The sequence below is a fragment of the Variovorax sp. 05T418 genome, assembly GCF_056396385.1.
This window is the reverse complement of the sequence record NZ_JBFTLJ010000011.1, coordinates 168,390-213,031: the sequence shown is the minus strand read 5'-3', so window position 1 is coordinate 213,031 and position 44,642 is coordinate 168,390. Positions and strand designations below refer to the sequence as shown.

The following is a 44,642-nucleotide window of genomic DNA, read 5'->3' as shown; positions in this document are numbered from 1 at the left end:
CGGCTTAGATGTCGAGGATCTTTGCCACGACGCCCGAACCCACGGTGCGGCCGCCTTCGCGGATGGCGAAGCGCAGGCCTTCTTCCATCGCGATCGGGTTGATCAGCTTCACGGTGATGCTGACGTTGTCGCCAGGCATGACCATTTCCTTGTCCTTGGGCAGCTCGATCGCGCCGGTCACGTCCGTCGTGCGGAAGTAGAACTGCGGACGGTAGTTGTTGAAGAACGGYGTGTGACGGCCACCTTCGTCCTTGGACAGCACGTACACCTCGGCGGTGAAGTGCGTGTGCGGCTTGATCGAGCCGGGCTTGCACAGCACCTGGCCGCGCTCGACTTCTTCGCGCTTGGTGCCGCGCAGCAGCACGCCGACGTTGTCGCCCGCCTGGCCCTGGTCCAGCAGCTTGCGGAACATTTCCACGCCGGTGCAGGTGGTCTTGACGGTCGGGCGGATGCCCACGATCTCGATTTCCTCGCCGACCTTGATCACGCCGCGCTCGACGGCGCCGGTCACCACGGTGCCGCGGCCGGAGATCGAGAACACGTCTTCCACRGGCATCAGGAAGGTGCCGTCCACGGCGCGCTCGGGCGTCGGGATGTAGGTGTCSAGSGCTTCGGCCAGCTTCATGATGGCTTCTTCRCCGAGCTTGCCCTTGTCGCCTTCCAGGGCGAGCTTGGCCGAGCCGTGGATGATGGGGGTGTCGTCGCCCGGGAATTCGTACTTGTCSAGCAGCTCGCGCACTTCCATTTCGACGAGCTCGAGCAGTTCGGCGTCGTCCACCATGTCGCACTTGTTCAGGAACACGATGATGTAGCCCACACCCACCTGGCGCGCCAGCAGGATGTGCTCGCGGGTCTGGGGCATGGGGCCGTCGGCGGCCGTCGTAGGCCTTGGCTTCGCCGCCGAACTTGGCCGACAGCACCGTGGCGATGGCCGCCGTCAGCGTGGTCTTGCCGTGGTCAACGTGACCGATCGTGCCCACGTTCACGTGCGGCTTGGTGCGGGTGAATTTACCTTTTGCCATTTTTCGACTCCGAAAAAAACGATTTCAACGTATGCAGATGGGTTGCAAACCTGCCGTTGCAACCCCCTAAAAACTGGTGCCCTTTGCGGGAATCGGACCCGCGACCTCTCCCTTACCAAGGGAGTGCTCTACCACTGAGCCAAAAGGGCTTTTGTCTAACCAATCGCTTTCCGGCGCCGAACCGGGTCTCTGGAGCGGGAGACGGGAATCGAACCCGCGTCATCAGCTTGGAAGGCTGGGGTTCTACCATTGAACTACTCCCGCATCGGGGGCACTTCAAGGCACCCAAAGCGCTAGATCCAATCGCTCTTAGAAACCAAATTCATCGCTGGTGGAGAGGGCTGGATTCGAACCAGCGTACTCGTTAGAGGGCAGATTTACAGTCTGCTGCCATTAACCACTCGGCCACCTCTCCGGCGAACCTCGAAATATAGCACGGTTTTGTGACTACGCAGAACTCAGCACCAAGAAGATGCGGGGAAACTGCCCGAGGCGAAACAGCCGGCATTATCCGTGAATTTCGCCGCCCGGCTGGTGCGCGAGCCGCCAGGCGCGCGCCTCGCCGAAGTGGCCGCAGCCGATGAACGGAACGGGCGGGCGCAAGGCCGAAAGCGGCGACGGATGATTCGACATCAGCACCTTATGGCGGCCAATGTCGATCAACGCACGCTTACTCTGGGCATGCGAACCCCAGAGCATAAAAACAACAGGTTTCTCGCCGTCCGATACATGGCGGATGACGGCATCGGTCAGCACCTCCCAGCCGCGGCCCGAATGGCTGGCCGGCTGCCCTTCCTCGACCGTGAGACAGGTGTTGAGCAGCAGCACGCCGTGGGTGGCCCACTTCACCAGGCTGCCGCCCGGGTTCGGGAATGGCGGCGGCGCCGTTCCCAGGTCGCGCTGGAGTTCCTTGAAGATGTTGCGCAGCGATGGCGGCAGCGCCACGCCGGGCGCCACCGAGAATGCGAGCCCTTCGGCCTGGCCGCGGCCGTGGTACGGGTCCTGGCCCAGGATGACGACGCGCACGTCCTCGGGCGGGGTCAGCTCCAGGGCCCGCAGCGGCTGCGGCGGGAAGATGACGGCGCCCGCATCGAGGCGCTCGCGCAGGAAACCGAGCAGCTTCTGGCCCACGATGCCGGCAAAGAAGCCGTCCACCAGCGGCCGCCAGCCCGGCGCGACGGGCCAGTCGGCCGGATCGCTGCTCGCCAGCTGATCGGGCCGGCTCATTTGAACAATGCGGCGAGCGCCTCGCCGGGTTCCTTGGCGCGCATGAAGGCCTCGCCGACCAGGAAGGCATGGACGCCGGCCGCGCGCAGGGTTGCGACGTCCTCGCGCGTGGCAATGCCCGATTCGGTGACGGCCAGCCGGTCGGCCGGCAGCCTGGGCAGCAGGTCGATGGTGGCCTGGATCGACACCTCGAAGTTGCGCAGGTTGCGGTTGTTCACGCCGATGAGCGGCGTCTTGAGCTTGAGCGCGCGCTCGAGTTCGGCCGCGTCGTGCACTTCGACCAGCACCGCCATGCCGAGGCCGCGCGCGATGGCCTCGTAGTCCTTCATCTGCGCGTCGTCGAGGCAGGCAGCGATCAACAGCACGGCATCGGCGCCCATCGCGCGCGATTCGTACACCTGGTAGGCGTCGACAATGAAATCCTTGCGCAGCACCGGCAGGTCGCACGAGGCGCGGGCCTGCTTGAGGTAGTCGACGCCGCCCTGGAAGAACTGCTTGTCGGTCAGCACGGAGAGGCAGGCCGCGCTGATTTCACCGTCGCCTTCGGCATAGCTCTGCGCGATGTCGGCTGGAATGAAGTCCTCGCGCAGCACGCCCTTGCTCGGGCTGGCCTTCTTGACCTCGGCGATCACCGCGGCGTGGCCGGCGGCGATCTTGGCGCGCAGCGCGCCCTCGAAATCGCGCGTCAGCACGCGGCTTTCAGCGTCGAAGCGCACGGCTTCGAGCGGGCTTCTCTTCTGCGCTGCAGCAATTTCCTGCCGCTTGACGGCCATGATCTTGTCGAGGATGTCGGACATTTTTCTGCGTTCCTGGCTGTTTTCCTGCTTCACGCGGCGGCCGTGGAGGCCTTGACCAACTCGGCCAGCTTGGCGCGCGCCGCGCCCGATGCCACGGCCTCGCGCGCACGCTCGATGCCCGCGGCCATCGACTCGGCCACGTTGGCGGCATACAGGGCCGCGCCGGCGTTGAGCAACACGATGTCGAGCGCCGGGCCGGCCTGATTGTCGAGCACGCCGAGCAGCATGGTCTTCGACTGTTCGGGCGTTTCCACGCGCAGCGCGCGGTTGCTCGACATCGCAAAGCCGAAGTCCTCGGGGTGCAGTTCGTATTCGCGGATCTCGCCGTCCTTGAGTTCGCCCACCATGGTGGCGGCGCCGAGCGAGATCTCGTCCATGCCGTCGCGGCCATACACCACCATCGCGTGCTCGGCGCCCAAGCGCTGCAGCGCGCGCACCTGGATGCCCACGAGGTCGGGATGGAACACGCCCATCAGGATGTTCGGCGCGCCGGCCGGATTGGTCAGCGGCCCGAGGATGTTGAAGATGGTCTTGATGCCGAGCTCCTTGCGCACGGGAGCGACGTTCTTCATGGCCGGATGGTGGTTGGGCGCGAACATGAAGCCGATGCCCACCTCTTCGATGGAACGCGCGATCTGCTCCGGCGGCAGGTTGATGTTGACGCCCAGCGACTCCAGCACGTCGGCGCTGCCCGATTTGCTCGACACGCTGCGCCCGCCGTGCTTGCTGACCTTGGCGCCCGCCGCGGCCGCGACGAACATCGAGCAGGTCGAGATGTTGAAGGTGTGCGAGCCGTCGCCGCCGGTGCCGACGATGTCGACCAGGTGCGTGGTGTCCTTCACGGGCACCTTGGTCGACACCTCGCGCATCACCTGCGCGGCCGCGGTGATCTCGCCGATGGTTTCCTTCTTGACGCGCAGCCCGGTGATCAGCGCCGCCATCATCACGGGCGAGCATTCGCCGCTCATGATGAGCCGCACGATGTGCAGCATCTCGTCGTGGAACACCTCGCGGTGCTCGATGGTGCGCTGGAGCGCTTCCTGGGGGGTGATCATGGGGAGTCTCCTCGGTGTTTTCAGGGGCCGACGCGGCCGGCCGGCGCGTCCGTGAATGCAAGCTTGAGGCCGAAGCCGATGAACAGCACGCCGGCCGCGCGGTCGAGCCAGTGCATGCCCTTCTGCACGGCGCTGCGGCGCGCCATCCAGCCGGCGAATGCGGCCCATCCCACGATGACGGGAATGGAATTGAAATTGAACAGCACGCCCAGCAGCACGAAGTACAGGCCCTTGTTGTCGGCGTCCGGTGCGATGAACTGCGGCACGAAGGCCAGGAAGAACAACGCGACCTTGGGGTTCAGCACATTGGTCCAGAAGCCGCCCAGGAAGATCTCCTTGAGCCCGCGCTCGCCCGATGCGGCCGCCGCCTGCTGCAGATCGGCCGGCGCCTTGGCGCGCGAGAACACCATGCGCACGCCCAGGTACAGCAGGTAGGCCGCGCCAACATACTTGAGCACCGTGAAGGCCGCCGCCGAGGTGGCCAGCAGCGTGCCGACGCCGACCGCCGCCGCAAAGATGTGGACGAAGCAGCCGGTGAGGATGCCGAAGCCGCCGACGATGCCCGCGCGCACGCCGGAGCGCAGCGAGTTGGCAATGATGTAGAGCACGTCGGGCCCCGGCGTGAGGTTCAGCAGCCAGCCGGCGGCGATGAAAGCGAGCAGATGCGGGAGATCGGGCATCGCACGGCTCCTTGGGGTTCAGGCGTTGAAGAAGCCGCGGATGGCCGCCACGGCGCGGTCGACGCCGGCCGCATCGACATCGAGGTGCGTCACGAAGCGCAGCCGATAGAGGCCGGTGGCAAGAATGCCCTGCCCGTTGAGGTTCGCGAGCAGTTCGGCCGAACGCGCCTGCGCTGCGCCCATGAGGTCGACGAACACGATGTTCGTGTGCGGCGCCTCGACCTTCAGGCCCTCGATGCCCTCGAGCCCCTCGGCCAGGCGACGGGCCAGGGCATGGTCGTCGGCGAGGCGGTCGATGTGGTGGTCGAGCGCATGCGAAGCGGCTGCAGCAAGCAAGCCCGCCTGCCGCATGCCGCCGCCCGCCATCTTGCGGATGCGGTGCGCCCGCGCGATGAACTCGCGCGAACCGACCAGCGCCGAGCCGATGGGTGCGCCCAGGCCCTTGCTGAAGCAGACCGACACGCTGTCGAAGCACTGCGCGATGCGGCGCGCTTCGGTGCGGACGTCGCCGTTCTTGTTCAGCGCGGCCTGCGCGGTGGCGGCATTGAAGAGCCGCGCGCCATCGAGGTGCCGCTGCAGCCCCCTGCTTTTCGCCAGGTCGGTTGCCGCCTGCACGTATTCGAAGGGCAGCAGCTTGCCGCCCAGCGTGTTCTCCAGTGCCAGGAGGCGTGTGCGCGCGAAGTGCGCGTCGTCGGGCTTGATGGCGGCTTCGATCTGCGCGAGCGGCAGCGTGCCGTCGGATGCGTGGTCGAGCGGCTGCGGCTGCACGCTGCCGAACACCGCGGCGCCGCCGCCTTCCCAGCGGTAGCAGTGCGCCTGCTGGCCGACGATGTACTCGTCGCCGCGCCCGCAGTGCGAAAGGATCGCGCACAGGTTGCTCTGCGTGCCCGTCGGCACCAGCAGTGCCGCCTCGAAGCCCAGCAGCGCGGCGATCTTTTCCTGCAGCGCGTTGACGCTCGGATCGGTGCCGAAGACGTCGTCGCCGAGCGGCGCCGCCATCATGGCCTCGCGCATCGCCGGGGTGGGCTGCGTGACGGTGTCGCTGCGCAGGTCGACGAGCAAGGAGCGGTCTGTCATGGCGGGTTTCAATCGAGAAAGTTCTTGAGCATCGCGTGGCCGTGCTCGGTGAGGATCGATTCGGGATGGAACTGCACGCCCTCGATGCGCACCTCATGCGCAAAGCCGGTGTGCCGCACGCCCATGATCTCGCCGTCGTCGGTCCAGGCGGTGATGGCCAGCACCTTCGGGCAGCTCTCGCGCTCGATCGAGAGCGAGTGGTAGCGGTTGACGGTGAACTTCTCGGGCAGCCCCGCGAACACGCCCTCTTGCGTGGTCGTGATCTCGCTGGTCTTGCCGTGCATGAGCTGCTGCGCGCGAATGATCTTGCCGCCAAAGGCCGCGCCGATGGCCTGGTGGCCCAGGCACACGCCAAGGATCGGCAGCTTGCCCGCGAACGCCTCGATGGCCGCCACCGAAACACCTGCTTCCGCCGGCGAGCAGGGACCCGGCGACACCACGAGCCGCGTGACGCCGGAGGCGATCAGTTCGCCGATCTGCGCCACGCTGATCTCGTCGTTGCGGTGCACCTGGACATCCGCACCCAGCTCGCCCAGGTACTGGACGATGTTGTAGGTGAAGGAATCGTAGTTGTCGATCATCAGCAGTTTCATGGCTTGCTCACAATCCGGTGCACGCCCTTGACGACGGGGAACACGTTGAAGTTGATCAGGAGGCCCAGCTTGAGGCCCGACAGGCGCAGTGCGGCCAGCACCTGCGCGCGGTGCAGGTCGGTCAGCACGTCGACCGCCTTGAGCTCGACGATGACCGACTGCTCGACCACGAAGCCCGCGCGGTACACCTCGCCGAGCGAGCGGCCCTTGTAGCTGGCCGAGAGCGCCACGTCGCGCGTGAAGCCGATCTCGCGCTCGGCGAGTTCGATGGCCAGCGCGGCGGCGTAGGCCTCCTCTCCAAGGCCCATGCCGAGCACGCGCTGCACCTCGACGGCGGCGCCGATGATCTCGTGCGAGAAATCGTTCTGGATGTCGGGTACGTTGCTCATTCCAGGCCTTCCTCGACCAGTTCGGCGGCACGCAGCAGTGCGCGCGCCTTGGCCTCTGTTTCTTTCCACTCCAGCTCGGGCACCGAGTCGGCCACCACGCCGGCCGCGGCCTGCACGTGCAGCATCTGGTCCTTCACGATGCCGGTTCGGATGGCAATCGCCACGTCCATGTCGCCGGCATAGCTGATGTAGCCGCAGGCGCCGCCATAGAGGCCGCGCTTGGTGGGTTCGAGCTGGTCGATGAGCTCCATCGCATGCACCTTGGGTGCGCCGGTGAGCGTGCCGGCCGGGAAGGTGGCCTTGAGCACGTCGATGGCGGTCATGCCGTCCTTCAGCGTGCCTTCGACGTTGCTCACGATGTGCATCACGTGGCTGTAGCGCTCCACCGCGAAGGCCTCGGTCACCTTCACGGTGCCGGTCTTGGCGATGCGGCCGATGTCGTTGCGTGCGAGGTCGATCAGCATCACGTGCTCGGCGCGCTCCTTGGGGTCGTTGATGAGTTCTTCCTCGGCCGCCTTGTCGAGCTCGATCGAGGCGCCGCGCGGGCGCGTGCCGGCCAGCGGGCGGATGGTGATCTTCTGCTCGCCGTCGCCCGTGTTCTCCTGGCGCACCAGGATCTCGGGCGAAGCCCCCACCACGTGGAAATCGCCCAGGTGGTAGTAGTACATGTAGGGCGAGGGGTTGAGCGAGCGCAGCGCGCGGTACAGCGACAGCGGCGACTCGGTGTAGCGCTTGCTGATGCGCTGGCCCACCTGCACCTGCATGAAGTCGCCGGCGGCGATCATGTCCTTGGCGCGTTCCACGGCCGCGAGGTAGTCGGCCTTGGCAAAGCTGCGCTCGGGCGGATGCGGCTGCGTGGGCTTCACGATGGGCGCGCTCACCGAGTACTTGAGCTTTTCCTTCAGCTCGCGCAGGCGGCGCTTGCCCGCCGCGTAGGCCTCGGGCTGCTTCGGGTCGGCATAGACGATCAGGTAGAGCTTGCCCGAGAGGTTGTCGATGACCGCCAGTTCCTCGCATTGCAGCAGCAGGACGTCGGGGCAGCCCAGCGCATCGGGCGGGCAGCTTTTTTCGAGCTTGCGTTCGATGTGGCGCACGGTGTCGTAGCCGAAGTAGCCCGCAAGGCCGCCGCAGAAACGCGGCAGGCCGGGCCGCAGCGCCACCTTGAAGCGCTTCTGGTATTCGGCGATGAAATCGAGCGGATTGCCCGCGGCCGTTTCGACGACCTGGCCGTCGGTCACCACTTCGGTGACGGCATCGGCGCCGAAGCCGCTCGCGCGCAGCAGCGTGCGCGCCGGCAGGCCGATGAAGCTGTAGCGCCCGAAGCGCTCGCCGCCCACCACCGATTCGAGCAGAAAGCTGTGCTTGCCGCCGCCTTGCGAATGGGCGAGCTTCAGATAGAGGGAAAGCGGCGTTTCGAGGTCGGCAAAGGCCTCGGCCATCAGCGGGATGCGGTTGTAGCCCTGGGCGCTGAGGCTCTTGAATTCAAGTTCGGTGATCACGGATTCGTTCTCCAGTTGCCGGCCGGCGCTTCTTGGCCGGTGGCAAGGTCATTCACTGGTGGCCCGGCGTCGAGAAAAAACGATCCGGTACCGCGGGCGCACGGCGTGCGCCGTGCAATCAAACAGTCAGCGATGTATGGCGACGCCAGGGCCAGGCTCCCCGGCTGCCTTCACCTGTTTGAATGATGTGATGAACGAACATGGAGCGTGGAGTTTAGCCCACGAAAACGCTGGCGGGTGCAACCGCCGCCTTCAGGGTTCGCCCGAGGGGCCGGCAGTAAAACGAAAAGATACATTCGAACGATCGTTCGCAAATCAAGGAAGCCTCGTGCCCGCTGCCCTTTCGCTCCCGACCCGGTTGTTCTCCCGACTGGCCGTGCTGGCCTGCGCCTGGTTCGCGCTCGGCGCCTCGGCCGCGCAGGTCGACGTGGCCGGCGTCAAGCTGAACGACACCCTCGACCTGCGCGGCAGCACCCTGCAGCTCAACGGCGCGGGGGTGCGCTACAAGGCCATCTTCAAGGTGTACGCGGCGGGCCTGTACGTGGAGAAGAAGGTCTCCACGCCCGAGGAGGCGCTGGCCGCGCCCGGGCCCAAGCGCGTGGCCATCACCATGCTGCGCGACATCGATGCCGACGAGCTCGGCAAGTTCTTCACCAAGGGCGTGGAAGAAAACTCGCCCAAGAGCGAAATGGTCAACCTCATTCCGGGGCTGCTGCGCATGGGCCGGATGTTCTCCGACCAGAAGCAGCTCAAGGCCGGCGACAGCTTCACCATCGACTGGCTGCCCGGCACGGGCACGCTGGTGACGGTGCGCGGCGTGCCGCAGCCCGATCCGGTGAAGGAGCCGGCGTTCTTCAACGCGCTGCTGCGCATCTGGCTCGGGCCGGCGCCGGCCGACTGGAAGCTCAAGGACGCGCTGCTCGGCAAGTAGCCGCGGCGCCGATCAGGAAGCGGTTCGGTCGATCTCCGCGAGCGAGTCGACGAAGCCATCGGCATCGACGCCGCGCACCGGCTCGCCGTGGTTGTAGCCGTAGGTGACCAGCACCACCGGGCATCCGGCGGCGCGCGCGGCCTTGGCGTCGTTGCTCGAGTCGCCGATCATCAGCGTGCGCGCGGGGGCGGTGCCCAGCGCTTCGCAGGTCTTCAGGAGCGGCAGCGGATCGGGCTTCTTGCGCGCGAAGGCATCGCCGCCGAACGCGAAGTCGAAGAAGCCGTCGAGCCCCTTGGCCGCCAGCAGCGGCTTGGCGAACGAGGTCGGCTTGTTGGTGAGGCAGGCCAGGCGCAGGCCGCGCGAGCGCAGCGCCTTCAATCCTTCGACCACGCCCGGGTACACCGCCGAGTGCTGTCCGTTGATGGCCAGGTAGTGGTGCTGGTAGCGTTCCCAGGCTTGATCGAAGAGCGCTTGTGCGCGCGCATGCGGCACCTCTGCGTCGGCGCTACCGGGCACCGCACCGCCCGACGACATCACATGCGCGAGTGCCGAAAGAATCAGGTGCTCCGATCCCTTGCCTACCATCTTCTCGATGGCGGCCGGTGCCACCGGCGGCAGCGAAAGGTCGCCCAGCATGTGGTTGAGCGACACCGCGAAATCGCCGAGGGTGTCGACCATGGTGCCGTCGAGATCGACGATGGCGGCATCGAAGCGCGCGAGGTCGTAGTGAATGGAGGTCAAGGACAAGGCCGCCGGAGTTGCAGGACGATGTCCATTTTGCCCCGTGCGGCCCTGCCGGGCGGCGCAGTCCCTTGCCCCTTGTGACTTACTTGCTCTTGCTGCGCATCTCGTCGCGCAGCCGCTTGATCTGGTCGTGGTTGCGCTTGGCGCCTTCGGACTGCTGCTGGATCACGGCGCGCACGTCGGCCGGCAAGTCCTCCTTCAGCGCCTTGCGGTAGCGCGCCACCGCGGCGTCTTCACCGCGCTCGCATTCCTCGAGCATGGAGAGCGCGCTGTTGGCGCCCACCGTGCCCTTCACGTGCACCCAGCCGCGGTGCATGGCACCGGTCGCCGTGCCGCCCTTGTCGGGCGAGCCGCCGAAACGCTGGATGAGCTGGACCAGTTCCGCTGCCGCCTTGGCGCATTCGGCCGAGCGGCTCTGGAAGACCTGCTTGAGCTGCGGCGAGTCGACCTCCTCGGCACAGGCGCGGAAGCCGTATTCGCCGTCGCGCGAGTTCTCCAGAAGATCGTTCAGCACCTTGACCACGTCCTCGGTGGTGGCGGTGTCCGCGGTGTTCGTGTAGTTGGCCATGTCATGACTCCTTCGTAGGCCTCGTCGAGATCGAGGCAGGTTGAGAATTGCCAGCGCCAGCTGCTGCACTGCGTGCGCTGGTTCCATGAAGAAATGGTGTTCGAGCGGAGAAGGACCGGTGTCGGTGCCGCCTGACGTCCGCTGTAAGCGTTCTTCGGGGTGGGCTGCCCCGATGCATTCACCGGCGGCTCATCATTCCTCGCGCAATGCCTTCTCGGGGCGGCCGGGCTGGCTGCCCGGCGAACTGCCGTGGTTGCCGCTTTCGCCGACCGCGGCATCGCCGGGGGTGGGCGGCTTTCTTTGCTCGGTGATGGCCGGGCCGTTGTTGGGGCCCATGGGCTCGCCGTTTTCAGCCGGCGTCCTGGCCTCGCGCTTCATGCTGCGCTCGGCGGGCACGGGCGGCCGTAGGCCGGTGCATTCGCTGATTCGGTGGATCGTTTTTGGGTCACGCTGTGGATTCCTTTGCTAGAAAGAAAATTCCACCGTGCGCCGCGCTGGCGGCGGCGCGCGTAGGAAAGCGGCGCGTCTTCGGCGCAAGCGAGTCGCGCGCAGGCCTGCCACCGGCGCGGGAATGCTGTCCCTGCCTACAAGCACGCGGCCAGGCTGCGCGAGAAAGGAGGCTTGCAGCTTCTTCTTTTCGAGGACTCCTCCATGCACGGCAAACCACTGCGCTTCTTCCAATGCGGCCTCGCGGCAGCCGCCATGGCCCTGGCCGCCATGGCCGCGGTCGCCCAGCCCACCGGCACGCCCAAGGGCACGCGCGCTCCGCCGATGAGCGATGCGGAAAAACCGCCGGCCACGCGCCCCGCGGACCAGCCCGCCGGCGCGACCGACCAGCGCCAGCTCGGCGCCGACCAGGGCCCGGCCAGCGCGCGCACGCAGACCTCGCGGCCGCCCTCGGCGGGTTCGCCCGGCGGCCTCGCACCCACGCGCGATGCCGATCCTTCCAAGGAGCAGCGCAGCGACGGCAGCCACCGCCACGCGCGCCCCGCGCCGCAATAGCAAGCAAGGCAGATCAAGACCATGACTTCCACCACGCAGATCGACGCCCGCATCGCAGGCGATGTGGCCTTTCGCGCCGGCGACGGCCCGCAGCTGAAGATCCCGAAGGGGAACTGCCAGATCATGATGGCCGACGACAGCGTCGTGCTCACCTGGACCGACCAGGGCCAGTCGCTGACCGCGGCCATTCCCAAGCTCGAATTCGACCGCTACATCCAGGACGGCGCGATCGTGCTGGGCCGGGGCTGAGTGAAGGCCCGCCCGCCGCGCGCTCACTCCTCGCGCAGGCTGCTGCTGGCGCGCGCGTCGAGCGCCTGCGCGTACGAAGCGGCTTCCTCGGGCGTCATGGAGCCTTCGAGCTCGGCCAGTTCGAGCCGTTCGAAGTCGTAGGAAATCCATTCGAACAGGTGCGACTTGGGCATGTCGTCGAAGCTCTCGCTGTCGCTCCACGACTGCAGCCGCACGGGCGCGCTTTCCAGCAGCAGGCGCAGGTACAACGCGCGCGCAATCTTGATTTCCGCGATCTGGTGCGGATCGTCGATCAGCAGGCGCAGCTGCGCGAGCACCTGCTCGCACTGCTGCACCCGGCGATGCGACTCGCCGATGGCGGCTTCGCAGGACGCGGGACAGTCCGTCCTCGCCTGCCAGGCCTGGTGGAATTCGCGCGTGATCCGGGCATAGGCAAGCTGCTGGAGCCCGTGGAGCGCGCAGTCAAGTTGGCCGTGCATGGCGTTGCACCGAACTCGCCTCAAGCGGGCTTGTTGCCGGCGTCCTCCGCTTCGTCGTCGTTGTCGCCGTCGATTTCTTCTTCTTCCGTGCCGGCAAGCTCGTCGGGCGAGCCCGCGTCCTCGGTGCGGTCCGGCAGGATGTCCGCATCGGGCGCTGACGGCGGAGCGTCCGCCGACGCACGCTCACCGGTGCCCTCGGCATCGGTGCTGCTTTCATGCGAAATGGGAATGGCGCCTTCCGCGGCGTCTTCGGGAATGGCGCTGCGTTCGCGCGAGGTGCGCACGTCGCTTCCGCTGTCGCTCGTGTCGCTGGGGCCCAGGCTGTCGACGTCCGTTCCCTTCGGTTCCTCCGGCGGGCGTTCGCCTCCCAGGATGCTGCTCGTGGCCATGGCTTCCTTCGATGATGAACAAGAAATTGGATGGGTGCGAATCGCCAGACTGGACATCCGCAGCACCGGCCGGCGTAGGAAAGGGGCGCATCCGGGCCGCAGCCATTCGCGGAGATTTGCCGCCCGGCGTTGCGCGCGGCAAACGCCGCCGTCGCGGCGCGGGGACGGGCGCTTGGGCTTTGCTCCTACGCGGCGGGCAGCCGTGGCCGCTAGCCTGAAGAGCCTGCTTTCCCAACCGCAGCAACCACCATCCTCATCCAATGAACCAATGAAGAATTTCCGCTACCTCATGATTGCCGGCGCCGTGGCGCTCGGCGCCTGCTCCCACATGCCCGGTCCCACGCGCTCGGCCGGCCCGACCGCCGCCGCGGACAACCAGCCCGATCCCACGATCCTGCTCGTGCCCGTGCGCATCGAGGACCCCGCGCTGGCCTCGGGCTGCTGGGCCCAGTTCTATACCGGCCGCAACTTCCAGGGCGACATGCTGACGCTGGTGGGACCGGCCGAGGTCCAGAGCATGGACCGCGGCACCGCGCGGCAGCTCAAGCGCGACATCGACAGCGTCAGCGTGGGCCCGCGCGCCACGCTGAAGGTGTACGAGCATGCGATGTTCAAGGACCGCACGGTCGACTTTCCGGCGAACAGCCGCGAGGGCGGCCTGATGCGCAAGCTCGGCTTCGGCGGCCGCATCGAGGCACTGAAGCTCGACTGCGCCTGAGCACGGCCACCGCTCAGCCGCCGCGCAGCGTGGCGTGCGGATGCAGCGGATGCGCGAGCGTGTCGGCAATGAGCCGCAGCGCCTGGTCGCACTGCTCGCGCGACATCGGGCCGCCCAGGCAGATGCGCACCGCCTCGGGCGGATCGCCATCGGTGGAGAAGGCCGCGCTTGCCACCACGCCGACGTTCTGCGTGCGCAGGTAGGAGGCGAACTCCACCGGGCTCCAGCCCGGCGCGAGCGGCAGCCAGGCATGGAAGCCCTCGGGATGCGCCTGCAGCCCGCTGCCGCCCAGATGCCGCGCGGCCAGCGCCTGCCGCGCCATCGATTCGCTGCGCACCGCCTGCAGCATGGCCTCGGCGGTGCCGTCCTCGACCCACAGCGTGGTCAGTGCATTGGTGATGGGCGAGGCCATCACGGTGGTCGCGCGCATCGCGCCAGCCAGGCGCTGCGACTGGACCACGGTGGGCGAGCACACGTAGGCGCTGCGCAGGCCCGCGCCAAAGCATTTGGAGAATCCGCTCACGTAGTAGGTGAGGCCGGGCGCCAGCGTGGCGAGCGCGGCCGGCGTCTGGCGCGGCAGCATGCCGTAGGCGTCGTCCTCGATGATCGGCACCGCATAGCGCAGCGCCACGTCGGCCAGCGCCTCGCGCCGCGCGCGGGGCACCGTGCCCGCGGTCGGATTCAGCAGCGTGGGGTTGCAATAGAGCGCCTTGGGCTTGAGCGTCCTGCAGGCGTGCTCGAAGGCATCGGCAATGGGGCCGTCCTCATCGAGCTGCAGCGCATGCAGCTGCACGCCCAGCTGCGCCGCGATGGCCTTCACGCCCGGATAGGTGAGCGACTCCACGCAGATCAGCTCGCCCGGCCGCGCGAGCTGCGAGAACAGCGCCGTGAGCACGCCGTGGATGCCCGGGCACACGAGGATGCGGTCGATGCCCGCGTCGGGCACGAAGGGCCGCAGCCAGTGCATCGCGGCCTCGCGGTCGTGCGCGGTGCCGCCGAAGTCCTGGTAGCGCAGCAGGTCGTGCAGGTTGGCCTCGGCGAAGGCGCGGCTCGCGCTGTCGTGCAGCCGCGCCATCAGGTGCGGGTCGTCAGGCTCGGGCGGCATGTTCATGGTCATCTCGGCGCCGCTGCCGCCGCGCAGCCGCAGGCTCGGGCTGCCCGAGCGGACGAAGGTGCCGGTGCCGGCGCGCGAATCGATCAGGCCGCGCTTGCGCGCCTCGGCATAGCCGCGTGCCACCGTCGTGTAGTTGAGCTCCAGCTCGGCCGCGAGCTCGCGCAGGGTGGGCAGCCGGTCGCGCACGGCGAGGCGGCCGGTCTTGATGTCGTCGGCAATCAATTCCGCCAGCAGCAGGTAGGCCGGCTTGGCGGTGTTGCGCAGCTGCTTGCGCCAGTGGGCGGTGATCGTGGTCATCGGCAAAGTTGATCGCATCCATTGATTGCATCGGGCCACCGATCAGGCACGCAGGAATCGCGCCCGCTCCAGAGGGGCCGCACGCCTCGATCAGGTGCGATCAACCCCGTTGATCGGGTGCATTGATCGCATGGCGGATGCGTCTTCCCGGTGCAGGCGGGGCCGCGCCGGCCGCCTTGGCCGAGGGGTTTTCGTGCGGCCGAAAAAAGTTTTCGGGCGTGCAGGCCGCATCCCGGCGAATTGATCGCGCATTGATCGCACGCGCCGCGCCGGGCGCTGGCACATCGCCTGCAAAGAGAAAGGCACGCAAGACCTGCGTTCATCCTCTTTTTCTTCAACCGGAGTACCCCATGCCCAAAGTCACCCGCCCCCGCAACGAGAAAGGCGAGTTCCTCGTCGACTACGAAGAGAAGGTGTTCGAAGACGTCAAGGCCGAGCCCGGCGAGAAGGCGCTCGTCACCTTCCACACGGTGGCCTTCGAGGGCTCGATCGGCTTCGTGAACCTGCTGCAGGCCACGCGCCTCAGGCGCAAGGGCTACGAGACCTCGGTGCTGCTGTACGGCCCCGGCGTGACGCTGGGCGTGCAGCGCGGCTTTCCGACGCTGGGCGACGAGGCCTTTCCGGGTCACCAGAACTTCAACAAGCAGATCGGCAAGTTCATGGAGGAAGGCGGCAAGGTGTATGCGTGCCGCTTCGCGCTGCAGGCGCTGTACGGCCACGGCGAGGGCGCGCTGATCGAGGGCATCACGCCGATCAACCCGCTCGACGTGCTGGACCTCGTGCTGCTGCACAAGAAGGCCGGCGCCGTGATCCTCGACACCTGGACCCTGTAAGGCAGGACCCGAGCGATGGCTTCCCCACCCCGCATCGTGCGTGCCGCGGCGATCCAGATCGCGCCCGACTTCGACCGGCCCGACGGCACGCTCGAGCGGGTGTGCAGCGCCATCGACGAGGCCGCGGCCAAGGGCGTGCAGCTGGCAGTCTTTCCCGAGACCTTCGTGCCCTACTACCCCTACTTCAGCTTCGTGCTGCCGCCGGTGCTGCAGGGCGCGCCGCACCTGCGGCTGGCGGAGCGCGCGGTGGTGGTGCCGGGTCCGGTCACGCAGGCCGTGGCCGAGCGCGCGCGGCATCACGGCATGGTCGTGGTGCTGGGCGTGAACGAGCGCGACCACGGCAGCCTCTACAACACGCAGCTGGTGTTCGATGCCGACGGCACGCTGGTGCTCAAGCGCCGCAAGATCACGCCGACGTACCACGAGCGCATGGTCTGGGGCCAGGGCGACGGCGCCGGCCTCAAGGTGGTCGACACGGCCGTCGGCCGCGTCGGCGCGCTGGCCTGCTGGGAGCACTACAACCCGCTCGCGCGCTACGCCCTGATGGCGCAGCACGAGGAGATCCACTGCGCGCAGTTCCCGGGCTCGCTGGTGGGCCCGATCTTCGCGGAGCAGATGGAAGTGACCATCCGCCACCACGCGCTGGAGTCGGGCTGCTTCGTGGTCAACGCCACCGGCTGGCTCAGCGACGAGCAGATCCGCAGCGTGACGCCCGACGCCAACCTGCAGAAGGCGCTGCGCGGCGGCTGCCACACCGCCATCGTGTCGCCAGAGGGCAAGCACCTTGCGCCGCCGCTCATCGAGGGCGAAGGCATGGTGGTGGCCGATCTCGACATGGCGCTGATCGCCAAGCGCAAGCGAATGATGGATTCGGTCGGCCACTACGCGCGGCCCGAGCTGCTGTCGCTCGCCATCAACGACCGGCCGGCGCAGACCACCGTGCCGATGCATCCCACGCAACCCCTCGCTCAACGGAGCCCCGACCATGACCACCATCACCACGACGACCCCGCCGGACAGCCGGCAGCTGATGACCGAGCTCCAGTCCTTCGGGTTGCGGCTGGTTGATCCTTCGGCCGGCGTGGCAAGCCGCCGCGGCGGCGCGGGCCCGTCAGACCACAAGGCCGTGACGGTGGACGGCCACACGATCATGGTGCCGGTCCACACTTCGAGCGCCTGGCATTCGCCGTTCACGGCCGAGGCGCCCGATGCGCGGGGCGTGAGCCGCGTGATGCGCGGCAGCATTCCCATTGCGAGCATCAGCTTTCCGAAGCAGCCGCGCTTCTATGCGATGCAGACCTTCGACGGCGTGCCCTATTCGCACATTGCCACGCTGCACGGCAGCGACGTGCTCGCCACCACGGTGCTGCAGAGCTGCATCCGCTACGAGAGCCGCAAAAAGAGCTGCAAGTTCTGCGCGATCGGCCAGTCGCTCGCGGCCGGCCGCACCATCGCGCGCAAGACGCCCGAGCAGCTGGCCGAAGTGGCGCGCGCGGCCGTGCTGCTCGACGGCGTGAAGCACATGGTGATGACCACCGGCACGCCCAACGCCACCGACCGCGGCGCGGCCATCCTCTGCGAGAGCGCCTTCGCGATCAAGGCCGCGGTCGACCTCCCGATCCAGGGCCAGTGCGAGCCGCCCGACGACGACCAGTGGTTCCACCGCATGAAGGCCGCGGGCATCGACACGCTGGGCATGCACCTGGAGGTGGTCACGCCCGAGGTGCGCGAACGCATCATGCCGGGCAAGGCCAGCGTGCCGGTCTCGCGCTACATGAGCGCCTTCGAGGCGGCCGTGCGCGTGTTCGGGCGCGGCCAGGTCAGCACCTACATCCTGGCCGGGCTGGGCGACACGCGCGAGGCCATCCTGGACACCTGCGACCAGCTGCTCGCACGCGGCGTGTACCCCTTCGTCGTGCCCTTCGTGCCGATCAGCGGCACGCCGCTCGAGGACCATCCGGCACCGTCTCCGGAATTCATGAAGTCGCTGCTGGCCCCGCTGGGCGAGCGCGTGGTGGCCGCGGGCCTGCGCTCGGCCGACATCAAGGCGGGCTGCGGCAAGTGCGGCGCCTGCTCGTCGCTGTCGATCTACGAAAAAGAAAGCGAAAGCTGACCATGCTGTGCATCGACGACCTCAGCGGGCTCGACCCGCACTACGCGCCGGTCGAATACCTGGTGCGCGAAGCGGCGCAGCAGTGGGAGCGCGACGAAGCCATGGCGCTGCGCCGTGCGGTGTTCTGCATCGAGCAGGGCATCTTCGCGCGCGACGACCGCGACGCGATCGACGGCCATGCGCGGCTGCTGGTCGCCATGTCGTGCAACGGCGGCATGCCCGAGCAGGTGGTGGGCACGGTGCGCATCCACCGCGGCGAGGCGCCGGGCGAATGGTGGGGCTCGCGCCTTGCGGTGCATCCCGCGTTCCGCAGCCAGGGCCACCTGGGCGCCACGCTGATACGGCTCGCGGTGTCGCGCGCCAACGCGCTGGGCTGCGATGCGTTCTTCGCGCAGGTGCAGATGCAGAACGTGCCGCTGTTCCAGAAGCTCGGCTGGAAGATGCTCGATGAAAGCGCCATCCACGGCCGTCCGCATGCGCGCATGCAGGCGGGGCTCGCTTTCTACCCGCCCTGCCACGACCCGGTGAGCGGCTTCGTCACGCGCGCGAAGGTGCTGTCATGACGACGGCCCACGACATTGCCGAAGCCCTGCGCGCCACGCGCGGCTTCGCCCACAAGCGCGACATCAGCGACGTGGTGTCGGCGCTCGGCCGGTCGCTGCCCGGTGGCCATGCCGCGCTCGCGCAGGCCGTGCCCATCGGCGACGACTGCGCGGCCATTCCCGACGGCCATGGCGGCTACCTGCTGTTCGCGATCGAAGGCATGGTGGAAGACTTCATCGTGCGCATGCCGTGGTTCGCGGGCTACTGCGGCGTGATGGTCAACGTGAGCGACATCTATGCGATGGGCGGCCGCCCCACAGCCGTGGTCGATGCGCTGTGGAGCACCGGCATGCACCCGGCCGACGAGGTGCTGCGCGGCATGGCGGAAGCCTCGGTGCGCTACGGCGTGCCGGTGGTGGGCGGCCACAGCAACAACCGCAGCGAGCGGCCGCAGCTCGCGGTTGCGATTCTCGGCCACGCACGCAAGCTGCTCACCAGCTTCGACGCCAGGCCCGGCGACCTGCTGGTGATGGCGGCCGACCTGCGCGGCGCCTACGAGGAGCCCTTTCCCTACTGGAACGCGTCGACCACGGCGCCGGCCGCGCGGCTACGCGCGGACCTCGAACTGCTGCCCTCCATTGCGGAAGGGGGCCTGTGCCGCGCCGCGAAGGACATCAGCATGGCCGGCGCGGTCGGCACCGCGATGATGCTGCTGGAGTGCTCGGGCGTGGGCGCGCGCATCGACCTCGATGCACTGCCCAGGCCCGGCGGCGTGCCGCTGCTGCGCTGGCTTTCTTCTTTTCCGAGCTACGGATTCGTGCTCAGCGTGGCGCCTTCGCAGGTTGCGCCGGTGCTCGGCCGCTTTGCCGCGCGCGACATCGCCTGCGCGGTGGTCGGCGAGGTCGATGCGACGCGGCAGGTGCGGCTGCAGGCCGGCGGCGACGAGGCCCTGCTGTGGGACTTCGGCCGCGATGCCTTCATCCAGCCGCCGCAGGAGGCGCTCGCATGCCCGTGATGCACTTCCAGGTGCGTTGGCCCGACGCCAGCGAAACGCGCTGCTACTCGCCCTCTTCCGTGGTGCAGGATTTCTTCGCGCCCGGCGAGCGCTATGCGCTCGAAGACTTCCTGCAGCGCTCGCGCGAGGCCTTGGGCATCGCCTCCGAACGCGTGCGCGCCAAGTACGGCTTCGCGTGCTCGCAGGCCATGGACCAGCTCGCCGAGATCGAGCGCATCGCCGCCCGCTTCACCGGCGCCGACGATGCCCAAGTCACCGTCGTCGCCTTCGATTGACGCCCCCCGCATCCAGAGAGAAAGAAAGAAGACCCCATGTCCTATCCATTTGGCGGACGCAGCCACTACAGCGTCATCGTCGTCGGCGGCGGCCAGGCCGGCCTGTCGCTGAGCCACTGCCTGCAGCAGCGCGGCATCGACCACCTCGTGATCGAGAAGCGCAGCCTGGTGCACAGCTGGCGCACGCAGCGCTGGGATTCGTTCTGCCTGGTCACGCCCAACTGGCAGTGCCAGCTGCCGGGCTGGGCCTACCGCGGCGGCGATCCGCACGGCTTCATGGTCAAGGACCAGATCAACGAATGGCTCGCGGGCTTCGTCGCGCAGGTGAAGGCGCCGGCCATCGAGGGCGTGACCGTCGAGCGCGTGGCGCGCGTGCCAGGCACGGGCGAGCGCGACCGCTTCATGGTGCAGACCGACGCCGGCCTCTACACCGCCGACCAGGTGGTGGTGGCCTCCGGCGGCTACCACCGCCCGATCGTGCCGCGCCTGGCCGAGAAGCTGCCGCCGCACGTGGTGCAGTACCACTCGGCGCAGTACCGCAACCCGGCGCAGTTGCCCGAAGGGGCGGTGCTGGTGGTGGGTTGCGGCCAGTCGGGTTCGCAGATCGCCGAGGACCTGCACCTGGCCGGGCGCAAGGTGTACCTTGCCACCGGCGATGCGCCGCGCTGCGCGCGCTTCTACCGCGGCCGCGAGGTGGTCGACTGGCTCGCCGACATGAAGTACTACGACATGCCCGTGACCGAGCATCCGCTGCGCGAGGGCGTGCGCGACAACACCAACCACTACGTGACCGGCCGCGACGGCGGGCGCGACATCGACCTGCGGCGCTTCGCGCTCGAAGGCATGGAGCTGTACGGCCTGCTGACCGGCCTGGGCGGCGACGGCACGCTGGAGTTCCAGCCCAACCTGCGCGAGCACCTGGACAGCGCCGACGCCACCTACAACCGCATCAACGCGTCGATCGACAAGTTCATTGCCTCCCGGGGCATCGAGGCGCCGCCGCCCTCGGTCTACACGCCGGTGTGGGAGCCGCCCGAGGAGCGCACGCGCCTGAGCCTTGCCGAGGCGGGCATCGCGAGCGTGCTCTGGTGCATCGGCTTCTCGCCCGACTTCGATTGGGTGGATGCGCCGGTGTTCAACGGCCGCGGCGCGCCGGTGCACCAGCGCGGCGTGACGGGCGTGCCGGGGCTCTACTTCCTGGGGCTGCCCTGGCTGCACACCTGGGGATCGGGCCGCTTCTCGGGCGTGGCGCGCGATGCGGAGTTTCTTGCCGAGGCGATCGAGGAGAGAAAGAAGGCGGCGGCGGCCGGCCGAGCCGATGTGCAGGAGGAGGAACCGGCCGGCACCGGGCTGCGCGCTGCAGCCTGAGTTCAGGCCCGGGCTCAGGCCTGCTGCGCCTCGGTCAGCGCCTGCGCGGCCACCACGGCCTCGGTGCGGTTGCGCACGTTGAGCGCGCGGAAGATGGCCGCCAGGTGGATCTTGACGGTGCCTTCGCTGATGCCCAGGCTGCGGCCGATGAGCTTGTTGGGCTTGCCCTGCGAGAGCAGTTGCAGCACCTCGACCTGGCGCTCGGTGAGCACGCTGCGCAGGTGCTCGAGCGTCTGCGAAGAAGCGCCTGCGGAGCGCGCATCGCCGTTCTGCGTGGGCGCCACGCCGGCCACGATGCCGGGCGGCAGCGCCGTGAGCATCATGGGCGGCACGTACACGCCGCCGGCCAGCACCAGCCGCACGGCCGACAGCATGACCTCGGGCGAGTAGGCCTTGGGAATGAAGCCGAGCACGCCGCGCTCGAGCGCGCTGCGCATGATGGCCGGGTCTTCGTAGCCCGAGAGCACGATGACCGGCACGGCCGGATGGCGGCGGCGGATTTCGTCGATGTGCGCCTGGCCGTCGGCGCCGGGCATGTTGAGGTCGATCAGGGCCAGGTCGAGCTCGTCGGTGGCGCCGGCAAGCAATTCGTCGACGCTCATCGCCAGGACGAACTCGATGCCGGGCCCCAGCTCCGACAACTTGGCCTTGACCGCCTCGATGACGAGCCGGTGGTCGTCGGCGATCAGAATTTTCATGGCATGTCCTAGTGTCCCGGGTGTCCCAGCGTGCGTGCATTGAACTCAGCGGAAGCCGAAGATACCGGCGATTGCCCCGCACAGCAAGCCGGTTTGCCCGACGAACGGCATAGTCCCCAAGCGATATGGCGCCCGCCGCCCGGCGTTCGGAAGATGGAATCCTTACTCGAAGGAACCGGGGACATGGGGATGTGCCATCGCAGCAGACGCCGGTGCAAGGCATCCTCCGCAACGCAGGCGCGGTGAGCGGGCGCGGTCATCCATGCTCCGGCTGCTCGACTGTTTTTCCGCATTCGTCTCCTTCGGCCTCGCCCTCGACGCATCGATCGCGGCCGGCCGCGCCGCGCCGCCCTCGCACGCTGCCGCGCAGCAACAGGCGCGCCGGCTGCTCGACGCGGCGCGCGCCTGCGCATCGGGCCAGCCCGCCGCGCAGGTCGAATCGGCGGTCTTTGCGATGGTGGCCTGGATCGACGAGATCCTGGCGCGCCATCCCGGTGCGGCCGCGGGCGCGGCGCCGCTGCAGGTGCAGCTGTTCAACTCGAACAACGCCCACAGCGAGTTCTTCCACCACCTGTCGGCGCTGGGCGCCGAGGACGACGAGCTGCGCGAGGTCTACTGGCATGCGCTGGTGCACGGCTTCAAGGGCCAGTACTACTTCGAGAGCGACGACCGCGGCGAGCTCGGCAAGCTGAAGGAGCTGCACGGCCACCAGCTGCGGCAGAGGCCCCTGGCGCTCGGCAGCCTGGTGCAGGACCGCATCACGCCGCAGCCCTATGGCGTGGCGGATCCGCCGGGCCCGCACGACCTGCACCGCCGCGACCGCAGCCTGCTGCGCGCGCTCGGGGCGCTCGCGCTGCTGCTGCCGCTGCTCTATCTGCTGTGGTGGCAGTGGCCGGCCGGGCTGCACGCGGGCGAGCCGGGACCGGCGCAGCGCATCGAGCAGCATCTTCAAGGCTATGCATGCGCCGATCTCTCGGCTTCGGCCGACAAGGGCGGCAGGCTGCACGTGAGCGGCTTCGTCTCGCTGCCGGCCGACCTCGAGCGGGTGGAGCGCGAGGTGGCCGGCCTGCTGCCCGATGGCGGCTCGCCCACCTTCGACGTCAGGCTGCGCGTGTGGCCCCACTGCGAGGTGTTCGCCATCCTGAAGCCCTACCAGCTGCGCAACCGCGAGAAGGCCCTCGGACTGGACGTGACGGCCGTGACGGCCCGCAACGGCCGGCTGCGCGAAGGAGACGACGTGCGCATGCAGGTGGCCGCGCCCCGGCACGACAGCTACCTGTGGGTCGACTACTACACCGCCGACGGTTCGGTCATGCACCTGAACACAGGCCAGCCGATGCGGCTGCGCGCCGGCGAGAAGCTCGAGCTGGGCCGCGACATCCCGGCGAGCTGGCTGGTGGGCCCGCCCTTCGGCACCGTGCTGGTCACGGCGCTCTCGTCCCCCACGCCGCTCGACGGCGCGGCCGACCGGCCGCCCTACGAACTCGCTTCGGCCTACCTGCTGCGGCTGCGCGAGGTGCTCGCGGCCAACAAGGGCAACGAGCGGCTGCTTGCCGATTTCGAGTTCCTCGAGACCACTGCACGTTGAAAGCCGCAGCATGCCCGCCGCGTTGTTGCCTGCCCATTTCTTCTGGCTCCTGCTCGCGCTGTGCCTGGCCGGCTTTGCGCTGCTGTACGCCGCGGTCCGTGACGCGGGCCGCGGTGCGCGCCGCCGCGCGCTGCGCCGGCGCATTGCCGCACTCGGCCCGCCGGCGGCCGAAGCCGACGAAGCCGCGATCGAAGCCATGAGGGAGGCCATGAGGAAAGCCATGTCGCACGCACGCCAGCTCCTGCGCCAGCCATCGTGCCAGCAAGCCGCGCCGGTGCCCTGGTTTCTCTTTCTCGGCGATGCGGCGGCCAACCTGCCGGGGCTGCTGGCGGCGGCGCATGCCGAGCACCTGGCACCTTCGGGCAGCGAGCCTTTCGGCGAACCCTACTGGCGCTGGTGGCTCACCGGCTCGATGACGGCCATCGAGCTGCACCCGAGCGCCGTCAGCGACGTGGCCGCGGCGCCGCACACGCGTGCGCTGTGGCTCCAGGCGCTCCTCGCACTGGCCGAGCGGCGCGACCGCGTGCCGATCAACGGCGTGGTGGCCTGCGTGGCGGCGAGCGAACTGCTGCACCCGTCCAGCGCAGGCATGAAGCCGCTGGCCGGCAGGATGCGCCGGCTGCTCGACGAGGCCGCGGACACCCTGCGCCTGCAGCTGCCGGTCTACCTGGTCGTGACCGGCCTGGAGCAGCTGGCCGGCTATGCCACGCTGCGCGGTGCGCTGCCGCCCGAGGTGCTCGCACAGGTGATCGGCCATCGCCTGGCCGGGCCGGCCGCCCACGGCGAAACCGCGGCCGACCGGCTCGATGCCCTGTTCGATCCCATGGCGCGCCAGCTGCATGCGCTGCGCATGGCGCTGCTGCGCGAACAGCCGGGCGCATCGGGCCGGCTCGCGATCCATGAGTTCATCGAGGCGCTGCGGGCGCTGCAGCCCGCATTGCGCGAAGTGGCCGAGGCCCTGTTCGAAAGCCATGGCCGCGGCTCGCGCGGCCCGCGATGGCGCGGCCTCTATGTGACGGCTGCCGCATCGGGTGCGGCCGGCGGCGCCTTCGTGACCGACCTGTTCGAGCGCTTCCTGCCCGCCGACCAGCCGCTCGCGCGGCCCGGCCGCGCGCAGAACGCCAGCGCGGCGAAGGCGTGAATGAGCGGCCCGCAGGCGGGCCGGGTTTATTTGCTGCTGTCGATGCGGATCTGCCGCGCGCCGAAGGTCACGGTGAGCGTCTGCGGCTTGCCGGGCTCCACGGCGCGCACTTCGCGCCAGCGCGCACGGTCGAGATCGCGGAACGCGGCCATCACGCCAATGGCCTTGGCATCGGCCGGCAGCGTGAGGTCGAGCTTTCTGCTTTCGCCGGGGCGCAGCAGCATCTCTTCGCGCTGCACCAGCTCGGCGCCGAGCGTGGCCTGGTCCTTTTCGAACAGCGAGAAGAAGTCGGCCCCTTCGAAGGGGCCGGGCGACTTCAGCGCATAGATGCGCACCGTGAGCGGCGATGCGCGGCCGCGCGCATCGGGGTTGGCATCGGCACCGGCTGCGAGCGTGATCGACACCGGCGTGACCACGGGCTTGCTTGCGCAGCCTGCGATCAGGGCACCGGTCAATGCGAGGCCCGAGGCCAATGCAACGCGCCGCGAGACCGCAGCAAAAGAGCGTCCATAGGACGAATGGTGTGTACCCAGCGTGCGCATGCTATTCCCTTCGTTGCATTGACCGGTTCGGACGCATCTTTGATTATCACCAGCCAACTCGAACAGGCAACATGCTGACCACCGAACTTGTCGAAGCCCTGCTCACGCCCATCGGCGAGGCCTCGCCGTGCGGCGACGATCTGGAGTACGACGCGGCCTTTACCGCGCTCACCACCGCAGCGCAGGGCAAGCCCGAGCAGCAGTTCGGCGACACCGTCATCCCCGCGGTGGAGCCGGAGTGGCGCGAGGTGGCCGAACAGTCCGATGCGATCCTGCGCCGCAGCAAGGACGTGCGCGCCGCCGTGCTGCTGCTGCGTGCTTCCACGCGGCTGCAGGGACTTGCCGGTTTCGTTGCCGGGCTCGAACTGCTCACCCGCCTGCTCGACAACTTCTGGGACGGCATACATCCAAAGCTCGATGCCGAGGACGACAACGATCCGACCATGCGCCTGAACGCGCTCGCACCGCTCGGCGACGAGACGATGGTCCTGCGCGACCTGTACGACGCGCAGGTGGGCGTGGCACCCGGCGTGGGCGCGATCCGCGTGCGCGACATCGCGGTAGCCAACAACGCATTGAATGCGGTGGGCGGTGAAGCCACCTATTCGCCGGCACAGATCCAGGGCGGCCTCGAAGCGCTGCATGCCGAGCGGCCCGAGCTGATCCAGGCCGCCATCGGCGTGCCCGGCGGGGTCGAGAAGCTGCAGGCCCTGCTGGTGGAGCGCACCGGCCGCTCCGACGCGATCGACCTCTCCCCGCTGCGCGCCATCGGCCGCATGCTGCAGAAGGCGTGCAGCGCTGCCATCGGTGCGCCCGAAGAAGCCGGCACCGCCGAAGAGGCGCAAGGCGATGTGCCGCAGGCCGGCGGCGCGCCGCGGCCCGCTGCCGTGCGCGGCGAGATCCAGAGCCGGCAGGACGCGCTGCAGATGCTGGACCGCGTGATCCGCTTTCTCGAGCAGACCGAGCCCGGCAACCCCGCGCCGCTCCTGATCGAGCGCGCCAAGAAGCTCATCGGCGTGAGCTTTCTCGAAATCATGGCCAACCTCGCGCCCGGCGCGCTGGACACGATCGAGACCGTGACCGGCAAGCGTCCGTCCGAGTAGCCGGCTTTTCCCTTTCCTTTTTTTTCCTGTTGATCGAACCGCCCCATCTACCCCCGCAAGGAGCATCGCCATGGCCAAGAGCAGTCAGAAATTCATCGCCCGCAACCGGGCGCCACGCGTGCAGATCGAGTACGACGTGGAACTCTACGGCGCCGAGAAGAAGATCCAGCTGCCCTTCGTGATGGGCGTGCTGGCCGACCTGTCGGGCAAGCCGGCCGATCCGCTCGCGCCCGTGGCCGACCGCAAGTTCCTCGAGTTCGACGTGGACAACTTCGACTCGCGCATGAAGGCCATGAAGCCGCGCGCCGCCTTCGCGGTGGAGAACTCGCTGACCGGCGAAGGCGAGCTCAAGGTCGAGCTCACCTTCGAGAACATGGAAGATTTCTCGCCCGCCGCCGTGGCCAGGAAGGTCGGCGCGCTCGACAAGCTGCTCGAGGCGCGCACCCAGCTGTCGAACCTCGTGACCTACATGGACGGCAAGAACGGCGCCGAGGAACTGCTGGCCAAGGTGCTCGAGGACCCGGCCCTGCTGCAGTCGCTGGCGGCCACCGCCAAGCCCGACGACGAAGCGGCCAAGCCGGCCGCCTGATCCCCCACACCCGACACACCGGACCCCCGAGGAGAACCACCATGGCCGAAGCACTCGAGCAGAGCGCACTGAAGGATGTCGCCTATGCGGGCAGCGATTTTTCGTCGCTCCTGCAAAAGGAATTCAAGCCGCGCAGCGACGAAGCCAAGAGCGCCGTCGAAGCCGCGGTGCTCACGCTCGCGCAGCAGGCGCTGAGCAACAGCACCGTCATCGGCAAGGACGTGACCAAGTCGATCCAGTCGATGATCGCCGCGATCGACGCCAAGCTGACCGACCAGGTCAACAAGATCATCCACCACCCCGACTACCAGAAGCTCGAGAGTGCGTGGCGCGGCCTGCACTACATGGTGAACAACACCGAGACCGACGAGCACCTGAAGATCCGGGTGATGGACATCTCGAAGACGGACCTTGCCAAGAGCCTGAAGAAGTTCAAGGGCGCGGCCTGGGACCAGAGCCCGATGTTCAAGAAGATCTACGAGCAGGAATACGGCCAGTTCGGCGGCGAGCCCTTCGGCGCGCTGGTGGGCGACTACCACTTCGACCAGAGCCCGCCCGACATCGAGCTGCTGGGCGAGATGTCCAAGATCGCCGCCTCGGCGCATGCGCCCTTCATCACCGGCGCGAGCCCCAACCTGATGCAGATGGAGTCGTGGCAGGAGCTCGCCAACCCGCGCGACCTGACCAAGATCTTTCTCACGCCCGAGTACGCCGGCTGGCGGTCGCTGCGCGACTCCGACGACGCCAAGTACCTGGGCCTGTGCATGCCGCGCTTCCTGGCGCGCACGCCCTACGGCGCCAACACCAATCCGGTGGAGGAGTTCGACTTCGAGGAAGACACCGCGGGCGCCGACCACAGCAAGTACGCCTGGGCCAACGCAGCCTATGCAATGGCCACCAACATCAACCGCTCCTACAAGCTCTACGGCTGGGGTTCGCGCATCCGCGGCATCGAATCGGGCGGCGCGGTGGAGAACCTGCCGCTGCACACCTTCCCGAGCGACGACGGCGGCGTGGACCAGAAGTGCCCGACCGAGATCGCCATCAGTGACCGGCGCGAAGCCGAGCTGTCGAAGGCCGGCCTGCTTTCGCTGATCCACCGCAAGAACTCCGACTTCGCGGCCTTCATCGGTGCGCAGTCGCTGCACAAGCCGGCCGAGTACGACGACCCGGACGCCACGGCCAACGCCAACCTGGCGGCGCGCCTGCCCTACCTCTTTGCCTGCAACCGCTTCGCGCACTACCTGAAGTGCATCGTGCGCGACAAGGTCGGCAGCTTCAAGGAGCGCGACGACATGCAGCGCTGGCTCAACAAATGGATCATGAACTACGTGGACGGCGACCCCGTCAACTCCTCCGAAGAGACCAAGGCCAGGAAGCCCCTGGCCGCGGCCGAGGTGGTGGTGGAAGAGGTCGAGGGCAACCCCGGCTACTACACCTCCAAGTTCTTCCTGCGCCCGCACTACCAGCTCGAAGGCCTCACGGTGTCGCTGCGGCTGGTGTCGAAGCTGCCCTCGGCCAAGGGCGGCAAGTAGCAACGGGCGGCATATGCCGTCGGGGGGCCTTTGAAAACGGGGCCCATTGCTCGTTCTCTCCATAGCTCCCGGGCACCACCGCCGACCAGGCACCGCACGGAAGCCCTTTTTTTCTCTGACTCGCACACAACTGAAAGGTAAGCATCATGGCTGCAGACATGTTTTTGAAGCTCGAGGGCGTCGACGGTGAATCCAAGGACGATTCGCACAAGAAGGAGATCGACGTTCTCTCCTGGAGCTGGGGTGCCAGCCAATCGGGCACCGGCCACGTGGGCGGCGGCTCGGGCGCAGGCAAGGTGAGCGTGCAGGACCTCTCGGTCACCAAGTACGTGGACTCCTCCTCGCACCTGCTGCTGCTCGACTGCTGCAATGGCCAGCACATCAAGAAGGGCACGCTGGTGGTCCGCAAGGCCGGGGCCACGCCGCTCGAGTACATCAAGCTCACGATGGAAGACATCATCGTCAGCAACATCCACACCGGCGGCAGCGGCGGCGAAGACCGCCTGACCGAGACCATCACGCTGAACTTCTCGAAGTTCAAGTACGAGTACACGCCGCAGAAGGCCGACGGTTCCGGCGACGGCACCAAGGAAACCGGCTGGGACATCGCCGCCAACAAGAAGGTCTGAGGCGCCTTGCGCCAACGGCCGCCCGGTGGACGGCGGCCGCCCCTTGATTGACCTTCCAGCCGGAGAGACGCGATGGCCACACTCAACACCACGGTCCTTCAGTGGGCCAGCGCACAGCTGGGCAAGCAGATCGGCGCGGGCGAATGCTGGGACTTGGCCAACTCGGCCCTCGGCCAGGCCGGCGCCGGCACCTCGTCGGACTTCGGCCCGATGGGCGACGACGACGATTACATCTGGGGCAACGAAGTCGCGCTCAAGGATGCGCTTCCCGGCGACATCCTGCAGTACCGCGACTACGAGATGACGACGACCACCACCACCGACGTCACCTTTGCCGATGGCACGGGCTGGACCGACAGCCCCTACGTAACGGTCGGCCATCCGCACCACACCTCGATTCTCTCCAAGAACCCGGGCACCGGCGCCATCACGGTGCTGGAGCAGAACCACCAGGGCAACAAGGAGCCCGTGCGCGCCAGCACGATCCGCTGGAAGGGCAGCTCCACCTCGACCACCACCCGCAAGCCGATGAAGCGGCAGGACAACGGCAAGACGGAGTCGGCTCTCGTGGTGGTCACGGTGGACGTGACGGTGAGCGGCAAGCTCAAGGCGTACCGGCCGAAGAAGCCCTGACACCTGCCAACGAACAGGAGTTCGAGCATGAGCAGCAAGTGGAACGACAACGACTATCACCCCTATGCGGATGCGTACTACCCGCTGAGCAAGCACTATGGCGGCCCGGGGGCTGCCGGCCTGATGAAGAAGACCGGCATCAAGGGGCTGATCGTCCACATCACCGACGGCAACAGCCTGCTCAGCTCGCTCAAGACCACCTGGGAAAACCGCGCGGCCTCGGCTCACTTCGCGGTGGACAAGGGCGGCACGATCGCGCAGTACATTCCGCTGTCGCAGCGCTCCTGGGCCGTCGACGGCTGGAAGGTGGACAACCTCTGGTACAGCGTGGAGAACGTCGCGGTGCACGGCGAGACGCTCACCGACATGCAGATCCGCATGAACGGCTATCTGCTCGCGTGGCTCAACGGGGAATACGGCGTGCCGCTGAAGCTCGCGGCCACGCCGGACGACAGCGGCCTGTCGTACCACGCGATGTTCACCAAGTCGAAGCCCTGCCCCGGCAAGCCGGTCATCGCGCAGCTGCAGGACATCGTGGACGCTGCCGTGGGATTGAACGGCGGCTAGATTCCCGCGGGTCCGGCCCCGGTTCGTCAATCCGGCAGTTTGCCGGGCGCCGCCGAAGGTTCCTCGATCGACGCCGGCATCGTCTCTTCCTCGGCCGCCGGCATCAGGCGCGTGGCGTCGTCGACGTCATCGGGAATCACCCACAGCGTGAGCGCCGTGTAGTTGTCGTACCCCGGCTTGGCGTGCGCCTTGATCTGCGCGTCGAGCTGCTCGGTCCACTGGCTGGGCGTGCGCGAGGCGTGCAGCGTGTCGACCAGGCACTCGTCGCCCAGCGGCTCCCACACGCCGTCGCTGCACAGGAGCAGCACGTCGCCGGGCATCAGGCGCATGCGGTCGGACACCGTGATGTCGGGCGCTTCCTCGATCGAGCCGAGCGCCGAGAGCAGCATGTTGCGCTGCGGATGCAGGCGCGCGCCTTCCTCGTCGAGCATGCCGCCGGCCACCATCTGCTGCACCAGGCTGTGGTCGGTGGTGCGCGCCACGATGGCGCCGCCGCGGAACAGGTAGGCGCGGCTGTCGCCGCTGTGCACCCAGGCCAGCGCCTGGCTCTCCAGGTCGATGGCCGCGAAGACCACCGTGGAGCGCATGCCGGCAAGCTTGCCGCCTTCGGACTGCCGCGCCACCACGTCGCGGTTGGCCTGCTCGACCAGCGTGCGCAAGGTGAACTCGTCCAGCCCCGGCGCCGCCGAGAAGCCGCCCAGCACGCTGCTGCGCGTGGTTGCCGCCGCCACATCGCCGCCGCCATGGCCGCCGGCGCCGTCGGCCACCAGGCAGGCGACGTAGCGCTCGTCGTGCCAGTGGCCGTGGACGTCTTCGTTGTAGTTGCGGCCGCCCTGCCGGGACAGCGTGACGATTTCGATTTCCAAGCGGGGTGCCTCGCGTTTGCTGGTGCTGTTGTAGTGGTGCCTGAGAGAGCGTTCTTCAGGTGTCCGACTTGAGGCGCGCCATCTGCTCTTCATAGGCTTCGAGGAAGGCCTTGCCGAAGAGGCTGTGGAAGTCGTCTTCCGCCTCGCTCGCGATGCCGCCGTAGAGCGCGACGAACTGGTCCCAGAGCTTGGCCTTGCGGTTGGCGCTGAAGAGCGTGTCGAGCGCCGACTTCGCGCTGATCTTCTTCTCGAGCTCTTCAGGCTCGAAGCGCGCAATGACATGGGCCAGCGCCGCGCGCATGCCCACCATCACGCCGAACTGGTGCGCGCGCAGGTCGTTGAAGGCATCGCGCATCGCGGCCTCGGGCGGCATGAAGCCGCGCACGCCCGGGCCCAGCAGGTGGGCCAGCGCGACCTCCACGGTGGGCGAGAACTTGAGCGGGTTGTTGGCCTGCGCCGCGATCATCGTGACCTCGGCGCGCACCTCGCGCTTGAACTCCTGGCGCGTGAGCAGGAGTTGCAGCGTGCCTTCGGTGGCGCTGCGCAGGATCGAGCCGATGCGCTCCATGAGGCCGGGCGTGAGCATCTCGGGCGGCTGGTGCGTGCTGGCGAGGCCACGCAGGAAGGCGGCGAGCAGTTCGTCGTCGGATGCGGTGCGCGGGGCTGCGGCGGGCGCCCGCTGGACGGGCGCTGGCGCTGGCGCTGGCGCCGGTGGTGGTGGTGGCGGCAGCGGCTCGAACGGCCGGCTCGCGACCTCAGGGCCGCTGATGCGTATCGGCTGCCCTGTGATGTCGTCGAAGCGCGGCAGCGCTTCCACCGGCGCGGCGGCCGGAACCGGCGTGATCGCCTTCGGCGGCGTGAAGCCGAACTGGTCGATCGGCAGGTGATCGGAGCGCGGTGTCGGCGTGGGCGGCGCCGCGCTCTGCAATGCGGCCAGCGGATCGGCGGACGAAGCCGTGTTCGGCTGCAGCAGCGGGTCGGCCAGCGGCGACAGCGCGAGCGGATCGCCGCCGATGCCGCCGCCACCGCCCATGCCGCCGAAGAGCTCGTCGATGCCGGCGGCCTTGCCGTGCGCGGGCGGCGCGCCGAGGTCGGAGAAATCGTCGAGCGCACCGAAGCCTGCGGCCGGCGCAGCGGACGGCGTGGGCCCGAGCAGGTTGGCGAAGGGATCGACCTGCGCGGCCTGCGCGTTGCGCGAGCCGCTTTCCATCGGGTCGGGAAAGAGCAGCGGATCCGCGCTTGCCGGCGCGGCCGCCCTGGCACCGGATGCACGGGCCGCGGCAGGCGCGGGCGATCCGAGCCCCGCAAGCAGGTCGGCAAAGGGATCGTCGCTGGTGCTGGCCGCGGGGGCGGCGCCGAGCGGCGCCGACATCACGGTGTTGGGAATGGCCAATGCCGGCGGCGCGGCCGCGCTCATGCGCACGCTGAGTTCGAAGCTGCCCACGATCAGCCGCGCGCCATCCGCGAGCGGAGCCTCCTTGCCCGAGCCCAGCGACACGCCGTTGCACTGCATCGGATTGCTGCCGCGGTCGATGACGAAGTACTGGCCGTCGCGGCACAGCACCTGCGCGTGCACGCGCGAAACCGTGCGGTCCGGATCGTCGAGCACCAGCGTGTTGGTGTCGGCGCGCCCGATGGTGCCCCCGTTGGGCCCGAAATCGGCAGCGATGGGCTGCCCCGCCGGAGCGCCTTGCCGGGTGATGACAGCGATATGGATCATGAATCTGCCCCCGAGGCTCTATGCCCTTCTACGCCCGAACACAGCCCGCGCATGCACGGGCGAAAAAACTCAGAAGGAGTATTCATTCCGTGGAGCGGGTTGGCAATCTCGCCTTAAGAGGTATGCCATTGCAGCCATGCGGCGACGGCGGTGAAGATGAGCGCGATGAGGAGCCAGGTGCGGGTGGCGGGATCGGGGCGGCGCCTCGTGTTGCGCACCCGGCGCATCGCAGCCGCGACCAGGAAGGCAGCAGCCAACGCGGCAAGGATGTACCGAGCCTGCATGGCTAAGCCTCCATCTGCGACAAGAGCCACTGCTGGCGCCAGGCCGGCGCTGCCGCATTGAACAGCGGCCTGCCCGGCGCCATCAGCGACAGGTGCTCGGCGGCGGCGATACGCTGGCGCTGGAACCCTGTCTTGAGCACGGCGAGGCAGTGCCCCTGCGTGACTGGTTCGCCCACGAAGCATCGGATGCCGTGCGGAAAACGGTGTCCGTCGGCTTGCCACCACGCATCGATCTTTTCGGCATCGGGCCAGGGAAGACCTTCGTCCTCGTCCATGGCAACGTCTTCGTCGTCCGGGTTGTCATTGGGGCCGGCCACCGGGTTCTCCGGAGGCTTCAGCTCGAGATCTTCGGCGGCGAGGTCCAGCCCTGTGATCGTGCTGAAGGATTCGCCGGCCAGCCTCGCGAGCTTCAGGTCGCCCATCTGCGCGATGAGCCAGGGCACGTAGTGCGGGTCACCGGCGGCACCGATGCCGCGGATCAGGATGCGGACCGAGTCCTCCTTCCGGGCAATCGACTGGAGCAGCGCATGGGCCTGTTCGGCAGGGAGGACCTTGAGCGCCAGCATCGCAGCTGCCGCCTGGCAAGGACCGCCCTCGCCCGTGAACGCAACGAGCATTCGGAGCGCGCCTTGCCGGTCGCCGAGCAGCAGCGCTGCGCGGGCCGATTCGAAGCGGTGCTGGGCGTCCTCGTGCATCAGCCCGCCCAGGCAGCCGGGCAGCAGATCGATGCGGCCCAGCTTGCCGGCGACAACGATGGCCTGCGCGGAGTGCTCTTCATCGGCCATGGCGGTTTCGAGCACAGTTTGCGGGTCGGCATGATGCATGGCGCATGCGGCCAGGCCGATGTCCCGGCGAAAGGCATGCGGCGAATCCAGCAGTGCGCGGGTGATGCCGCGCAACTCGGGGGCCGGCACCCAGCCGAAGGCGGAGACCAATCCGACCCGCGCCTCGGGCACGGCTTCTGCGAGCGACAGCAGTCTTTCGAGCAGCGCGGGGTCGCGGGTGTCGATGGCACCGATGGCGTTCGCGAACATCGCTCCCCGCCCCGGGGTTTCGAGGGCCGCCATGCAGAGACCGCGCGCGAAGTCGCCGGCGATCGCCAGTCCATCGAGGCTCGCCGCCAGGCGCTCGTCCAGGCGGCTCAGCCGGTGCAACTGGACATGCGGGGCGCGGACCAGCACCGCGCGTGTCGAGCGCAGCACACTGGCGTTGTCGAGGTGCTGCTGCACGACGAAAGGGATGGGAGGGCGAGCAGCCGCAAACATCGGGTGGGCTGTGTTCACAGGGTCGGGGTCTGCGCGGTCCACACAATGGCATCGGTCGTCCAGGCCAGCTGCAGCGTGCCGAACGACCACAGAACGCCATCGTTGGCATGAAGGTATCCAAACGAAGTCAGCCCGGGAACGGCAACCTCTTCGAACGTCGCGTCGGGCAGGAGCTTGAACAATCGCGTCGAGGTAGCGGCAAACAATTGCCCGCCAAACCATTCGAGATCCCAGATGTCCTCACCGCCTGGTATCTGCGCAAGGACGCGCCACGCGTCATCCACAAAACCGAGAACGAGCCCCATCTTTCCAGCTGCGAACACGAGGTGCTTCTTGAAAGTCCTGACGACATGGAGCGTCAAGTTGGTGGGACTCGCCATCTCCGACCATTGCAAGCCGCTTGCACGCCAGATCTCACCGCGATATCCGACAGCCCATATCTCGTCTTCATCCACGCCGTCGATCGACGTGAAGCCACATATGTCGATCTCGCCCGGAACTGGCACCTTTGGCGGGTCCAGCACCTCCCAGACACCTGCATCCGCCCTTCGATAGACCTGTCTGCCCATGCCGGCCGCGTACAAACGCCCGGCGATCGCGCGGAGAACACGAAGCGGGCCTCGTCCCCGAGGCCCGGTGTCCGTCGTGTTGATGCTCTCCTCCGAATACCCTCCGTAGCCGAGACCGACGGTTCCGTCGCCGCCGAGTGCGAAGACACATGGTTGCGGAAGTTCGAGCTGCGCCAGCCGGACCGGCATCCACTGCATCGGAAAAAAAGTCCAACCCGCTTGAGGCCCATGCCAACGGGCAAGCGCCGGTTGCTTGCCGTCATCGACCTCGATCTCGCAGATCACCCTCACCGAGTGATCGTTTTCAACGAGACCAGGACCGAATTGGAGAAAAAAGGATTCTGAGGCCATGGCATGCGGATTGAAGATTGAAATCAGAAGCCCTTGGCAAGCACCGTGAGCAAGCGCCGGCCAAGTTTTGCCTCCTGGCCGGAATTCAACGTACCCGTCGAGCGGCCATCGGACCCCATGTCCGATCGCACCGGCGTGTGCTCATCGCATCCGGGGCCATCCGGCGGAGGCTTCTTGTGATAGTCGTCGAGTTGCGCCTTGGTGCATTCCGGGTCGCATTCGGGCATGACGATCGTCTGGGCAGCGACACCCGCATCCCTGGCTTCGCCATAGGTCCAGTTCGAGATGCCTTTGCCGTCGCTCATCACTGTCTTGGGCGCAAAAAGGCGCTTGTTGTAGGCCGTTTCGATTTGCTGCTGCACCGCATGAAACTCACCATGCTGCTTGGCCTCTCGTGGACCATCGACGCACATACATGGAGCGGCTCCCTGGTTGTACCCCTCCCCGCTTGCGTTCTTGAATTCGGACATGACATGTCCTCCTTCTCTGCCGCCGATCGGCGTAAAGCAATGGACCTCGATCAGGTGATGCGGCGTTTTTCCCGGGCAGCAATTGCCTTGCGAATTCTTTCCATCGCTGTGCTTGGCGCTTGGGGCGTAAGGCGACAGGACGCACTTCATGGCGTCTCGGCACGAGGAGTCCGGGTTGTCGCACATTTTCTTGACCCAGCCCTTGCGTTGGTGCGGCTTGGGCGGAGGCCCGCATTTATCCGTCAGTGCCTTTGCCACGTCCTTGCATGGACCGGTGCCTGCAAACGCTGCTTCGTCGATGTACGGCCAGGGCGGCGCATTCCCCGGCGACGATGCATGGTTGTGCGTGGTGAGGTCGACATTGCGCACAACGTTCTCGCCCTCCACCTTGACGTCCATCGACCACGCGTTGAAGTACACCTTCCCCATGTTCTTGCTGGTCACGACCCCCTTCTTGGGCGCGCATCCCGCCTCGTCTCCGGTGCTTTTCTTGAAATAGCTCTTGTTCTTGAGCATCACCTCCTGGCCTGATATCTGCACGGTCGTCGAACCATCGCTCGTGTCGGTGGCCATGCCGGTGTTCGGATACGGGATCGGCACGCCGGGCGGCGTTGCCGGCGTCTGCGGCGGCGTGAAGCACACATCCGGGAACGCGCAGACCGACTTGCCCGCCGCCTGCTTGCACGATATCTCCATGTTGTTGGCATAGACTTGGTTGCTCATACCGGCATCCGATACTGCAGGCAGAGCGCCGCTCGCTGCCCCGCGTCGTTGGCCAAGTGCGCGAGGATATTCGGCCCCTTGGCGTACTGTTTCTCGCAGGCAGCCTGGGCCGCAGAAACGATGGCGAGCCCTACCGCGGCGCCGATCTCGCCAGTGCATTCGGCGGGATGCCAGATGTCAAACTCCTTCTTTCGGACATGCAACGTGCGCGAGAGTGCCAGCGCAGCCTCCTTGAAGTAGTACTGTTCTCCCGAAAGATCGGTGATGCGGAAGTCCATCTGATGCATCTGGCACCCCGCATCGGCCAGCGCAGCCTTGACGGCCTGGGAGAGCCCCTCGGCGCGCAGCGGCACCTCGCTTTCGACATGAGCCTCTTCGAGACCGAATCCGACGCCGGTGCAGAGCAGTTCTCCCGCGTTTCCCTCCGGTTCACCCAGCAACATCGCGCCGGCCGCCTCGCCCGGCATGAAGCCATTGGAATTTCGGGCCGTCAGCAGGCGATCACTCTGCTCGTAGTGGCTCAGCGTCGACCATGAGAGCAGGCTGTCCGTAGCGGCAACAAGCACTTGTGGCATGCCGGACTCGATCAATAGCGCACGCGCCTGCGCGAACGCCACGGCAACCCCGACACGGCCCTGCGCGATGATCTGCGATTGGGGCGCAAAGGCAGTGCCGAGCTCTTCCTGTATCTGCAGGAAGAGCTCGTCGTCCAGCCCCGGTGTCCGTCCGGGCCGCATCGGCTCCGCCACGCAAAGGATCAAGGGCAACTGTCCCCACTGGCTGCGTGGCACTTCTCCCAACGCTTCCTCGATTGCCATGGCGGCCATCCTTGTCAGCTTGGGGAGCCCGCGGCACAAAGGCGCCAGCGGCACCTCGTGCGCCATGATCCACTCTCCGCCCGCGTCGATGAAACGCGTCTCGACGGGGTTCGTCAGCTTGGCCCGGAACGCGGCGCAGCTCGATTCGGCGTCCAGCCCCACCGGCGTCACCAGGCCGCTGCGAAGAATGGCGATTGCACGCGAATTCATTCGGTTTCAACCTCATCTGAGGTCATCGGAATCATCACAACCGGAATCGGGAAAGGGACCTGCTCGCGCTGCTGCCACCACTCCCGTCCCTTCTTCCCAACCAGCACCTGTGCGATCTCGAACAGGCTCTTTTTGAGCGGCCTCGTCACTCGCCACGACAGCGTGAAGCGCTGCGCATCGGGCTCGATCACCACCGTGTCGAGCGTGGCTGTGTAGTCCTCGCGCGCCCCGTGTCTGGGAAATACATGCACCGGCGCCACCAGATGCGGAATGGTGAAGCGCGTGATGCCCTCTGGCGTGAGATTGCCGAGCACCACATCGATCGGTGCCTGCTGGAACAGCTCCAGCGGTACCTGCTGGTCCATCGGCGCTGCCTGGAAGTACTGCGGATCGAAATCCGGCGGCAGAAACGGAAAGTGCTTGTCCAGCCACTCGTCATCGTAGGTACCGGCGAAGCACGACCGAGTGGACCAGCCGCGCCCCACGGGGCCGAAGGCCATTGGCCGGTAATTGCCGCCCGGGTCGTGCACCGCATGGCCGATTTCCTCCGTGCGCGGCAATGGGGTCCCGTCGACCCAGTCCATGCGGATGTGCTTATGGAAACCAAGACCCACGGGGTTGGGCATGAAAGCAGCATGTTCCGACAGATCTTCATGCCGGAGGTCGGCGCCGCCAAAGGCAACGTCGTACGACAGCGGCTGCTGCACGAACACGCCGGGCGGCGAGGCCGTAGCGCCCAGCGGCCCGCATTCCCAGTGGCGCGGACCGACAACCGCCAAGCTCTTGCTCCAATTGCCCGCGCGCACACCGGCCTCGATCCGCGTGGCGGGTCGCCCCTGCGGTGCGTAGGCGCTGCCCAGCAACAGAATGTCGCAGCGCTGCTTGTGCGGCGCGAAGTCGACCTCATAGACCGGCGCGGAGAGTCCCGGCTCGCCGGTAAAGGTATCGGCCATCACGAGCGGCACCTGTTCCTCGTGCAACGCGAAATGACCGGCGGGCGCATCGGGCGGCGGCATGCGAAAGGTACCTTTGATGACCACCACGAGCGATTCCCGCCCACTGGGCTCCAGGCCCATGTTGTAGCTGGCGACCATGCGAGTGGCGTTGATCAGTTCCACGAGCTTCTCTCCGGGTGCATCAGTTCAGTTGCACCGAACCGCCCTTGATGCGATTGACACCCGTCGAACGGCTCGACACATAGCTGCCCTGGATCAGCACCTTGCCGGCCTTGGTGAGCGTGATGCTGGCCTTGCCACACCGCAGCACGAGCTGCTCCTTCGCACTCACGGCGATCCGGCTGCCGTCAGCCTCCACATCGACCTGCGGTGGCATCGCGGGCAAGGGCGATCCGTCCCCGCTGCGCAGCACGCCCATCACGACGGGCCGGGCCGGGTCTGCCGCCTCGAACATCAGCACGACCTGCCGGCCGATGTGCACGCCATGCAGATCGACCACGCTGCGCGCGCGCACGGCCGCGGTGCCAGGCTGGCCCGGGAACACGACAAGGGGCGTGCATCCCTCGTCAGTGATGGCGACGAGTTCGCCCGTCGCCACGGCATTCCACGTCATGATGGCCGTGGCCACCTGCAATTGCGCTTCGATCAGATCCCTGCCGCTCATGGTCGGTTCTCCGTCATGTGATGGATTCAGTTCTGCAAGATCTTCGAGCCCTTCATCACGATGTCGCCGCTCGCCTTCGCGTTGATCTTCCCCGAGGCTTCGATCGTGATGTCCTTGCCCTTGATCACAATGGTCCCGTCCTTCTTCATCGTGATGCTGGCGCTGCCTGTCTTGATGGAGATGGAGTCGCCCGCATCGATCACGAGGTTCTTCCCGACGGTGAGCGCGTCGTCCTTGCCCACGCTGGATGTGCGCCCTTCGCCCACGCTGCGCGACTCGTTCTTGCCCACGGTGGTGGAAAGGTCCGCCCCCACATCCACCGACCGGTTCGCCCCGATGCTGCTCGACTGGTTCGCGCCCACATTGATCGTCTGGCTCGCCCCCACCGTCACCGCCTGCATCGCCCCCACCGTGATCTCCTGCGCCGCGCCCACGGTGATGGTCTCGTTGATCCCCACCGAATGCGTGCGCTGCAGTGCCACCGTGGCCGTCTCGCTCGCGCCCACCGTGATCGAGCGGTTCTGGCCGATGGAGATGGTCTCGTTCAGGTCCACCGTCTCCGTGCGGTTCTGGTGGATCGTGATGGTCTCGTTCTTGTCCACCGTTTCGGTGCGCTGGCCGTGCACGGTGATGGTCTCGTTGTTGTCGACCGTCTCGGTGCGATCGTGCTTGACGTGCGTGGTCTCGTCGTGGTCGATGGTCTTGGTGCGGTCGTGGCCCACCCAATGGGTCTCGTCGTTCTCGACCTCGATGTCCTGGTTTTTTTCGGCGTGCAGGTACACCTGCTCCGAACCCTTCTTGTCCTCGAAGCGGAACTCGTTGCAGTTGGACGCGCTGCCCTTGGGCGTGGAGCGCGTGCGAAAGCCGCTCTGCGTGTGCGAGCCGAAGGGGATCGGCTGGTCGTCGTTGTAGACACGGCCCACGATGATCGGCCGGTCGGGGTCGCCGTTGATGAAGTCGACGATCACCTCCTGCCCGATGCGCGGAATGAAGTACCCGCCCCAGCCCTTGCCCGCCCAGGGCTGCGACACGCGCACCCAGCAGGTGGACTTCTCGTCGCTCTTGTCGTAGCGGTCCCAGTGGAAGTGCACTTTCACGCGGCCGAAGTCGTCGGCGTGGATCTCTTCGCCGGCCGGCCCCACCACGATGGCCGACTGCGGGCCGGGCATGACGACGCGCGGCGTGAGGCGTGGCGGGCGGAACGGCACGTCGACGGGAATCGCGGTGATCAGGAAGGCACTGGTGCCCTGCAGGTCGGTGCGCAGCGCGGGCGCCTCGGCGATCAGCGCCTCGAGTGCGGGCCGCGCCTGGGCATTGACGGCATCGTCGTCGAGCGCCTCGCGCAGCGCCTGCTCGATGGGCATCCTCGGCGTGGCATGGGGAATGCTCTCGTAGCCCGGGTGGCTCGCCGCGAAGATGCAGGCGGCGATCACGTAGTCGCCATCGCGCGTGCCGTCGGGGTCGCCCTCGAAGGTGAAGCTGCGCCCCGCCGCCACGTCGGGCCAGGTGGTGAGCGCCCAGTGGCGCTGGCGGCGCGCGACGATCTCCTCGCCGCGCAGCTTGCCCTTGTCGTCCGCATCCGCACCCGTGAAGTAGCCGCCGGCAAACTCGAAGGCCTCGAATTCGGCCAGCTCGTGCTTGTCGGGCTGGCCGCCCGCGGCCTCGAGCTTCTTCTTGATGGCCTTGAAGTCGCTGTCGCGCGAGGCGTAGGTGCCGGTGTCGAACTGGCGCGCGCTCACCCAGCGCGAGATCTCGTTGTGGCGCGCCTCGGTGGTGTCGGTGGCCATGTGGCGCAGCGTTCCCTCCACGGGCAGCTTGTCGTGCGCGATGTCGCTGGCGTCCGACAGGTGCATGGTGCCGGGCGCATCGTGCGCATCGAACCAGTAGTAGATGCCTTCGTCTTCCAGCAGCCGCGACAGGAACTGGTAGTCGCTTTCCTGGTGCTGCACGCAGTAGCGGCGCGGGTTGTGGGTGCCGATGACGTTGCTGGTCCTGGTCTTCTTGAAGCGCCTGATCGGGCTGTCTTCAAGGACCGCGTCGAGCACTTCGAGCACCTTCTTTTCCTGCAGGATGCGCGAGTTGATGCGCTTGGTGAGAAGCCAGAACCACGAGCGCAGGCCGATGCGGTATTCGAAGTGCCGTCCCACGTGGCCGGTGCGCTCGAAGCGCACGGCGTGGCCCTGGCAATGGCGCTCGTGCATGCCGCCGTCCTTGTCCTGGAACTGGATGACCACGTCGAAGGCGCGGCCGAGGATGTCCTTGGCATCGAGCGCATGGTTCTTGGACAGCACGGTGAGTTCGTAGCTCGACGAGCGCGCGAGCGCCTCATGGCCCACGATGCGCCAGAACATCAGCTCGCCGTTGGCGGGCGAATCGCTTTCGATGCGGAACTCGTGATCGGCCATGTGCTTCGGCTCGAGGCCCCTCTCCCATTTCTTCCGGTCCCTGACTCTTTCCCGGCAGGCCTTGCAGCCTGCCGGATTGGCAGCGCCTCAGGGCGCAAGCAACAGCACCATCGTCTGGCTCGGCACGATCCGCACGCCCGGGCAGTTGGTGCTGTTCTGCAGCGACATGCTGGTCAGCCGGGTCGCGGGCATGCCGAGGTACAGCACGGTGAAGGCGCCCGTCAAGTGCCGGCTCGGTCCCATCACGGTGCCCGACGCCACCCCCATGTTGACGCCCGCGTTGTCGCCGTTGGTCATGGGAATGGTGGTGGCCAGGTTGTGCACCGGCATGCCCATGATGAGGATGTTCGGGCAGTTCGGCACCGCCATCGGCCCCATGGCCACATTGGGATAGGGAATGGGCACCGGGCCAGCCGGCGTGGGCGTCAGGCACACATCGGGAAATCCCATGTCGGTGCCCATCATCTGGCAATTGGCGAACATGAAGCGCCTCCTCTATCCGAAATGGATCTGCCCGCCGCGCGCCTTGACCAGCTTGCTGCCGTTCACCAGTGCGTGCTCCGCGCTGATGTGCACGAGCTGCTGCGCTTCCATCTCCAGATGCGCCGCATGCACGCGGTCCAGGCCTTCGGTGGTGCGCGCATGGTGCTTGCTGAAATGCGTGACCCGGTCGAACACCGTGGAAAGCGCCGATCCGATCAGCCGCATTGCCCCGGCCACGATGCGGACCTGGCCTCCGGCGAATTCGAGATCGTCGCTGGCGATGTCGGTGCGCGCGCTGTCCAGCGCGAAGCGCCGCGAACTCAGCGCGATCGCCGGCGCATGCAGCTCGAGCGCGCCGTCGGTAACCTCGAACCGCGTCGGGCCATGGCTGCGCAGCACCCGCGGCGCGCCGGCTTCGCGCTCCAACACCGCAAGGATCCAGATCTCGTCAGGTGCCACCCGGAAGCACGCCACCGTGTCGCCGGGCTGTGGCACGAGCAGGCAGCTGGCAGCGAGGCGCGCGCGGGCGCCGAAGTCGCCTGCGACCACGCGCAGTTCATCGGCCGCACCGGCCACCACCACGCCCACGCAGGATTCGGCGGCGATCGGCGAAGGCCGCCGCGGCGGCGCCTGCTTGTGGGTGCGCGGCTGCGCCTTCGGGCGGCTGGCGTCGAGAGGGGCGGCAGTAGCGTGAGTCATCGGAAGGCACTCCTCGGAAGTGTGGAGAACAGGAAGAAAGCGGCATGGCGGGCCGGCGGATTTCGCGTCATGGCGCAGGCCCCCTCCAGAGTTCCGCGCGCGCCAATGCCGCGTCGGTTTCCAGCGCCCGGGGGCGGTCGGTCCACAGCGCGTCCTCGGTGTCGGCGCGATGCAGCACGGTGCGCAACAGGGTGGCGCCGCGGCCGTCGACCTTTTGCAGGTCGGCCCGGCTGAAATCGGCATAGCTCAGATCGCAGTCGCGCAGCGAGGCGGCAGCCAGCTTCGCATCCGCAAAGTGGCACTGGTGCAGGTCGGCGCCATCGAAGCGCGCGCCGGGCAGCATGCTGCGCGTGAACAGCGCCTGCCGCAGCCCCGCACCCGCGAAGTTGACGGCTTCGCCCCGGGCATCGCAGAACACGGCCATCGGCCCTTGCGCGCCGGAGAAGTCGACACGATCGAGGCGCGCGCCCTGGAAATTGCATTGCCGCATCGGCGCGTTGCGAAAGCTCGCGCCGCCGAGGTTGCAGTTCGCGAACTGGCAACCGTCGAGGGACAGGCCGGCGAAGGATTTCCCCTGCAGGTCGACCTCGTGGAACACGACTCGCTGCATCCGGGCGCCCGCCCAGGTCATTTGCGCCAAGCCGCATGCGAGCATCGAGGTGTGGACCCAACGGCTGTCGTCCGCGTTGACGTCCACCAGGTTCGACCGCGTGAAGGTCGAAGACTCCAGGTCGGCTCCGATCAGCGCGGCATGGGCGAAGTCGCAGTTCGAGACGGTTGCCATCGACAGCGTAGCCTGGGTCAGTTGCGCATGCGGCAGCGCGCAGTCGGTCAGCACCGCGCCGTGCAGGTCGGCACTGCGCAGCGCAGCATGGTCGAGGGTGCACCGGTTGAGCACGGCGCGGCGCAGGCTGGCGCCGTCCATCAGCGCGCCCTTGAAGCTGCACTGGTCGAACAGCGTCTCGCGCAGGTCGGCGCCGCGCAGGTCGGCCTCGTCGAACCGGCAGCGCGAGAACACGCCGCCGGCCAGGTACGCGCGGGAATAGGCGCCGGCGCCAAAGTCCTTGTCTTCCATCGGCTCGCCCAGCGTCACGGCGAGTGCCAGCAGTTTCGGAGTCAGCAGTGCGCTGGGCATCTCAACGCCCTCCCGCATGCTGTTTCGGCGTCAGCCGTGGGTGGATGCGCGCACGTTCGAGCAACGCCCCGTCGAACTTCGCGTCGCCATCGAGCCGCACGCGGGACAGGTCGGCGCCGAAGAGGTTGGCCTCGCGCAGATCCGCGCCGCGCAGGTCGGCGGACTGCAGGATGGCATCGTGGAAGTTGGCGCCCGCGAGACGGGCCCGCTGCAGCCCCGCCTTGCGAAACAGCGCCCCTTTGGCGTTCGCCAGGCGCAGGTCGCTGTCCGAAAGAAGGCCCATGCCGAAGTTCGCCCCCGCGAGGTTCGCCCGCGCCAACCGCGCGCCGCTCAGGTCGCATTCGCCCAGGTTGGCATTGGCCAGCATGGCGCCGGTGAAATCGGCCCCCGCCAGGCGTGTGGTCTTGACCACCACCGCGCCGGCCATCCGGGCGCCGACGAAGCGGGCGTTCGCGGCATTGCAGCCGACCAGGCTGGCCGCGCCGAGATCCGCGCCGCTGAAGTCTGCGCCCTGCAGGTTGCATTCGATGAAGCTGCAGTTGGCCAGGACGGCTTCGACGAACCGCGCCCCGCTCATGTCGAGCTTGTAGAACAGCATCCCCGGCGCCACGATCGCCGAGGCGTCGGCTCCGGCCCAGACGCTGTCGAGCCATTGAGCCTGCGCCAGCCGCGCGCCGCGCAGCTGGGCCAGGCCGAGCCGGGTGCCACCGAGGATGGCGCCTTGCAGGTTCGCGTTGTCGAACACCGCCTGTGCGCATTCGGCGCCGCCGAGGTTGGCCGCACGGAAGTCGGTGCCGATGGCGATCGCCCCACGCAGGTCGGCGTGGGCCAGCACCGTGGCCTGCAGCTTCGCGCCCGACAGGTTGGCGTTGCGCAGGTTCGCGCTCTCCAGCCAGGCGCCGGTGAAATCGACGCCGCGCAGATCGAGGTTCGACAGGTCCGCGCCCGTCAGGTCGATGCCCGGCCACCGCTTCAGATGGCTCCTCAGCAAGAACGCCACCTCGCGGCGGCTCGCCGCCGCG

General features: G+C 67.7%; 49 protein-coding genes, 3 tRNA genes and 1 pseudogene (1 of these 53 only partly in view). 19 read left to right on the top strand and 34 right to left on the bottom strand.

The features are described 5' to 3' along the window. Positions 1-4: 4 nt before the first annotated feature. From AC1DMS_RS22290 to trpE, 12 genes and pseudogenes are all read right to left on the bottom strand, one after another. Positions 5-1,022: pseudogene (locus tag AC1DMS_RS22290) on the bottom strand (elongation factor Tu). Between the two features lie 74 nt (positions 1,023-1,096). Beyond that, positions 1,097-1,171 (bottom strand) — tRNA-Thr (locus tag AC1DMS_RS22285). A gap of 41 nt (positions 1,172-1,212) precedes the next feature. After that, positions 1,213-1,286: transfer RNA gene (locus tag AC1DMS_RS22280), tRNA-Gly, on the bottom strand. Between the two features lie 65 nt (positions 1,287-1,351). After that, positions 1,352-1,437, bottom strand: a tRNA-Tyr gene (locus AC1DMS_RS22275). A 92-nt stretch (positions 1,438-1,529) separates the two neighbouring features. Beyond that, on the bottom strand, positions 1,530-2,249 hold the full coding sequence (locus tag AC1DMS_RS22270; protein ID WP_027730227.1) for a uracil-DNA glycosylase: 720 nt from the start codon (positions 2,247-2,249) through the stop codon (positions 1,530-1,532). Beyond that, positions 2,246-3,046, bottom strand: coding sequence for an indole-3-glycerol phosphate synthase TrpC (trpC, locus tag AC1DMS_RS22265; protein ID WP_278875526.1), 801 nt, complete (start codon positions 3,044-3,046; stop codon positions 2,246-2,248). The genes AC1DMS_RS22270 and trpC overlap by 4 nt, the downstream gene beginning before the upstream one ends. 29 nt (positions 3,047-3,075) lie before the next feature. After that, entirely contained in the window at positions 3,076-4,101 is a 1,026-nt protein-coding gene (gene trpD / locus AC1DMS_RS22260; protein WP_278875528.1) for an anthranilate phosphoribosyltransferase, read from the bottom strand. 20 nt (positions 4,102-4,121) lie between these two features. Continuing rightward, on the bottom strand, positions 4,122-4,781 hold the full coding sequence (locus tag AC1DMS_RS22255) for a LysE family translocator (RefSeq protein ID WP_278875531.1): 660 nt from the start codon (positions 4,779-4,781) through the stop codon (positions 4,122-4,124). Positions 4,782-4,799: 18 nt separating this feature from the next. Beyond that, the gene (gene ltaE / locus AC1DMS_RS22250) at positions 4,800-5,858 is read right to left on the bottom strand and encodes a low-specificity L-threonine aldolase (RefSeq protein WP_278875533.1); all 1,059 of its coding nucleotides are present in this window, start codon (positions 5,856-5,858) and stop codon (positions 4,800-4,802) included. Between the two features lie 8 nt (positions 5,859-5,866). Continuing rightward, positions 5,867-6,451: an aminodeoxychorismate/anthranilate synthase component II gene (locus tag AC1DMS_RS22245; RefSeq protein ID WP_278875536.1), complete on the bottom strand. Its 585-nt coding sequence runs from the start codon at positions 6,449-6,451 to the stop codon at positions 5,867-5,869. After that, on the bottom strand, positions 6,448-6,840 hold the full coding sequence (locus AC1DMS_RS22240; protein WP_436287230.1) for a GxxExxY protein: 393 nt from the start codon (positions 6,838-6,840) through the stop codon (positions 6,448-6,450). The genes AC1DMS_RS22245 and AC1DMS_RS22240 overlap by 4 nt, the downstream gene beginning before the upstream one ends. Further along, positions 6,837-8,339: an anthranilate synthase component I gene (gene trpE, locus AC1DMS_RS22235; protein WP_018904105.1), complete on the bottom strand. Its 1,503-nt coding sequence runs from the start codon at positions 8,337-8,339 to the stop codon at positions 6,837-6,839. The genes AC1DMS_RS22240 and trpE overlap by 4 nt, the downstream gene beginning before the upstream one ends. A gap of 328 nt (positions 8,340-8,667) precedes the next feature. Between trpE and AC1DMS_RS22230 the strand changes: the two genes are divergently transcribed. Further along, positions 8,668-9,270 (top strand): chalcone isomerase family protein, encoded by a 603-nt coding sequence (locus AC1DMS_RS22230; protein WP_436287229.1) that lies wholly within the window; start codon positions 8,668-8,670, stop codon positions 9,268-9,270. Between the two features lie 12 nt (positions 9,271-9,282). Here AC1DMS_RS22230 and gph read toward each other — a convergent pair whose 3' ends face one another. The 3 genes from gph to AC1DMS_RS22215 form a co-directional block, all read right to left on the bottom strand. Further along, positions 9,283-10,011 carry a phosphoglycolate phosphatase gene (gene gph, locus AC1DMS_RS22225; protein ID WP_436287227.1) on the bottom strand — a complete coding sequence of 243 codons (729 nt, stop codon included), beginning with the start codon at positions 10,009-10,011 and terminating at the stop codon, positions 9,283-9,285. 85 nt (positions 10,012-10,096) lie between these two features. Further along, positions 10,097-10,582: a ferritin-like domain-containing protein gene (locus AC1DMS_RS22220; protein WP_018904102.1), complete on the bottom strand. Its 486-nt coding sequence runs from the start codon at positions 10,580-10,582 to the stop codon at positions 10,097-10,099. Between the two features lie 192 nt (positions 10,583-10,774). Next, on the bottom strand, positions 10,775-10,978 hold the full coding sequence (locus tag AC1DMS_RS22215) for a hypothetical protein (RefSeq protein WP_049808446.1): 204 nt from the start codon (positions 10,976-10,978) through the stop codon (positions 10,775-10,777). A 255-nt stretch (positions 10,979-11,233) separates the two neighbouring features. Here AC1DMS_RS22215 and AC1DMS_RS22210 point away from each other — a divergent pair, with 255 nt between their 5' ends. Next, on the top strand, positions 11,234-11,584 hold the full coding sequence (locus tag AC1DMS_RS22210; protein WP_012745731.1) for a hypothetical protein: 351 nt from the start codon (positions 11,234-11,236) through the stop codon (positions 11,582-11,584). 21 nt (positions 11,585-11,605) lie between these two features. Further along, entirely contained in the window at positions 11,606-11,833 is a 228-nt protein-coding gene (locus AC1DMS_RS22205; protein WP_012745730.1) for a hypothetical protein, read from the top strand. 23 nt (positions 11,834-11,856) lie between these two features. Here the strand turns inward: AC1DMS_RS22205 and AC1DMS_RS22200 are convergent, their stop codons facing one another. Then, entirely contained in the window at positions 11,857-12,312 is a 456-nt protein-coding gene (locus tag AC1DMS_RS22200) for a hypothetical protein (protein WP_012745729.1), read from the bottom strand. A 20-nt stretch (positions 12,313-12,332) separates the two neighbouring features. After that, complete coding sequence (locus AC1DMS_RS22195; RefSeq protein WP_018904099.1) at positions 12,333-12,701, bottom strand: hypothetical protein; 369 nt, start codon at positions 12,699-12,701, stop codon at positions 12,333-12,335. A 268-nt stretch (positions 12,702-12,969) separates the two neighbouring features. Here AC1DMS_RS22195 and AC1DMS_RS22190 point away from each other — a divergent pair, with 268 nt between their 5' ends. Then, complete coding sequence (locus AC1DMS_RS22190) at positions 12,970-13,419, top strand: beta/gamma crystallin domain-containing protein (protein WP_012745727.1); 450 nt, start codon at positions 12,970-12,972, stop codon at positions 13,417-13,419. A gap of 13 nt (positions 13,420-13,432) precedes the next feature. Here AC1DMS_RS22190 and AC1DMS_RS22185 read toward each other — a convergent pair whose 3' ends face one another. Continuing rightward, positions 13,433-14,830, bottom strand: coding sequence for an aminotransferase-like domain-containing protein (locus AC1DMS_RS22185; RefSeq protein ID WP_436299433.1), 1,398 nt, complete (start codon positions 14,828-14,830; stop codon positions 13,433-13,435). 350 nt (positions 14,831-15,180) lie between these two features. On the opposite strand from AC1DMS_RS22185, the gene AC1DMS_RS22180 reads away from it, so the two are divergent. From AC1DMS_RS22180 to AC1DMS_RS22150, 7 genes are read left to right on the top strand one after another with little or no spacing between them, the layout of a single operon-like run. After that, entirely contained in the window at positions 15,181-15,663 is a 483-nt protein-coding gene (locus AC1DMS_RS22180) for an MSMEG_0572/Sll0783 family nitrogen starvation response protein (RefSeq protein WP_012745725.1), read from the top strand. Positions 15,664-15,678: 15 nt separating this feature from the next. Next, positions 15,679-16,731, top strand: coding sequence for a Nit6803 family nitrilase (locus AC1DMS_RS22175; protein ID WP_012745724.1), 1,053 nt, complete (start codon positions 15,679-15,681; stop codon positions 16,729-16,731). Then, on the top strand, positions 16,694-17,776 hold the full coding sequence (locus AC1DMS_RS22170) for an MSMEG_0568 family radical SAM protein (protein WP_012745723.1): 1,083 nt from the start codon (positions 16,694-16,696) through the stop codon (positions 17,774-17,776). The genes AC1DMS_RS22175 and AC1DMS_RS22170 overlap by 38 nt, the downstream gene beginning before the upstream one ends. 2 nt (positions 17,777-17,778) lie before the next feature. Continuing rightward, the gene (locus AC1DMS_RS22165) at positions 17,779-18,339 is read left to right on the top strand and encodes an MSMEG_0567/Sll0786 family nitrogen starvation N-acetyltransferase (RefSeq protein ID WP_436287223.1); all 561 of its coding nucleotides are present in this window, start codon (positions 17,779-17,781) and stop codon (positions 18,337-18,339) included. After that, positions 18,336-19,334 carry a sll0787 family AIR synthase-like protein gene (locus tag AC1DMS_RS22160; RefSeq protein ID WP_436287222.1) on the top strand — a complete coding sequence of 333 codons (999 nt, stop codon included), beginning with the start codon at positions 18,336-18,338 and terminating at the stop codon, positions 19,332-19,334. The genes AC1DMS_RS22165 and AC1DMS_RS22160 overlap by 4 nt, the downstream gene beginning before the upstream one ends. Continuing rightward, the gene (locus AC1DMS_RS22155; RefSeq protein WP_062363556.1) at positions 19,325-19,609 is read left to right on the top strand and encodes an MSMEG_0570 family nitrogen starvation response protein; all 285 of its coding nucleotides are present in this window, start codon (positions 19,325-19,327) and stop codon (positions 19,607-19,609) included. The genes AC1DMS_RS22160 and AC1DMS_RS22155 overlap by 10 nt, the downstream gene beginning before the upstream one ends. A gap of 36 nt (positions 19,610-19,645) precedes the next feature. Next, a complete protein-coding gene (locus AC1DMS_RS22150; protein ID WP_012745719.1) occupies positions 19,646-20,977 on the top strand; it encodes an MSMEG_0569 family flavin-dependent oxidoreductase in 1,332 nt (443 codons plus the stop codon). Between the two features lie 14 nt (positions 20,978-20,991). On the opposite strand, the gene AC1DMS_RS22145 is transcribed toward AC1DMS_RS22150, so the two are convergent. Further along, entirely contained in the window at positions 20,992-21,675 is a 684-nt protein-coding gene (locus AC1DMS_RS22145) for a LuxR C-terminal-related transcriptional regulator (protein WP_012745718.1), read from the bottom strand. Between the two features lie 262 nt (positions 21,676-21,937). On the opposite strand from AC1DMS_RS22145, the gene AC1DMS_RS22140 reads away from it, so the two are divergent. Both AC1DMS_RS22140 and AC1DMS_RS22135 read left to right on the top strand, forming a co-directional pair. Next, on the top strand, positions 21,938-23,263 hold the full coding sequence (locus tag AC1DMS_RS22140) for a DotU family type IV/VI secretion system protein (protein WP_027730247.1): 1,326 nt from the start codon (positions 21,938-21,940) through the stop codon (positions 23,261-23,263). A gap of 10 nt (positions 23,264-23,273) precedes the next feature. Further along, entirely contained in the window at positions 23,274-24,404 is a 1,131-nt protein-coding gene (locus AC1DMS_RS22135) for a type VI secretion system protein (RefSeq protein ID WP_478181835.1), read from the top strand. A gap of 26 nt (positions 24,405-24,430) precedes the next feature. Here the strand turns inward: AC1DMS_RS22135 and tssJ are convergent, their stop codons facing one another. Beyond that, positions 24,431-24,946, bottom strand: coding sequence for a type VI secretion system lipoprotein TssJ (gene tssJ / locus AC1DMS_RS22130; RefSeq protein WP_012745715.1), 516 nt, complete (start codon positions 24,944-24,946; stop codon positions 24,431-24,433). A gap of 71 nt (positions 24,947-25,017) precedes the next feature. Here tssJ and tssA point away from each other — a divergent pair, with 71 nt between their 5' ends. The 6 genes from tssA (at position 25,018) to AC1DMS_RS22100 (ending at position 30,002) form a co-directional block, all read left to right on the top strand. After that, the gene (tssA, locus tag AC1DMS_RS22125) at positions 25,018-26,049 is read left to right on the top strand and encodes a type VI secretion system protein TssA (RefSeq protein ID WP_478181834.1); all 1,032 of its coding nucleotides are present in this window, start codon (positions 25,018-25,020) and stop codon (positions 26,047-26,049) included. A 70-nt stretch (positions 26,050-26,119) separates the two neighbouring features. Further along, complete coding sequence (gene tssB, locus AC1DMS_RS22120; RefSeq protein WP_012745713.1) at positions 26,120-26,638, top strand: type VI secretion system contractile sheath small subunit; 519 nt, start codon at positions 26,120-26,122, stop codon at positions 26,636-26,638. 41 nt (positions 26,639-26,679) lie between these two features. Then, on the top strand, positions 26,680-28,173 hold the full coding sequence (gene tssC / locus AC1DMS_RS22115) for a type VI secretion system contractile sheath large subunit (protein ID WP_018904086.1): 1,494 nt from the start codon (positions 26,680-26,682) through the stop codon (positions 28,171-28,173). Between the two features lie 146 nt (positions 28,174-28,319). Next, positions 28,320-28,802 carry an Hcp family type VI secretion system effector gene (locus AC1DMS_RS22110; RefSeq protein ID WP_012745711.1) on the top strand — a complete coding sequence of 161 codons (483 nt, stop codon included), beginning with the start codon at positions 28,320-28,322 and terminating at the stop codon, positions 28,800-28,802. Between the two features lie 72 nt (positions 28,803-28,874). Then, positions 28,875-29,435: a hypothetical protein gene (locus AC1DMS_RS22105; RefSeq protein WP_012745710.1), complete on the top strand. Its 561-nt coding sequence runs from the start codon at positions 28,875-28,877 to the stop codon at positions 29,433-29,435. 27 nt (positions 29,436-29,462) lie between these two features. Next, positions 29,463-30,002 carry an N-acetylmuramoyl-L-alanine amidase gene (locus AC1DMS_RS22100; RefSeq protein WP_012745709.1) on the top strand — a complete coding sequence of 180 codons (540 nt, stop codon included), beginning with the start codon at positions 29,463-29,465 and terminating at the stop codon, positions 30,000-30,002. Positions 30,003-30,028: 26 nt separating this feature from the next. On the opposite strand, the gene AC1DMS_RS22095 is transcribed toward AC1DMS_RS22100, so the two are convergent. The 14 genes from AC1DMS_RS22095 to AC1DMS_RS22030 form a co-directional block, all read right to left on the bottom strand. Next, positions 30,029-30,868: a PP2C family protein-serine/threonine phosphatase gene (locus tag AC1DMS_RS22095; RefSeq protein WP_012745708.1), complete on the bottom strand. Its 840-nt coding sequence runs from the start codon at positions 30,866-30,868 to the stop codon at positions 30,029-30,031. A gap of 55 nt (positions 30,869-30,923) precedes the next feature. Beyond that, positions 30,924-32,588 (bottom strand): type VI secretion system-associated FHA domain protein TagH, encoded by a 1,665-nt coding sequence (gene tagH, locus AC1DMS_RS22090; protein ID WP_012745707.1) that lies wholly within the window; start codon positions 32,586-32,588, stop codon positions 30,924-30,926. A gap of 113 nt (positions 32,589-32,701) precedes the next feature. Further along, positions 32,702-32,872 carry a hypothetical protein gene (locus AC1DMS_RS22085; protein ID WP_012745706.1) on the bottom strand — a complete coding sequence of 57 codons (171 nt, stop codon included), beginning with the start codon at positions 32,870-32,872 and terminating at the stop codon, positions 32,702-32,704. Between the two features lie 2 nt (positions 32,873-32,874). Next, a complete protein-coding gene (locus tag AC1DMS_RS22080; protein ID WP_436287217.1) occupies positions 32,875-34,179 on the bottom strand; it encodes a TIGR02270 family protein in 1,305 nt (434 codons plus the stop codon). Next, complete coding sequence (locus AC1DMS_RS22075) at positions 34,152-35,057, bottom strand: beta propeller repeat protein (protein ID WP_018904079.1); 906 nt, start codon at positions 35,055-35,057, stop codon at positions 34,152-34,154. Before AC1DMS_RS22075 ends, AC1DMS_RS22080 begins: the two co-directional genes overlap by 28 nt. A 23-nt stretch (positions 35,058-35,080) precedes the next feature. Further along, complete coding sequence (locus AC1DMS_RS22070; RefSeq protein ID WP_012745703.1) at positions 35,081-36,250, bottom strand: PAAR-like domain-containing protein; 1,170 nt, start codon at positions 36,248-36,250, stop codon at positions 35,081-35,083. Further along, the gene (locus AC1DMS_RS22065; protein WP_436287216.1) at positions 36,247-37,278 is read right to left on the bottom strand and encodes a hypothetical protein; all 1,032 of its coding nucleotides are present in this window, start codon (positions 37,276-37,278) and stop codon (positions 36,247-36,249) included. The genes AC1DMS_RS22070 and AC1DMS_RS22065 overlap by 4 nt, the downstream gene beginning before the upstream one ends. Continuing rightward, on the bottom strand, positions 37,275-38,396 hold the full coding sequence (locus tag AC1DMS_RS22060) for a DUF2169 family type VI secretion system accessory protein (protein WP_012745701.1): 1,122 nt from the start codon (positions 38,394-38,396) through the stop codon (positions 37,275-37,277). Before AC1DMS_RS22060 ends, AC1DMS_RS22065 begins: the two co-directional genes overlap by 4 nt. Before the next feature lie 19 nt (positions 38,397-38,415). Further along, positions 38,416-38,898 carry a DUF6484 domain-containing protein gene (locus tag AC1DMS_RS22055; RefSeq protein ID WP_018904076.1) on the bottom strand — a complete coding sequence of 161 codons (483 nt, stop codon included), beginning with the start codon at positions 38,896-38,898 and terminating at the stop codon, positions 38,416-38,418. Between the two features lie 26 nt (positions 38,899-38,924). Continuing rightward, entirely contained in the window at positions 38,925-41,303 is a 2,379-nt protein-coding gene (locus AC1DMS_RS22050; protein ID WP_436287215.1) for a type VI secretion system Vgr family protein, read from the bottom strand. Positions 41,304-41,390: 87 nt separating this feature from the next. Then, on the bottom strand, positions 41,391-41,786 hold the full coding sequence (locus AC1DMS_RS22045; protein ID WP_012745698.1) for a DUF4150 domain-containing protein: 396 nt from the start codon (positions 41,784-41,786) through the stop codon (positions 41,391-41,393). Between the two features lie 12 nt (positions 41,787-41,798). Then, on the bottom strand, positions 41,799-42,485 hold the full coding sequence (locus tag AC1DMS_RS22040; RefSeq protein WP_012745697.1) for a DUF3540 domain-containing protein: 687 nt from the start codon (positions 42,483-42,485) through the stop codon (positions 41,799-41,801). A gap of 67 nt (positions 42,486-42,552) precedes the next feature. Continuing rightward, the gene (locus tag AC1DMS_RS22035; protein ID WP_478181833.1) at positions 42,553-43,620 is read right to left on the bottom strand and encodes a pentapeptide repeat-containing protein; all 1,068 of its coding nucleotides are present in this window, start codon (positions 43,618-43,620) and stop codon (positions 42,553-42,555) included. A 1-nt stretch (position 43,621) separates the two neighbouring features. Further along, positions 43,622-44,642, bottom strand: partial view of a DUF2169 family type VI secretion system accessory protein gene (locus AC1DMS_RS22030; protein ID WP_478181832.1) — the 3' portion only. The gene runs 1,592 nt beyond the window's last position; the window shows 1,021 of its 2,613 coding nt (coding positions 1,593-2,613); the start codon falls outside the window, past its right edge — the gene reads right to left on this strand; it ends in the stop codon at positions 43,622-43,624.

Coding starts and splice junctions, on each gene's coding strand:
- AC1DMS_RS22270 (WP_027730227.1), bottom strand. CDS start 2,249: ATGAGCCGGCCCGATCAGCTGGCGAGCAGCGATCCGGCCGACTGGCCC.
- trpC (WP_278875526.1), bottom strand. CDS start 3,046: ATGTCCGACATCCTCGACAAGATCATGGCCGTCAAGCGGCAGGAAATT.
- trpD (WP_278875528.1), bottom strand. CDS start 4,101: ATGATCACCCCCCAGGAAGCGCTCCAGCGCACCATCGAGCACCGCGAG.
- AC1DMS_RS22255 (WP_278875531.1), bottom strand. CDS start 4,781: ATGCCCGATCTCCCGCATCTGCTCGCTTTCATCGCCGCCGGCTGGCTG.
- ltaE (WP_278875533.1), bottom strand. CDS start 5,858: ATGACAGACCGCTCCTTGCTCGTCGACCTGCGCAGCGACACCGTCACG.
- AC1DMS_RS22245 (WP_278875536.1), bottom strand. CDS start 6,451: ATGAAACTGCTGATGATCGACAACTACGATTCCTTCACCTACAACATC.
- AC1DMS_RS22240 (WP_436287230.1), bottom strand. CDS start 6,840: ATGAGCAACGTACCCGACATCCAGAACGATTTCTCGCACGAGATCATC.
- AC1DMS_RS22220 (WP_018904102.1), bottom strand. CDS start 10,582: ATGGCCAACTACACGAACACCGCGGACACCGCCACCACCGAGGACGTG.
- AC1DMS_RS22210 (WP_012745731.1), top strand. CDS start 11,234: ATGCACGGCAAACCACTGCGCTTCTTCCAATGCGGCCTCGCGGCAGCC.
- AC1DMS_RS22205 (WP_012745730.1), top strand. CDS start 11,606: ATGACTTCCACCACGCAGATCGACGCCCGCATCGCAGGCGATGTGGCC.
- AC1DMS_RS22200 (WP_012745729.1), bottom strand. CDS start 12,312: ATGCACGGCCAACTTGACTGCGCGCTCCACGGGCTCCAGCAGCTTGCC.
- AC1DMS_RS22195 (WP_018904099.1), bottom strand. CDS start 12,701: ATGGCCACGAGCAGCATCCTGGGAGGCGAACGCCCGCCGGAGGAACCG.
- AC1DMS_RS22190 (WP_012745727.1), top strand. CDS start 12,970: ATGAAGAATTTCCGCTACCTCATGATTGCCGGCGCCGTGGCGCTCGGC.
- AC1DMS_RS22185 (WP_436299433.1), bottom strand. CDS start 14,830: ATGACCACGATCACCGCCCACTGGCGCAAGCAGCTGCGCAACACCGCC.
- AC1DMS_RS22180 (WP_012745725.1), top strand. CDS start 15,181: ATGCCCAAAGTCACCCGCCCCCGCAACGAGAAAGGCGAGTTCCTCGTC.
- AC1DMS_RS22175 (WP_012745724.1), top strand. CDS start 15,679: ATGGCTTCCCCACCCCGCATCGTGCGTGCCGCGGCGATCCAGATCGCG.
- AC1DMS_RS22170 (WP_012745723.1), top strand. CDS start 16,694: ATGACCGAGCTCCAGTCCTTCGGGTTGCGGCTGGTTGATCCTTCGGCC.
- AC1DMS_RS22165 (WP_436287223.1), top strand. CDS start 17,779: ATGCTGTGCATCGACGACCTCAGCGGGCTCGACCCGCACTACGCGCCG.
- AC1DMS_RS22160 (WP_436287222.1), top strand. CDS start 18,336: ATGACGACGGCCCACGACATTGCCGAAGCCCTGCGCGCCACGCGCGGC.
- AC1DMS_RS22155 (WP_062363556.1), top strand. CDS start 19,325: ATGCCCGTGATGCACTTCCAGGTGCGTTGGCCCGACGCCAGCGAAACG.
- AC1DMS_RS22150 (WP_012745719.1), top strand. CDS start 19,646: ATGTCCTATCCATTTGGCGGACGCAGCCACTACAGCGTCATCGTCGTC.
- AC1DMS_RS22145 (WP_012745718.1), bottom strand. CDS start 21,675: ATGAAAATTCTGATCGCCGACGACCACCGGCTCGTCATCGAGGCGGTC.
- AC1DMS_RS22140 (WP_027730247.1), top strand. CDS start 21,938: ATGCTCCGGCTGCTCGACTGTTTTTCCGCATTCGTCTCCTTCGGCCTC.
- AC1DMS_RS22135 (WP_478181835.1), top strand. CDS start 23,274: ATGCCCGCCGCGTTGTTGCCTGCCCATTTCTTCTGGCTCCTGCTCGCG.
- tssJ (WP_012745715.1), bottom strand. CDS start 24,946: ATGCGCACGCTGGGTACACACCATTCGTCCTATGGACGCTCTTTTGCT.
- tssA (WP_478181834.1), top strand. CDS start 25,018: ATGCTGACCACCGAACTTGTCGAAGCCCTGCTCACGCCCATCGGCGAG.
- tssB (WP_012745713.1), top strand. CDS start 26,120: ATGGCCAAGAGCAGTCAGAAATTCATCGCCCGCAACCGGGCGCCACGC.
- tssC (WP_018904086.1), top strand. CDS start 26,680: ATGGCCGAAGCACTCGAGCAGAGCGCACTGAAGGATGTCGCCTATGCG.
- AC1DMS_RS22110 (WP_012745711.1), top strand. CDS start 28,320: ATGGCTGCAGACATGTTTTTGAAGCTCGAGGGCGTCGACGGTGAATCC.
- AC1DMS_RS22105 (WP_012745710.1), top strand. CDS start 28,875: ATGGCCACACTCAACACCACGGTCCTTCAGTGGGCCAGCGCACAGCTG.
- AC1DMS_RS22100 (WP_012745709.1), top strand. CDS start 29,463: ATGAGCAGCAAGTGGAACGACAACGACTATCACCCCTATGCGGATGCG.
- tagH (WP_012745707.1), bottom strand. CDS start 32,588: ATGATCCATATCGCTGTCATCACCCGGCAAGGCGCTCCGGCGGGGCAG.
- AC1DMS_RS22085 (WP_012745706.1), bottom strand. CDS start 32,872: ATGCAGGCTCGGTACATCCTTGCCGCGTTGGCTGCTGCCTTCCTGGTC.
- AC1DMS_RS22075 (WP_018904079.1), bottom strand. CDS start 35,057: ATGGCCTCAGAATCCTTTTTTCTCCAATTCGGTCCTGGTCTCGTTGAA.
- AC1DMS_RS22070 (WP_012745703.1), bottom strand. CDS start 36,250: ATGAGCAACCAAGTCTATGCCAACAACATGGAGATATCGTGCAAGCAG.
- AC1DMS_RS22065 (WP_436287216.1), bottom strand. CDS start 37,278: ATGAATTCGCGTGCAATCGCCATTCTTCGCAGCGGCCTGGTGACGCCG.
- AC1DMS_RS22055 (WP_018904076.1), bottom strand. CDS start 38,898: ATGAGCGGCAGGGATCTGATCGAAGCGCAATTGCAGGTGGCCACGGCC.
- AC1DMS_RS22050 (WP_436287215.1), bottom strand. CDS start 41,303: ATGGCCGATCACGAGTTCCGCATCGAAAGCGATTCGCCCGCCAACGGC.
- AC1DMS_RS22045 (WP_012745698.1), bottom strand. CDS start 41,786: ATGTTCGCCAATTGCCAGATGATGGGCACCGACATGGGATTTCCCGAT.
- AC1DMS_RS22040 (WP_012745697.1), bottom strand. CDS start 42,485: ATGACTCACGCTACTGCCGCCCCTCTCGACGCCAGCCGCCCGAAGGCG.
- AC1DMS_RS22035 (WP_478181833.1), bottom strand. CDS start 43,620: ATGCCCAGCGCACTGCTGACTCCGAAACTGCTGGCACTCGCCGTGACG.